The following is a 56,587-nucleotide window of genomic DNA, read 5'->3' on the forward strand; positions in this document are numbered from 1 at the left end:
TTCCCTTTTGGCGTTTGAACTCATAATGCAGTCCCTTTCTATGCATGTTTTTTCGGTAACATGCATTATGAGTCAACGATGTCTCCCTAGTCTTTACTTCGGTAACATTTTTTGTGATGCAATTCGTACCTCTGCGCATTCATTGACTAAAATGAAAGACTGCTTTATAGTGTATGATGCGATGATACAGAGCATGACAGGATTTGGAAGTGCATCAAATGATGATTTTACGGTCGAAATCCGTTCGGTAAACCACCGTTTCATCGATATCGGGATGAAAATGCCCGCATACATGACCCAGCATGAAATTCCCCTCAGGAACATTCTGAAAAAACGGTTTGATCGGGGGAGATTTGAGGTATCCATTTCGCTGAACAGCACAAAAACCGGCCACCTGAAGCTGAACGCACATCTGGCAAAAAGCATTTATTCCGCCCTGCAAAACCTGCAAAAGGAACTCTCGATCCCCGGGGAAGTGACCATAGAAACACTCTCCGGCTACCGTGAGATACTGGCTGAGGAAGAATCCTCATACGATATCAATGCATTGCTGGGAGTATTTCAGAAAGCGGTCGGCTCGCTTGAGGAGATGAGGCAGCGCGAAGGCGCGTTTCTTCTTGAAGACATCAGCAGAAGAATTGCAATGCTGAAAGATCTCACGCATAAAATAAAGCTTTTGTCGCCTGAGGAGGTTGTACGGTGGAGGGAGAAATTTACGGAAAGACTGCGGTTGATAGTCGACGCCGGGACGCTGGATAACAGCAGAATTCTCCAGGAAGCTGCAATCATGGCAGAAAAACTGGATATCTCTGAAGAAATCAGCAGGATAGAAAGCCATCTGCAGCAGTTTCTCGCAATCCTTGCAAACGGCGCTGTCATGGGTAAGAAACTTGATTTTCTTCTTCAGGAACTCAACAGGGAAACCAATACATTATCCTACAAGACTGGTGACTATGCCATCGCAAACCTCGTGGTCGAGATGAAGACGGAAATAGAAAAAATCCGCGAGCAGGTTCAGAACATCCAGTGAAACCTGTCATAAATACAGGAGACGGACGCTGCACAGTCCGGAATATAAACAGATACAATCATGTTTCGGGATAAGGTATGATTACACGCTGCATTTTTCGGACGATTATCATCAATGAAATCAGCCGTTAACAAAGCTTATGGTAAGGGGGAAAAATGAAAAAAGGCGATTTGAGCCCGATCCTTGTAAACATTGGATTTGGCAATGTTGTAGCTGCTGCAAAGGTTGTCGCCATAGTTACACCTGGATCAGCTCCCATGAAGAGGCTCAGGGAAGAAGCAAAAAAGGCAGGAAAACTGATCGATGCGACTGAAGGGAGGCGTACCCGCTCTATCATTGTAACCGACAGCAACCATATTATTCTTTCGGCCATCCAGGCTGAGACAATTACCCAGAGATTCTTTGAAGGAAAGGAAACCCTTGCCCCTGAAGAGGAATAGGGGCACCCTGTTCATCGTGTCCGCACCTTCGGGCGCAGGGAAAACAACGCTCTGCAGGGAACTTGTCTCTTCCGTCCCGAACCTGCAGTTTTCTGTTTCTTATACCACAAGACCGCCGAGGCCCGGAGAAGTCAACGACAGGGACTATACCTTTGTCAGTGAGAAGGATTTCCGGTCAATGGTTTCAGGGGGAGAGTTTATCGAATGGGCAGAAGTTCATGGCGCCCTGTACGGAACCTCAGAGAGACGTCTGGAAGAAATCCTTGTTTCAGGGATCGATGTCATTCTTGATATCGACACTCAGGGCGCAATGCAGATAAGGGAGAAATATGCCGAAGGCACATATATTTTCATCCTGCCGCCGTCTCTTGAGGTCCTCAAAAAAAGACTCCAAGCACGGATGACAGATTCGAGGGATGAGATAGACAAGAGACTGCGGAGGGCTGTCGGTGAAATAAAGACATACCCCCGTTATGATTATGTTATAATTAACGATAATCTTCAGGATGCACTGAAGGAATTCACTGCGATAGTCATTTCGCAGAAAGTCAGAACCGAAAAGATTGACCCCCTCTGGATAGAGGAGAGGTTTTTACAACAGGAGGTAAAATAAGGATGGATATTATTTCTCTGCCGATCGATTATGACCACGATAAAATAGACGGGAGATTCAGGATTATTGCGATCGCATCACAGAGGGCAAAGGAACTCGCTGTCGGAGCCGACCCAAGGGTGACCACCAAATCAAAGAAGGTATCAACCATTGCGCTTGAAGAGACCATCGACAATACCATCGAATTCCTGATCGGCGAAGAGGCCAAAAAGGCAAAAGAAGAGTCCAAGAGATTCGACTACAGGAAACTTCTCGAAGAGAAGAAGAAAGAAATCACCGGGGAAGACCTGACCGAATTCGAGAAGGATCTCAAGGTATATCTCCACGAAAAGGAAACCTTGGACAAGAGAGCGCTCGAAGGCCTTTTCAGCGAAAAACGAGAGGAAGGTGCTGAAGAATAAATCAGTTCTTCTGGGAATTACAGGGGGGGTCGCCGCTTACAAGGCTATTGACGTAATTCGCCGACTGAGGGAAGAAGGTTCTTCGGTCACCGTGATCATGACCGGGGCCGCAAAGAATTTTGTCACGCCGCTCTCGCTCGAAGTAGCCTCGCAGAACAGAGTATACGCAGACCTTTACAGCAGTCCCATGGCACATATCACGCTGCCTGCACAGGCCGACATCATGCTTGTGGCTCCCGCAACCGCAAATATCATCGGAAAATTCGCCAATGGCATTGCCGATGACCTTCTGAGCACCATTTTTCTTGCGTACCGCGGCATTACTGTCATTGCTCCGTCAATGAACTGGCGGATGTACGAGAACCCCGTGTTGCAAAAGAATCTCAGTGCTCTCGTATCCCATGGCGCAATTCAGGTTGGACCGGAAAAAGGCGGACTTGCGTGCGGTGAAGAAGGCATGGGAAGGATGGCTGAGGTATCTGACATAATCGAGGCGGTTCAGATCGCACTCACACCAAAGGATCTTGAGAAGGAAAGGATCCTCGTTACCGCGGGTCCTACAAGGGAATACCTCGACCCTGTGAGGTTTCTGTCGAACAGGTCATCAGGAAAGATGGGATATGCCATCGCAAAAGCCGCGCTCAGGAGGGGAGCAGAAGTCGCCCTGATAAGCGGACACTCTTCCCTGCATCGTCCCCGGGGGATGAAATTCATTTCAGTAGATACTTCTGAGGATATGTTAAACGCCGTCCAAAGTGAACTCCCCTCCGCTACCGTACTGGTAATGTCCGCTGCGGTTGCCGATTATTCGCCAGCGGAATATGTGAAGAACAAGATCGGAAAAACCAAGGAGATTCTTCTGAGGCTCAGGCAAACACCCGACATCGTCTCTTCGGCCGGCATAGAAAAAAACCGTCCGTTCATCATAGGATTTGCTGCCGAAACAGGATGGAAGATCGAAAATGCGCGCAGGAAACTGAAGGGGAAAAACATGGATATGGTCGTCCTGAACGATGTGACTGAGGAAGGCTCAGGGTTTGATGTTGATACCAACAGGGTGGCAATTATCGACAGAGAACAGGAAACAGAACTGCCGCTTTTGAGCAAAATTTCTGTTGCAAATGTGATACTGGACAGAATGATCTCACTCAAGGCTTGACTTTTTTCTCTTTTTTGTTAAAAATTTGGTCATATCATGGCGATTGAAGACATCGAAAGACTCAAGGAAAAAGTAGAAAAGGACCCCAACTCAAAACTCTTCGTGCCTCTTGCCGAAGAGTACAAAAAAGCAGGGATGACCGACGAAGCCATCGATGTACTCATCCGTGGCCTCGAGAGACAGCCTGAATACCTGAGTGCGCGTGTTTCCCTCGGCAAAATATATATCGAAAAAGGCATGCTTAATGAAGCAAAGGGGGAATTTGAGAAGGTGACTTTAACAATCCCCGATAACCTTTTTGCGCACAAGAAACTCGCGGAAATTTACAGAGACCTTGGAGACAGGGAACGGGCAGGAAAAGCTTTCAGGACAGTGCTGAAACTCAACCCCATGGATGAATGGGCGGAAACCGGTCTTTCAGAAATGGAAAGCCCCCCCGTAATACAGGCATATGAACCGCACGCTGAAACTGCAGAAAGCCTGGAGATTCCCGCTGAAGAGACGCCTTTCGAGATCCCTGTCAGCATGAATGATCTTGAAGCAACCGAACATATCCCGGAAGAGATTCCCGGAGTTTCCCCTGAAGCAGAACAGGTCGCAGCGCATGCGGAGGAAGAATTTCCTGAAATCCCCGTGTCCGAAAAAGACACGGAAATACTGCCCGAAACACCGGACTCTTTGACTGAAACGGGTGAAGAGAGGGAATCCCGCCCGGCGTCTGCACTGAGTGAAGAGGACAGAAACCTCTGGAAGGCACATATGGAAGCGGTCGAACACATTGAAGAGGATGCCGAACCTTTCGAAATACCTCTGCCGGAAAAAGAAATTGAATCATGGGAAACGCCGCCTGCAATGGCCGAGGAGGCGACAGAGACAGCCACAGAGATTTCTCCGGAAGCAGAGGAAGTGTCTGAGATTGAATCCCTGTCTTTTGAGGATATCCTGAACGAACCCGGTATGCTTGAGGAAGAGAAAGAGACTGCGCCTATGCAGACAGAAGATGAAACGCCCGCGCTGCTCGAAAAGGCAGACACGCATATCCTCGGAGGGAATTATGCAGAGGCACTGAACATCTATAAAAATCTCCTCTCTTCAGAACCTGACAACCCTCAGATCATGCAGCGCGTCGAGGAGCTGAAGACCCTGCTGAAACTCCTGGGCAGGGATAAGGAAGCGTTGGTTGCCAGACTGGACAGTTTCCTCAACAGTATTAAAAAGAGGCGTGATGAGTTTCTTGGAAGTTCTTAAAGATACCGTTGATAAGGTTGACGGCGCTGTTTCCGCAATGATTATAGGCTCAGACGGCATATCGGTCCAGGAGTACACACAGGAAAAACTTATCGATCTTACCGGACTGAGTGCCGAGGCATCCGCGATGATAAAGGACATCAGTCTCGCATCCGACAATCTCAAGCTCGGAGATGCAAAAGAATTTTCGATCATATCAGACCGGTGCGGAATCATTATGAGAAAGATCAACACCGACTATTATCTCGCCCTTGTGATTAAACCCGAAGGCAATTACGGCAAGGGAAGGTTTATCCTGAAGACTGCAATTCCGAAACTGGAAGGTGAATTCTGAAACCCAGAGGCAAGCACCGGAAAGTTCTCGTCATCCACGGCCCCAACCTCAATCTCCTTGGCAAACGGGAGGCAAAAATCTATGGCACAAAAACCCTCAAAGACATCAATGCAGAGATATCCTCTTTCGCATTTGAACTCGGGCTGGATGTCAGGATGGTGCAGATGAACAGCGAGGGCGAAATACTTGATGCGATCCAGAAAAGCGATTACGACGTGCTGGTGATAAATCCCGCCGCATATACCCATACGAGCATAGCCATCAGGGACGCCATTGCAGCGGTAAACAAGCCTGCGATTGAAGTGCATCTGTCCAATATCCACAAGCGGGAAGAATTCAGAAAAAAATCTTTCATCGCTGAAGTGGCGGTCGGCCAGATAAGCGGATTTGGTTCTGACAGTTATCTTCTCGCGCTCAGGGCAGCCAGAAGCATTCTTTCTTAACAAAGTCCTTCGTTTCCGTTTCCTTCTTTATTTCAAAAGCCCGAACCATAGATATGAATGAAGCGGAATCCCGAAGGTCGCTTCATTCACGATAAAAGAATTTTTCAATTGAACAGCCCGACATTCTTTGGTTATTGTAGTCATGCGATGGAAACAACTTCCGGGATGAAAAGAATATCGCCTTCCCCTGAACCGGGGAGGATAGAGAAAGTCAGGCAGGCCTTGCTAAGGAGAAGGCTGGACGGTTTTCTTGTCACCGACATCACGAATGTCAGGTACCTCTCCGGGTTTACCGGTTCATCAGGTGATGTCCTGCTCACAGGAAACGAATCGGTGCTTATCACTGATTTCCGGTACAGGGAACAGTCGGCAAAAGAAGTGCCGGGGTTCGAAATCGTGCTTGAAAAAGGATACCGGATCAGCACTATTCTGAAACTCTGCAGGAAACTCCGGATAGAGAAGCTCGGATTCGAATCTTCTGCTTCCTTTGATTTCTACAGAAAAATGTCTGCTGCAGAAATCGAACTGACAGCCGTAGACGGGCTTGTGGAAAAGCACAGGATGATAAAAGAAGCCCGGGAAATCGATCTGATACAACAGGCGGTCAGACGCGCCGAAGCTGCGTTCCTCGGGGTTCGGCCGCATATCAGGCAGGGAATGACAGAACAGTCTGTTGCCCTCCGGCTCGAAGAGGGGCTGAAGAAGAACGGCTGCAGGCGAATCCCTTTTGACATTATCGTTGCATCCGGCACCAATTCTGCTTTGCCCCATGCAAAACCGACAGAAAAAAAACTGGAGCGCGGCGATCTGGTTATCATTGACTGGGGAGGAGAAGCAGGGGGGTATTATTCGGACATGACCAGAACGCTTCTTCTCAGAGGGGACAAAACCCTGAAGCAGGAAAAAATCTACAGAACTGTCCTGGAATCCAACAGCAAGGCAATAGCAGCGGTATCACCGGGGAGGTCTTCCACAGAAATTGACGCGGTCGCGAGAAATGCGATAAAAAAAGCAGGCTATGGAGAATTGTTCGGCCACGGGACAGGCCACGGGGTAGGTCTTCAGGTGCATGAACTTCCGCGCATCACTTGGGTAAGGAAAGAGATACTGCAGGAACACATGGTATTCACCATAGAACCGGGCATTTATATGCCGGGAACAGGTGGGGTCAGGATTGAAGATATGGTGCTCGTTCGCAAAGAGAAAGCCGAAACCCTGACATCCCTCCCGAAAAATCTGGAGATCCTGTAACCGCTAAAATAAGCTTTACAGTCTGTGCCTGTCTTGATATTATTAGCCATGAAAAAAGTCATTCTCGCAGAAAACATCAGGCAGCTGCTGGAAAAAGAACAGAACTTTCTGCACAGGTCTGACATACAGCTCTTCACTGCCGAAACCAATCAGGAAATTCTTGACCTGCACAGGGCCAGAAAAGCCGATCTGATAATCGCACAGCTGGATACCAGGAACATGAGCGGTGAAACGCTCTCCTCGATCATACGGAATGACCCGGCACTGTCCGCGGTTTCCATCATCATTCTCTGTGCTGATACTGAACATAATGCGAGGCGATGCCTGCAATGCAGGGCGAACACCTTCATCAGCAGCCCGGTTGACAAGGGGATTTTGCTCCAGGAAATCCAGCAGCTTCTGCATGTCGCGCCAAGGAGTTCCCTGCGGATTCCGCTCGGCATTCAATTTCAGCTCTCCTCCAAGGGGAGTCCTTTCACCGGGTATGCGGAAAACATCAGCGCCTCGGGCATGCTTCTGCATTCGGAAACCCTCCTGTTTGAGGGAGAAGCCATCACAAGCAGTTTCTATCTCCCGGATTCAACGCATATCACCACGAATGCGGAAGTCGTCCGTATCCTTGAGAAAGCGGCAGAGAATGATCCATACGGCTATGGTATCAGATTCATTGACCTTCATGCTGATTGTTACGCAGCGATAAAGGCATTTGTCAAAAAAGAACTCAAACGCCAGTAGCCTGTTACGACTATTTCGCCAGCGTCATTTCCTCCCAGTGCAGATTCGAGCCGATGTTCGGATTATAGCTCGGGCTGTCGGTAACGATATATTCGCCACTTTCGCAAACCACCGGGGATTCACCTTCAGAGAGCAAACCATGGTTTGGAAGACCTTGGCCTGCGAATCGAGCATGTTTCTCCCGGCCTTGAACAAAAACACATAATCGATGTACCAGTAATTGATAAAATACGGAGGGGTAAACGCAATGAGCCGGGCGGATTGGTGCTGAGTGCCAATTGATTATTCGTCCAGAAATACGCCTGCGTGGGGAACAGGTTGAATTCTTCGGTACTGTGCGGGTTAAAGAACCGGAATCGTGCCTGTGCAGGCAGCGCCGGGTTCGGGGACCAGCTGATTCTCCCTTCCGTCCTCCATCCTTTGGGGATGAGAAGGCGGAACGCCTCCATTCCGGTCATCGGATCAGTGTAGATGTATCTCACAAACGTATGGAAATTTCCCTTATCAGAGACATTCTTCTTCGCCCCGGAATCCGTTCTTGATCCGCTCTGGGCAGAGGCCTGCCCTTTTTCACCCGCTGCCTTCTGGCCTTCCTTGCATCCTGACAGCGTGAGCATGACAAGAAAAGCGGCAATGCACACAGGAATAAACATTTTTTTGGGAGTACTCATACACCCCTCCTTTTTTTTCAGAGAAAAAGCTCTCTCCATACTCAAATTCCTCTGCTGTCACTCAAAGTCAATGTGCGCAGTCCTGTATCCGGTGTTCTTTTTATCCCAATGATAGCAGTTTATGCAATAAAAACAAGCTTTTATCCGCCGGGGCGGGGGTATACTATTTCAGATCTTGGGTTTGTTTTTGTGTGTATGCGTATAGTTGCCCGCAACCGCCATTGTGCCAGCAAGAAGGCTGCAAGTCAATAGATGTAATCAAATCTGAAAAAAAGGAAATACATGATACAATACTAGTATGAAATGTTTTCTTACTGAATCAACCTTGAGATACAGTGATACGAGGGGTTTTGGTGAAGCCTATCTTATCAATTGCCCTGTCTGCTGGTGTGCAAGCATACTATTGATTAATTGGGAAAATGACACAGAGGAAACAGGCGAATGTCCTGTCTGCGAGAGAATGATCCGCTCTTTGAATAGTGAATAGTTTAGAAAAACATGCATATTTCAAATAGTTTTGACATGTCAAGGGTAATACGGAGCAGCGTTTGAGTGAGGAAAATGGCAGAAAAAGTCTTCCGGGTTGCACGCAGCAGGCAAATCCCTGTAACAAAGAAGGAGAAAAAATACTTTCTGTCGCGTTCCGGAATATGGTAATGATTGACGGAAAGGTCTATGGCCTTGTGGATGACTCTGCGCCGGATGCCTTTGTGGACTGCGCATCAAAAATCTCATCGTGCAGGGCCGGCTGCTGCTCTTATCTGTTTGCCCTGACTCAGGAAGAGGTGAAAAAAGGCATTTACAAATATAATCCCGATCGGCCTTACTACATGGCAAAAGACGCGGATGGATTATGCCCGTATCTTGATCGGGCAACCTTTTTCTGCAGTATCCACGACAGGCGCCCTCTCACTTGCAGGAAATATACCTGCGAGCATGAGTCTGCCGGATTTCACAACAATTGTACTCTCCGTCAACAAAACGAAGAATGAATCGGCAAAATCTGATTTCCTCCTAATGTCTAATGTTGAGACCTGACCCCTTTTTTACCAGTTCTACGCGTCTGTTTTTTGCTTTTCCGTCCTCTGTATCATTCGTGGCGACCGGTGCCGCAGGCCCGACGCCAATTGCCGTAAGCCGGGATGCGGCCACACCATACTTGGATACCAAAATTCGTACCACGGCATCAGCCCTGGCCTGCGAGAGTTGTATGTTATATGTATACTCTCCCACATTGTCCGTATGGCCCACCACATACAGTCTAAGCTGAGCATTCTGAGAAAGGAGCTTTGCAATTTCCTTCAGCGTGGGGTCGGATTCGGGTTTGACTTCTGCCTTGTCGAAATCGAAATAAATACCGTAAAGGGCGACACGGCCTGTCGCGCTGATGTCCTGTGCCATGGATTTGGCATCTGCAACAATATCCTGCTTCATGACAGCCTGTTCGACAATCCACAGCTGATACCCCTCTCCCCTGTTCTTGGAACGAACGCGCACCCAGGTTACCCGGTCGTCCTTGTGAACCTTCATATACGCATCCGTCCTAGACTGGTAAATTATACTGCCGCCGATCTGCATCACCGCATTGGCAAAATTCCTGAGAACCTGAGCCTCGGTTGCGGGCTTTTCGCCTTTCTTGACATAGTAGCTGACATAATAGTAATGACCTTCGACGCTCGTGCGGTTTCCCCTGCTGTCCGCAAATTTGTCGTATACTTCAAACTCCCTTTCTTCATATGCTTCGATCTTGTACCCGGGAATCCGGTTGAAAAGAGGGTGGTCTTTGCCTCCCCTCACATCCTGAGGGTCGGATGCAAAGACACATGGAGCTGCCAGCAATAATCCTGAAAGAATCAAAAAAAATGGTATCATTCTTTTTATTATCATTGCGCACCTTCCTTTTTTCAAAAGAATATACCGGACATCTGTAAAGTAGTCAAGGATTGACATTCAAAAAAACTTTTCTTAGAATTCGTAAAAAGTCGGGGGGTAAGGGAAGCGTGCTGTCCTGAAAGGGAACCCTATGCTGGTCAACAAAAATGGGAGGAAGAGAAAATGAAGAAGGCTTTTACAATGGTGATCGTCCTGATGGCATGTATTTTTTCAACTATTGCTCATGCAGGGGAATTCAAAGTGTATCCTGACGCCAGCGCAGATGAAAAGGCAACCGAAGAGGCAAACAAAATATCATTAGGGCACACAATCACCTCAACCATCTATACCACGAAAGACTCCTTTGAGAAGGTCGTTGCCTTCTACAAAGGAATCGCAAGGGAGTACAAGATGCCCGGCCAGGAAGGTCTGGTCAGGAAACTGCCTTCAGGGCAGGAGCTGAAAGAGGCATACTTCATCTTTGACGAAGCCAGGGACCTCCTGAGTGCAAAACTCTGGATCAAGATCCAGCACCCCTGTATCGGCAGAGTGGAGATGGAGGGATTGACTCCAAAATTTCAGGATATCCGGAATATTACCTCCATTTCTGTTTCAGAGCGGAAATGATGTGCTGATTGCGGAGTTCAGAAATCGAGAATTCCCCATACGCCTGTTTCTATTACTCGCCTGAAGGTATGCGTATTTTTTAATATTATTCGCTGTCCTGTTCAGTACCCCCTTTTGGGTGCAAGCTTAATGTTAAATATTGAGACCTGACCCCATTATGCCGCATATCACCTCTTGATTTATTGATCAAAAAGATGGGGCATCTGTTATGGGACCCGTCGATACAATACTTATCGCCTATCAGCAATGATGATAAAGCAGCTTTGCATAGGTCGGGTTTGTTTATCATGAAAGGACACATTCTATCTACCTCCAATCTGCTCCTTCCCTCAGAGCAAACAGCTTAAAGGATATTTCTTGCACCACCTCAGAATAATGGTTTTCAAGTCCGTTTCTAACCATTATATATCTGTTTAAGAGTAGAAGGTATCAGTATAAATCTGATTTTTTTGTAAGAATTTTTCTTACAACCTGCTATGTCCGCTTTTTCCTTTGATATCCATTAATCCATTGTCCGATATATGTGGCATCTTATCATTGTCTTCACTTCGTGAATTTATGGAGGCGCAAAACGCGACCCCCATTCCCAACGAATATGACAGTATGTTACTTCTTTACCATAGGTTAGGTTACAGATTGGTTACAGATTCAAAAGAGATAAGTTAGAATCAGAAAATAATGTTATCGCTCATTGATATCCAGCTATAATCTGCAGCATTTTGACTGCTTTTCGGACTGTTTATAACAGGAAGGACAAAATACTACAAAATCCGCATATAATCTACAACTCGAATATTGCTGTATTGATTGGTTATCAGTTTTTATTCGAACAGCTATTTTTACAGGTACAAGATAGTCCTTTGGCTTTTTGGAACGATTCACGCCCTTCTTTAAGTGATAACCCAGCAATAAAGATTGCACCAAGAGCGTCAAGTCCTCCAATTCCTGTCAATTCATATCCCCCACTTGATAAAAGAAGAACGATTGAAAGATACAAACAGGCTTTTGTGCAATTGGCATCTGCAATAATTGCTTGAGAATCAAGCTGTTTCCCCACTTTGATTTTGTAATGTATTAAAAGCCACATGGTAATAATTGATATCAGAGATATGATTATTCCCCAAAATGTAGTTGCAGGTTTATGACCCTGATAAATATTTATTAGAGCTGTCGCTGTAAGACCTATCGAGAGAATATAGAAAGCTGTTCCTGTTATTTTTAGTGCTTGTCTTTCAAAATGGTCGGAGTTCCTGTCATGATTACTTCTGATTCTTCTAATCATGTGCCAGATACCGACACCCGAAATTACTTCGACAAATGAATCCAAGCCAAACCCAAAGAGAGCCAGAGTTTCATCTTCTATACCGAAATATATAGATACTAATCCTTCAAGGATATTGTAGAAAATAGTGATAACAGCAAGAAAATATGCCCATCGATAGAGAGATTCCTTTTCTTTGTTTATCCCTATGGAAAGAACTTGCATAAGTATATGGTAACAAACAGTCTATACTGATTGCTGGTCGTTATTTCGTATATTCATTTCGAGTGGAAATTTTGAATTGCTATGAAAAAATATAAATTACTGAGTACAGGAAGGAAGGGAGAAAAATAGGGCTGGAGGAGCGAAGGCATGTGCTTGCTTCTGGCACGAGCTTGAAGCCAGAGTGCAGCGGAGGCTTGAAGCGTCCCCTTGCAGGGCCGGAATGTTCCGTGCGAAGTCAAAGGTGTAATGAATGGAACGATCATTGTCCGTCGCCCCCGTCTTAGGGAGACGAAGGAGAACTTTGAAAGCACCACGAAAGACTCCTTTGAGAAGGTCGTTGCCTTCTACAAAGGAATCGCAAGGGAGTACAAGATGCCCGGCCAGGAAGGTCTGGTCAGGAAACTGCCTTCAGGGCAGGAGCTGAAAGAGGCATACTTCATCTTTGACGAAGCCAGGGACCTCCTGAGTGCAAAACTCTGGATCAAGATCCAGCACCCCTGTATCGGCAGAGTGGAGATGGAGGGATTGACTCCAAAATTTCAGGATATCCGGAATATTACCTCCATTTCTGTTTCAGAGCGGAAATGATGTGCTGATTGCGGAGTTCAGAAATCGAGAATTCCCCATACGCCTGTTTCTATTACTCGCCTGAAGGTATGCGTATTTTTTAATATTATTCGCTGTCCTGTTCAGTACCCCCTTTTGGGTGCAAGCTTAATGTTAAATATTGAGACCTGACCCCATTATAATTTTTGTCCGTTGGTAATAGAAAAAAGAGCAGTGCTAAACGCTCAAAATTAATTATTGAAAAGCACCACTATTCAAATCCAGCAGATGATGTAATAACCTACGGTTGTTTTAAGCATCCGGCGATAAAAAATGATACAATACGTTATGAAATGTACACAATACTTTTCATTCATCAAACAGCGTGAGGATAGGGCAATTATCAAAGATGAATGGATATTGGATACCATTAAAAAACCTGTGAAAACAGAAGTTCAGACTGATGGAAGGATAAGGAAGTGGAAATTTATCGAAGAAGTTGGAAAATACTTAAGGGTAATTCTTTTAGAGGACGGAGAAACTGTTCATAATGTTTTCTTTGATAGAAACTTTAAGGAGGAAGAAAAATGAAAATTCGATATTTCTCAGATACAGATACAGCATTGATTGAGTTTTCAAATGTTTCTGTTGTTGAGACAAAAGAAATATCAGAAAATCTCTACATTGACCTGGATGAAAAAGGCAATCTTGTAAGCATGACCATTGAACATGCGAAAGAAAAAGCTGGAATGTCAGAAGTTTCTTTTCTACAAATGGAAAAGACGAGTGCCTAACAATTAAATCCACTGGATGGCTAATAGCCACCAGTGATTTTTTGCGTTATGGGTGAAATATGAAGAATAAATTCCAGAAAAGTATAGATCGTGCAATTACTTTATTGCATACCCCTCCTGATTATAAAAATTACATCCTAATAAAATTATCTCCAATTCCCCAAGGATGTTGTTGTTTCCATTGTTGGCCAAAGACATGGGAAATAATAAACAAAACCATTCAACCATACGGCCCTATTGAGAATGAAGGCGATGTTTTAATTGAAAGGAATAAAACAAAAATTGTTCTTGAGTGTCACGAAAGCGGCCCGGAAATTATAGCTTATCTAACATTGGCTGCATCTTCAATTATTTTATTAAAATCGATTATTGACCTATTGAAAAGCATTATTGATGCGCTGTCCACCGAGAGTAAAAAACAACCAGCTCGTATTAAAATATCAAAACGACAAATTATCAAAGGTGAAGTCGAGGAGGAAAACTTAATAGAACTTGATATTCCAATTTCAAAAAACATCAAAAAGCAACTCGAAAGTAGATTGAATGATTTAATAAATAAAAACCCATAACATTGCGCTCCATGGGATCGGCGTGGTGCCCACGCCTCCCCATGAGCTTTGGCGTTAGGCAAAAAGAGAGAAGAAGAAGAAAATAATAAATGAGCATTGAATATACAAGTCGAACAGGGAAATTATATTTCCTGCACATTGGAAAGACAAAAAAAGGAAATGATAAGTATTTCTTTTCAAGCGAGCCGAATGGGAATCTTGCTCAAAGTATTCCGAAAGGATATGAAATTTATGAGAATGTTAATGCCCAGGTATTTTTGATAAAGGTACAGCCAAAAATAATACAAGATGAAGAACTGAAAATAATCAAAGAAGAATTACAAAAGCAAACAAAACCACATCATTATAAATATGGGGCAAAGAAGAACATCATAACGGTGTATGAAATTAATCAAGATATTGAAGGACTATCGGCTTTATTTCCCTTTACAAATAAATCAGAAATAGAGAAACATTTTCTGGAGAATGCTACATATTTACCGATAATGAGATTCATTTTGGAGGACAAAGAAAAGAGATTATTTACAACAGAGCGGTTTTGCTTTATGGGGGGTATTGATGACTGGATTTACATTGGAGGAACTAATTCATTGGGAAAACAAGCAAAGAAATTTATCAAGCATCTTGGTAAAGAATCATTCTTTGAGCTATTTTGAATTGCCTAACAAGTTCATCCAGCCGACCCCGAATAGCCGTTTTTCTTTTTCATTCCAGCGTTAGTGGCGGGGTCGGCTGATGATTGGCGTTATCTCTCAAAAAATAGATGATGGCTATAGAAGACACCGAAAGAAAGATAGCGAACCAAATAAGAAAGGATCTTTTGACTTTGCGACAAGCTATAAAATCAGGAGATGAATCTGCAACTATGATATGGCCAATCCCAGCAAAGTTAGCATGTGCGCAACGTCCATTGAGGGATCACCCTATATATGGCGGAAGTTCGAAGGTTTTCCCGCCCGAGGCAGCCCCTTACGTTCTGGAATGGATTAAAAGGATTAAAGACGAAGGAATTAAAAGCATTATATGTCTTATGCATCCAAAAGAGTTTCAATATTATGAACTATTGAATCTACATCCAAATGGATTGCTTGGTCTATACTCTGAGTGGGGATTCGTAATTAGGCATTTCCCATGGGCTGATCCCGCTCATGAACAATCACAAGCAGCTCGATTAGAATTGAAAAATAAAGTTCATAAAATAAAATTTGATGCATATGAAGCGTACCGGGAGCTCCCTTATCCTGTGCTACTGCATTGCAGTGCTGGAATAGATCGGTCAGCTCCCGTTGCAGCGTTCATTGTGTTAAAGGAACAAAATATTAATAAGATGAGATAACAAATCACTCGTGCGGATGGCTTACAGCCACCGCTGATTTAAGTCGTTAGGCTGAAATAAAATATGACAACAACTTGAGAACTCAGTCACAAGAAATTCAACTGATCAGAATACTCTGTGCGGAAGGCTTCCCGCTATTTCTTTTTTACGGGCTGAGCGGGATGGGCAGCGGGTTGTGCCGGTTGTGTTTGCTGTGCGGACTGGGAAGGTTTAGGGGGTTTTTCTCTGAGTATGGTATTGACTATCTCGGTAACCGAACGGAAATCGATCTTTCCGCTTCCCATCTTCGGAAGTTCTTCTATGACCACAAACTGTTTCGGCAGGGCAATATTGGGAAGGTGTTCTGCCATCTGCTTGAGTATTTTCTTCTCATCCACCTTCTGGGTAACGGCTGCCACTATTTTTGCGCCTTTCAGGGCGTCAGGCACTTCCACCACAGAACAGGACACATTACCCGGGAGGAGTTTCTGAAGAACGTCTTCGACCTTCACCATGGACACCATTTCCCCGCCGATCTTTATGAATCTCTTCAGTCTTCCCGAATGCCAGAGGAATCCGTCTTTGTCGAGATACCCCATGTCTCCCGTGTCATACCAGCCGTGCCTGATGCGCATTGAGGTTTCCTCAAAATCATCAAGATACCCTTTCATTACGAGGTCGCCTTTTACCAGGATGCGTCCCACCTCTTCAGGCTTGCATTGCTCCCCGGTCTCATAGTTCTCTATATGCACCTTCACGTCAGGGAGAACCTTGCCGACACTCCCCGGCTTGTTGTGTTCCGGGGTATTCACCGAAATGACCGGTGAGGTCTCGGTAGCTCCATATCCCTCATAAAGGGTAATGCCATGTTTTTCGAGAAATTCCTTTCTCAGCACATCAGGACACTTGTCAGCTCCGCTCACAATAAGACGGATGGTTGAGAAATCTCCCGGGTCAGACTTGCGAAGGTAGCCCCAGAGGAAACTCGGGGTGCCGACCATGACCGTGGGTTTCTCTTCCCGCATAATGGTGCAGATCATTTTATAATCAAGGGGGTTTGCGAATGCGACAATCGTCATGCCGAAATACAGCGGGGTCCAGAGATTCACGGTAAGCCCGAAGACATGGAAATAGGGAAGATTCGCGAGCATGACGTCCGTATCGTACATCTTCATCACCCTGCTGAAGCTTCCGATGTTTGTGGCGATGTTGCGGTGAGTCAGCTGCACCGCCTTCGGATCTTTTTCGCTCCCGCTCGTAAAGAGAATGACGACGTTATCGTCTTCATTCCCCGCATGTATGATCTTGAGGATCAGGGGAACAGGCATTTTTGCGATAAAGGCGGCCTTGAGTTTTTCTGTCGTGGAGATGCTCTCCATGATATCCTCGAGGAACACCATTCCCTCCACAACAGGGCAGTTGATCTTTTCAAGAAGCGCCTTCGAGGTGATGATTGTTTTGAACCCGCACTTCTTCTGTGCGTATCTGGCGTTATTGGCTGCACCGGTCGAGTAATTGATCATGACCGGCGTATTGCCGCTCATAAGGGTTCCGAGCACTGAGAGGGCACATCCTGCTGAAGTGGGTATCATGATGCCGATGAAATCCTCATTATACTTCCTCAGCTTGTCGGCGAGAATCAGTGAAGCAATCAGCGCCTTGTTGTAGGTGACCCTTTTCTCAGAGGTACGGTCAATAAAAGCCAGTTTATTGCCGTACCTCTTGGCAATCTTTACAAAATGCTGATGGAGCAGCATATCAGAATGTCAGATTCAGCTGCGCGCTTATGATATTGACATGCGTCTCAAATGCTCCCCTAAGCCCTCCTCTGAGGGCGTCTTCACCGGTGGCTGACTTATAGATCTGCGGATCATTGATGAAAAGATGTGCATAGCCGCAGTCAAAACTCAGCTTGTCAGAGACCCTGTAGCCGAAACCAAGGGCTGTCCATATGCGGTCACTGTCGGGAATGCGCGGGGTACGATATGCGGAACTGGCAACCGCTGAAGTGTCATAAGCGGTGCCTGCTCTGAATATCCAGTTTTTGTCATGCAGATAGGTTAGTCCGAGTGAATAACGGTAGCTGTCCTGCCAGTTTTCAGTAGTAATCGTACTCGGCTGGTGGTTGTTGTCATATTGCACGATCAGGTCTTCGAAAAGACGCCAGTTGGTCCATGTCCAGTCAGCCATCACCATCCACTGCGGATTGATCTGGTGAAAGAAACTTACGGATACACTGTCGGGAAGGTCCAGGTCAGCCTCCACGCCGCCATCTCTGAACAGGGGGTAAGGACGAAGCCCTGAGGGCACACCGGAAAAATCAACGTCACCCTCGAGCGTGTGCCTGATGCTCGAACGATATGCGACACCGATGCGGGTGTGCGGCGTGAATTCATGGATAATGCCCAGATTATACCCCCATCCCCAGCTGTCACCTTCAAGGCTGGCATACCCGTCGGAAAGCTGAGGAATCAGTCCGAGTGAACCAGGAGCAAGGCCGAGGGTGGGGAAAAAGGCCCCGGCGGCATCGAGCGTGCCGAAGTCGATCGCATTCGAAAGAGTTGCCTTAATGTACTGGAGGCTGATCCCGGCACCAATGCTCCAGTGCTCGTTTATCCTGTAAGCGACTGACGGATTGATGTTTACTGTCATTACCTCTGATTCGATAGCATGGTAACGGCCGACCCAGGTCTTATCGTATTCTGTTGCCAGGCCGAACGGCACATTCATGCCTATACCGACTGCAAACCGGTCAGAGACCTTTCTGCTGTAATAAAAATTCGGCACTACCTTGGCTACTCCTGCGTCTCCGTCATCGTCACCGCGCAACGGAACGCCGGTAAGCCCCTGGAGGGCATGAGTAGACCCCTGGTTCTCAAAGTCTGCAAAAGGCATGATTAAATGCGATCCGAAGATCATCTGGTCGCTCTTCAGGAGAACCATTCCCGCCGGATTAAAAAAGATTGTGGTTGCATCTTCAGCGCTTGCAGCTCCTCCGGCATACGCATTGCCAAGGCCGCTGACACCCTGCTCGATAAGTGCAAAACCGGCTCCAGAAGCTGAGCCTGCAGAAATGAGTAACACGCATGCTGCTATAAGGACAACACCCCTCCACTTCGACAGACAGCGATTTTTCATACCCTTAACCCCTCCTTGAGATAGAATTATCCGCATCGTAACGTGCCATATTTCAGAAATGAAAGTCAAGCGAAAACAACAGGGTTTGTGAAGGCAGACGTACGCGAACAGGCGCCCTGGCCCACGCAATTAGGTAGCAGGAATCAATCTGCAATGGAAAAAATTTCAGAAAATGCTAAAATAAGACATTTTCAGACGGAGGTATTCGATTTGATTTCTACGAGCGATTTCAGGAAAGGGCTCAAGGTGGAGTTTAAAGGCGAACCCTGTGAGATAACAGACTTCCAGCACGTGAAGATGGGAAGGGGCGGAGCCATTGTAAGAACAAAGCTTAAAAAGCTCAAAACCGGCGCGGTTCTTGAAGAAACCTTCCGGTCAGGCGAGAAACTCGAAAAGGCCGAACTCGAAGAAAAGACAATGCAGTACCTTTATGCCCAGAACGACCAGTATTTCTTCATGGATATGGAAACATATGACCAGATCCCCCTCTCATCTGACCAGCTCGGGGAAACAAAAATTTTTCTCAAGGAAAACATGACGGTCAAAATCCTCTATCACAGGGGGAATCCGTTAAGCGTTGAAGTCCCGACATTTGTCGAGCTTGTCGTTTCAAATACCGCCCCCGCCGGATTCAAGGGTGATACGGCTTCAGGCGGCGGGAAACCCGCAACACTCGAAACCGGAGCTGTGGTAAAGGTGCCTTTTCATATCAATGAGGGTGATACTGTCAGGATTGACACCCGGACATCGGAATATATAGAAAGGGTCAAATGATGGAATTTGAGGATTTGAAAGAGCTTATCGAGCTTGTCAAAGACACCGATATTACGGAAATCCAGGTAGAAAAGGAGGGCTCGAAAGTAAAGATCAAGAGAGAAAAAATCTTTTCCTCCCTGGATATGGCGGTACACAAGACACCGGCTATGCGGGAGAAGATAAGCGCCGAGTCAGAGGATGAGACGCAGAGGCTCGTAACCGTTACCTCACCCATTGTAGGCACCTTCTACCGTTCACCAACACCAGATGCTTCACCTTTTGTTGAAGTTGGGATGAAGGTCAGCAAGGGCCAGGTTCTGTGTATCATTGAGGCGATGAAGCTCATGAACGAGATCGAGAGCGATGTTGACGGTCTTGTGGTCAAGATACTGGTAGAAAACGGGCAGCCCGTTGAGTACGGTGAACCGTTGTTTCTCATCGAACCCTTATAACCGGAAAACGAAAGGGCGGAAAGACAGAAACAGGGGTTTGCGCTCATTTCGCTCTGCTTTCCGCTGAGATGGATAAGAATGAAACTGTTCAAAAAGGTCCTTATTTCAAACCGCGGAGAAATCGCCGTAAGAATTATCCGCGCATGCAGGGAACTCGGCATCAAAACCGTTGCGATATACTCTGATGTTGACAAGGAGTCCCTTCATGTAAAACTGGCCGATGAGTCGGTCTGTATCGGTCCTGCAAATCCGGCACAGAGTTATCTGAATATTCCCGCAATCCTGAGTGCCGCTGAAATTACGGATGCTGATGCCATACATCCGGGATATGGCTTCCTGTCGGAAAATTATCACTTTGCCGAAGCATGCATGACATCGGGGATAACCTTTATCGGTCCGACTCCGGAAAACATCAGACTCGGCGGCGACAAGGCCAAGGCCCGTCAGTCGATGAAGAGGAAAGGCGTTCCTGTGGTCTCAGGCAGTGATGGCCCGGTGCCAAATGAAGAAACCGCAATGAAAATTGCCAAAAAAATAGGGTTCCCGATTGTTCTGAAAGCCTCTGCCGGCGGCGGCGGCCACGGAATGAAAATTGTAAAAGAGGAAAAAAATCTCGAATCGGCATTTTATCTCGCGCAGAGAGAAGCCCTCACCGCATTCGGCAACAGTGAGATCTACATTGAGGAATATATCCCGGAGATGCGGCATATCGAAGTTCAGATCATGGCAGACAACAAAGGCAACACCATACACTTGAATGAGAGGGACTGTACGATACAGAGACGGCACCAGAAACTCATCGAAGAATCTCCCTCACCGGTCTCATCTACGGAAAAGTTCAAGAAAAGACTCGGGGAATTGGGGGTAAAGGCTGCGCGCGCGATAAAGTACAGGAATGTCGGCACCGTGGAGTTTATCGTTGACTCAAAGAGCAACATCTATTTCATTGAGATCAATACCCGCATACAGGTAGAACATCCGGTTACAGAGGCGGTAACCGGGATCGACCTTATCAAAGAGCAGATAAAACTCGCAGCGGGCTTCCCTCTCGCTTACAAGCAGAATCAGATACGGCCTTCAGGCCATGCCATTGAATGCAGGATCAACGCAGAAGATCCGGAACGGTTCATCCCCTCTCCCGGAAGGATATCCCTGCTCTCTGTTCCCGGCGGGCCGGGAGTGAGAGTGGATACCGCAATCTATGGCGGATACCTCATCCCGTCTCATTACGATTCCCTTATTGCGAAACTGATCGTGCATGGAAATACCAGGGAAGAGGCGATCACAAAAATGAAAAGCGCCCTTGATGAGTTTATTATCGAGGGCGTGAACACCACCATTCCTTTCCACAAGAAGGTCATGAGCAACCCTGATTTCATCAGTGGCAATTTCACTACGAATTTCGTAGAGAAACTGCACAGAACCGGGCAAGAAAATACTTAAGAATGATGTACCTTGGCGGTCTGTGCGTTATTACCGATCGCAGTTCTTGCAGGATTTCCTATGAAGAGATGGTTCTCAGAACGCTGAGAGCCGGTGCAGGATGGGTGCAGTACCGGGACAAGATAAGTGCAAAAAGGACCGTGTATGAGGAAGCTGTCAGACTCCGGAACATCGCGAGGGATTTCGAAGCTGTCTTCATTGTGAACGATTATCCTGACATTGCTCATGCTGCCGACGCGGACGGAGTACATTTGGGGCAGGATGACCTTCCTCTCAGGGAGGCCCGTAAAATCGTGGGCAGAAAGAAAATAGTAGGGATCTCGACGCACAACCTGAATGAGGCAATAGAGGCAGAAAGAAACGGTGCAGACTATATCGGGGTCGGCCCGGTATTTCAGACAGGGACAAAGGACGCCGGCCTCCCGAAGGGAACTGCCCTGATCCGGGAGATCAAGAGGCAGATACACCTCCCTGTCGTAGCAATCGGCGGGATAAATCTGGACAATATCATGTCAGTCATGCAGGAAAAAGCAGATGCGGTTGCGGTTGCGTCTGCCATACTCAGCGGCAATATTGAAGACAACACACGAAAATTTCTGGAAATGATAAAATCTTTCAGAATTGCGCATCATTCCTGAGAGCATAAGACAGCACAGAAAACATATCCCTTATCCCTTCAGAAAGGGGAACATCTCACCTGCAAGAAGGAGATTTTAAGGGGTTACAAATATTTTGCAGATTATGTGAAAATCACAGGAGGCATAACTATGATGAAAAAGGTGATTCTCTTATTCATACTGATCAGTGCAATATCATTCGGCTGTCAGAAAAATCAGGATGTGATAAGAATAGGTATCGCCGGACCGATGACGGGGGATCAGGCAAAAATGGGCATGGATTTTAAAAACGGTGCTTCACTTGCTGTTGAGGAATGGAACAGCAGAGGGGGAGTTCTCGGGAAAAAAATAGAACTGATGATAAGTGACGACCAGCATGACCCGAAACAGGCCGTCTCTGTTGCCAACAAGATGGTCAATGAAGGTGTCGTGGGTGTTATCGGGCATTTCAATTCCAGCTGCTCTATACCGGCTTCTGATGTATATAATCGGGCAGGTATACCCATGATCACCCCCGGGTCAACCAATCCCAGGCTTACTGAAAAAGGATATCGTGGCGTATTCAGGGTATGCGGCAGGGATGACCAGCAGGGCAAAGTCGGCGCAGAGTTTGTGACGAATGTGCTGAAACTGAAAACAGTCGCTATCCTCCACGACAAGACAACCTACGGTCAGGGGCTTGCAGATGAGTTCAGGAATTTTCTCGGGGACAACGTCAGAGTGGCATATTACGGAGGGATTGTCCAGGGAGACAAGGACTTCAAAATGGTACTGACAGCGATCAAAAGCAATACGCCCGACATGATCTTTTTCGGCGGGATATACCCTGAAGCAGGGCTTCTTGTGAAACAGGCAATGGAGCTCGGGCTTGTTACAAAATTCATGAGCGGTGACGGGACAATTGATCCGAAGTTCATCGAGATCGCGGGCAAAGCCGCTTCAGAAGGGACTTTTCTCACATTCAGCCCGGATCCCAATCATATCCCCTCAGCAAAAGGGTTCATCGAGAATTACCGTGCAAAATACGGCGATATCGGCCCATACTCAATTTATGCATACGACACCGCAAATATCCTGCTGAGCGCTATTAAGGAGGCAAATTCAGCGGAGGGAAAGGCCATCATCGACAAACTGCATACCATGCAATTCAATGTTGCGCTGGGCAGCATTTCGTTTGATGAGAAGGGTGATGTGACCACGTCACCGTATGTGGTATGGATCACAAGAAACGGAAAGTTCGAGGAATACTGGAAACCGTAATTTGGGAATACCCGCTCACCAAATTGCCACATCCGGAGTACCTGACAACATGAGGGGCGGGTATTGAATTTTATGTGTAAACTGATTATTGGGCATTGGTAATTCATCGCTATGGATATCCTTAAGGCGGTAAAAGAACGCAGGAGCATCCGCAACTTCCAGAAGAAGATGATTCCGGATGACCTGATCGGGAAACTGATGGAAGCCCTGATCTGGGCGCCGAGTGCCGGCAACCTGCAGGCAAGAAAGTTCTATTTCGTCAGAAAGGATACCGTGAAGCAGAGGATTGCCGCAGCTGCGCTTAACCAGAATTTTATTGCTGAGGCCCCGCTTGTGATAGTCGGCTGCACGGACAGCCGGATACATCAGAAATATGGAGAACGCGGGGTTCACCTTTATTCGATTCAGGATGTTGCAGTAAGCATCATGGGCATGATGCTTGTTGCGCATGAGTACGGACTCGGCTCTGTATGGGTTGGTGCATTCCGTGAAGATGATGTGGGCAGGATATTGGGCACGCCAAAACATTTGCGGCCTGTGGCCATTGTTCCTGTTGGGTATCCCGCAAAAATCCCTCATGCTCCCCCGAGAGTGTCAAAAAAAGAAGCAGTGGAGGTAATAGAATGAAGATAGCTGTGAATACCGGAGGCGGAGATGCACCTGGACTGAATGCGGTTATCAGAGGCATCGTACTCGCGGCCTATAAAAAGGGATGGGAAGTTTTTGGAATCACTTACGGGTATCAGGGCCTCATTGATACGAAGCAGATTATCCGTCTCACCCCTGAATATGTCTGGGATATCACGAATATCGGGGGAACTATTCTCGGTTCCGCAAGCAAGGGAGACCCCTTTCACTATCCTTCAAAGATCCATGGCGGACCTGTCGCAGAGACCGATATCTCTGATCTGGTGGTTTCAAACTTCAGGGCGCTGGGGTTTGATGCACTTATTGCGATCGGCGGAGACGGGAGTCTGCGCATTGCAAACGAGTTTATCAAAAAAGGCCTGCAGATCATCGGCGTACCAAAGACCATTGATAATGACATCAGCTCTACGGAGGTTACATTCGGCTTTGATACCGCGGTCAATACCGCAACAGAAGCAATTGACAAGCTTCATACCACGGCAAAGTCCCACGACAGGGTAATGGTAGTCGAGGTCATGGGCAGATTCGTGGGATGGATAGCACTGAATTCCGGAATCTCCGGTTCTGCTGATGTCATCCTTATTCCCGAGATACCGTTCGATATTGAGAAGGTCTGCAAAAAGATACGGCAGCTTGCCCTCATCGGACAGGACTATGCGATCGTTGTGGTTGCCGAAGGTGCAAAGCCTGTCGGTGGAGACATCACTGTTGTCGAAGGGAAAAAGCCCGGAAGTGAAGTAAGGCTCGGGGGGATAGGGAAAAAAGTAGCGGAAGAAATCAGCAAAAGAACGGGAAAGGAAACACGGGACATTCTTCTCGGCCATCTGCAGCGAGGCGGAGCCCCCACTACCTTTGACAGACTGCTCTCACTGAGATTCGGTGCCGCCGCGGTAAGATTTGTCGAGGAGAAGAAATTCGGAACGATGGCGGCACTCCGTTCAACAGAAATCGTGAGCGTCCCAATCGAAGAAGCAATCGGCCAGATGAAATCCGTGCCCCAGGATTCCGATATTATCCTTACGGCAAGATCACTCGGCATATGCTTTGGTGACTAACCTGCTTCATACAGGCATTTTCTGATTCCGAAAACGCGCACGGGGAAGCGGCTACTGAAAACTGCTCAATTCCTCTATCTTCTGCTTCATATCATCCGGCACAGGGCTTGAGAATTCGAGATATTTGCCTGTTGCCGGGTGGACGAACCCCAGAATTGCGGCATGAAGCATCTGTCTCGGGAAGGTGATTTTTGCTGCTCCTTTCCCTCTCTCGGCTTCAACCTTTTTTCCATATGTCCTGTCTCCAAGCACGGGATGTCCGATTGAGGCAAAATGCACTCTGATCTGATGAGTCCTTCCGGTTCCCAGCTTCACCTCAATCAGTGTCACGCTCCCGAGCCTCCTGAGCACCTTCCATTTGGTAACCGCCTCTTTCCCTCGTCTTGCATGCGTAGACATTTTTTTCCGGTCAGATCCTGAACGACCGATCCTGCGCGATATCTCCCCCTGCTCTTCAGAGAGAGCGCCAGAGACAAGCGCGATATATCTCCGGCCGACTGTCCTCCGCCTGAACTGCTCAACAAGGCCATAATACGCGTTATCATCGAGAGCAATAACTATCACACCTGACGTATCCTTATCAAGCCTGTGCACTACACCCGGCCTCAACGGACCCCCTGCTGACGCAAGATTCGGGCAATGATACGCAATCGCGTTCATGAGTGTGCCCTGATTGTGACCTGCGGCAGGATACATCACCATTCCTGCGGGCTTGTTAACCACAACGAGATACTCATCTGCATAGAGGATATCTACAGGAATCGGCTCGGGCTCAAGCCCTTCGTTACTCTTTACGGGAAGTTCAATAGCGATAGTGTCGCCTGCCCTGATTCTGTAGTTCCTGGCTGTCTGCCTTCCGTTGACAGAGACATGCCCCTTCTCGATAATTTTCTGTATCTGCGAGCGGGTAATTGCAGTCCTGGCTGCCAGAAAGACATCCAGGCGTTCGCCTGCTTCGGATATCTGTACGACCATCTCCTGAATAGTCACGGTCAATCCAGGCCGGATGCTTCCGGACAGCCTGATGTCATCTTTATCCTTCTGCAGGAAAAACGTGCCCGAGTAAACGAAAAGATGTTCAGTATTTGAGTATTCCCATTCTCGAAATTTCAGATTCCAGATCGACTATTCTCCTTCTCTGTCCCAGCTCCATCATAAACGAAACCGCATAAATAACCCCTGCTGCGAGCATGACATAGACCGCGTTTTCAACAAAGAGGTTCTGCTGCAAAAATCCCACTTCTTCAAGGAATCTGAATTTCGCCGCAATAAAAAACACCGCAAATACGAGGAAGATGAATTGAATGAAGCGCACAAAATTCCTAATGCTCTTCTCCTGTCCCCTGAGTGCATTCATTGTGCGCACTTTTATATCGAGTATGCAGCTCACACATTCCCTGCTTCCTGAAGCCCGGTGCCTCCTGCAAAGAGGCCCCCTTCTGCATGTCGGGCAGGAAAATCCGCCTGAGGCAGCAAAATAATCTCCGCATATCAGACATTGAATAAGCCCTTCTCCGCCGGGCACCCGTTGTTTTGTCTTGCCGGATACACTCATGTCTTCACCTCACATCATGATAGGCTTCAGCCCGCACCTGATCAAAGTCAGAAAGAACAGGCTGCCCCTTGAAAATACCGGAATGCATTATTCTAATAGATTCTAATGCCTTTTCCCTGAAAAATAAAGTTTTCGAACAGCCGGAATACCTTTTCCCCTGATGTCTCCGGGTTCTCTTCCCGTGTATTTCATTACCCCGCCGATTCAATTCTGCTGGATATAGAGTATCCTGATATCATGAGCATTTCTGTGATCTGTATCACAGAAATCCCGGTATTCAACATCGGGCAGGAAATTCTTATCTGAAGGATTTTCAGCGGGGGAGAGAAGCGATGCGTCTCAGAAAAAACCTCATCAAAACATCACTTTTGAAACTCCCCTTGCCGTAGGATCTTTTCCAGCTCTGCAATGCGTTTTTCATGCAGAAGAAAGTTTTTCAGCATTCTGTTCACTGTTCCACCCGGCCGGGCACTGCGGTGAGGCTATGCAGCGTCCGCAAGCAATCGTCCCCTTTGACTTCTGGTCCGCGATATGATATTCATGGGCTTAACCATTCCATGAGTCTTCCTCATTCATTCTTCCGGAAATATAAGAATGTAGCCCTTAAGAAGCACTCTTGTCCCTGTCTGCGTGTGACCATCCGGACAGCCCCCGTTACTGCATTCAAGGGTTACAGGGAAATGCCCGGCTTCAATGATTAAGGAGACGATACGCTGAGTTAATCTGCAAAACAGGCCATGAGCATTCTCATGGTTCATTTCTCATCGCTTCAAGCCGTGCCACCCGCTCTTCCACAGGAGGATGGGTGCTGAAGAGTTTGAGAAGCCCTCCTCCTCTCAGCGGGTTCACGATGAACATGTGAGAGGTTGCAGGATTCGCCTGCAGGGGTATTTTCTGAGAAGCCATTTGCAGTTTCTTCAGGGCATTGGCAAGGTATCGAGGATTCCCGGCAATCCGCGCACCACCCGCATCTGCACCATATTCTCTTGAGCGGGATATCGCCATTTGTACAAGCAAGGCAGCGATCGGGCCGACGATCATCATGACGATGGTCGCAATAGGACTGCCATGCTCTCCGTCTTCGTCACTTCTCCCCCCCCCGAATATCATTGCCCATTGTGCCATTTGGGCAAGATAGCTGATTGCACCTGCGATGGTTGCCGCAATTGTCCCGACAAGAATATCCCGGTTTTTGATATGCGCCAGTTCATGGGCTATGACACCCTCCAGTTCTTCTCTCGAAAGAATCCGCATGATGCCCGTGGTCACAGCAACCGCGCCGTTTTTCGGATTCCTGCCCGTGGCAAATGCATTCGGCTGTTCTTCGTTGATCATGTATACCCTCGGCATCGGCAGTCCCGCCTTCTGCGCAAGCCTCCTGACGACTCCGAAAAGCTCCGGGGCTTCAGCTTCTGTGACCTGCTGCGCCCGGTACATCTTCAGCACAATCTTGTCGCTGAACCAGTACGTGATGAAATTCATGCCGAAGGCCAAGACAAGGGCGATTGTCATGCCGGATCTTCCTCCTAATGCTGCCCCGACAAAAACCAGGAGCAGGGTCAATGTAACCATCAATGCCATTGTTTTCAATCCGTTCATCATTACATCCTCCTTCTTCCATAAAAAAACCTTCACCACGAAATATCCTGTATCGTGATAAAGGTCTTGCTTGTTAGGTTGTCCTAACCAGTGGTACCAGGCCTTTCAGCCGTATTGGTGATATCCACTGATTCAGCTACTCCCCTTTACTTAAATAATCCTATCTTAATATGAAATATGCTGTCAAGCGATAAATTACGCATGCACAACAGGAGAACAGCCAGTCCCGGAGGTTCGTTGTCGTCGAAGACACGCAGGGAAAAACTCCAATGAATCTATCTGAACGGCCGCCGAAGAGATCCCCTCAGATAAAATGGTGATAAGATAGTGCTGTTGCATCCGGCTTCTTTCAGCAACAAACAATATCAGGAATTGCTATAATGAAGCATAGCATATCCGCAAATCATAAAATCACAGGGAGACATGCATGAATGCGATAAAAATTATGCCTTGCCTTGACATGAAGGATGGGAGGGTAGTAAAGGGAATTAATTTCATCAATTTACGGGATGCCGGAGATCCGGTAGAAAACGCGGCTTTCTATCAAAAAGAGGGAGCCGATGAATTGGCGATGCTGGATATCGCAGCAACGGTAGAAAACCGGAAGACAAGGCTGGAGTGGGTCAAAAACGTCTCATCAGTCATCAGCATTCCCCTGACAGTTGGCGGAGGGATTGCCACTCTCGAAGATATTGCACTTGTATTCGATGCGGGAGCCGATAAGGTTTCGATGAACAGCGCTGCCGTTAAAAATCCCGAGATAGTCAGACTGGCGGCCAAAGCGCATGGTCCGGAAAGAATAACGGTTGCCATTGATGCCAGAAGGAATACACACATGCCATCCGGCTTTGAATTAGTCGTTTCCGGAGGAACGAAGCCTGTGGGCAAAGATGCGATCGCATGGGCAAAACAGTGTCAGGATTTGGGGGCCGGCGCAATCCTTCCAACGAGCATGGATGGAGACGGCACACAGGCAGGGTATGATCTGGAATTCACGAAAGCCGTCTCTGATGCGGTGGATTTGCCGGTTGTGGCCTCAGGCGGTGCCGGTAAGCTGGAACATTTCTATGAAGCGGTAACAAAAGGAGGCGCGGATATTCTTTTGGCTGCTTCCGTATTCCACTATCGCATATTCAGCATCAGAGAAGTGAAAGAATACTTAAGGCAGAAAGGCTTGCAGGTGAATCCGTAATAATCGGCTCCGGAACTCATTTGCGGACAAATGCAACCCGGGCATTGATAGCAAAACTTGCCATCAATGTATTCCTCAGGCGTATATCCGGAGGATTGCCACTCTCCACAATAAACCGGCCGATGCGCTTTGCTATGCATGGAGTTACGAGAAAATCCTTTGAGCATGTCTGAAACTGCAGGATACAATGCGAAAAAAATCGCGGAATGTGCAGTCGGAAAGAAAGGCGCAACACAAAAAACAACTGAATTTACTTCCCTTCTCCGGATTCTCAAAAGAAGAAAATTACGGACTGTTGTTGAAATAGGAACTGCGAAAGGCGGAACTCTTTATGCCTGGTGCAAAACCGCCGCTTCGGATGCCCTCATAATAAGCATAGATTTGCCCGGTGGGCCTTTTGGGGGAGGGTATACGCGGAATGACATAAAGAAATTCATAAAATATAAAAAGAGAAATCAGGATCTGCACTTTCTCAGGAAAGACTCACATAAACAGGAAACAAAAAACAGATTGGTCAGGATACTGGATGGCCGGAAAATAGACCTCCTGTTTGTTGATGGAGACCACAGATATTGGGGAGTCAAAAAAGATTTTCAACTCTACTCCCCCCTTGTAAAACAAAATGGCCTCATTGTATTCCACGATATTCTTTGTCACCCGAAAGTCCCGGCATGCAGAGTGGACAAATTCTGGAATGAAATTAAACACAGGTATAAGAATGTGGAATTCATCGACAGGGAGGATGATCGCGGGTGGGGGCAGTGGGGAGGAATCGGAGTTATCTATTATGTGCCACAAAAAAAATTTGACAGATGAAATTGCATTTGCTATAACTCTATGGGATTTGTGTCAATATGAAGATTTCCCGATAAGGGCGGGCGGGGAATACGGTACAGGTTACCCCTGAGCCACAGGAATAAGCGCATAAAGGAGACACAACAATGACAGGCCCCAAGAAAAACCAAATACTGATAGCGGATGACAACGAGATTTCTGCGACCTATCTAGGACTTTTTCTCAAGAAAATAGGGTTCACTTCGATCTATGCCAGAAACGGACTTGATGCGCTGAGGGCATTGAATTTTGAGAGGCCGGATGCAATTTTGCTGGATATCGGGATGCAGCCGATAGACGGCATAACCGTGCTCAAGCATATAAAAAAGGATGAGAAAATTTCCCAAATACCTGTCATCATGGTATCCGGCGATGAGAGCGCAGAGACAATCGAAAAATGCAGACAGAACGGGTGCGCGGGGTATCTGAAAAAGCCTGTGTCCATAACAGAACTGCATAAGGTATTGGAGGGATGTCTTTTTTCAAGACGGAAGCATTATCGGGTTTCATTGAACAAGGAGGTTATCGTAATTTACGATGAAAAATCCTATGCGCTTTTTACCGAAACGCTCTCTGAGGGGGGAGTGTATGTCAGGAAAAAAGACCCTTTCCCTGTAGGCGCTGAAGTCCAGGTTATTCTGCCTTTTCTTGATAGGGGGTCTTTTTCCCTTCAGGGAACAATCGTTTACACAAAGAACCATTTGGAAACCGGTTCTGATATTCTTTCAGGCATGGGCATACAATTCAAAGAATTCCCTGATGCTGCGGCAAAGATACTGAAAACATACATAGAAAACACGATCACAGCAGGCACCCGGGTGGTCTGAACAAATCGTTTCCTCTGCATTTCTCTGCTTGTCACAACAACTGAGAATCACTGAAACGCCTGCCCCAATTTTACACCGGCGTAAGAGTTGAAATCAGAATGTGCACGTTCTTTCCGGCAGTGCGGAATCCCGTCCAATCCCCACCGCCTACTCTGGTAGGATTATCATTGTCCACGCTTACTTGGTATAATGAAGCGGGAAGACATATGATGTACCCTGATGCATAAATAATTTGCAGATGCTTGATAAAAAGTGAGCGTGGAGAAATGTTGAACACGGTAAAAATACCCGAGCAGTTCCAGGTCATATTTGAAAAAGCGCAGGAGTATGTTGATAAGTATTTCAGAGAAAAAAAAGAATCTCCGGCCAGGGGAACAATCGAGATCTTTGGAGAGCGGTACATATTGGTACGCGCCGCCTCCATGTCAGTAGACTTTTTCGAGACCATCACGAAACTTTATAAAAAAGAGGGGGAAAAAGAGGCGCTGAATATTGCCAGACAGCTCCTTTTCGATATAGCCCATGCCATAGGCAAGCAGGACGCAAAGAATTTTCACAGCAAGATGAACCTGAAAGATCCAATTGAAAAGCTGTCGGTGGGGCCTATTCATTTTTCTCATTCCGGATGGGCGTTTGTGGATATTTCCCCGGAATCCAACCCCTCATCTGACAAGAATTATTACCTTCTTTATGACCACCCGTATTCATTCGAGTCTGCAGCCTGGCTGAAATCAGGGAAGAAAAGCGCGTTTCCTGTGTGCATCATGAATGCCGGATATTCTTCGGGATGGTGTGAGGAGAGTTTCGGGATAACGCTGGTTGCCTCGGAAATACTGTGCCAGGCAAAAAGCGATCACACCTGCAGGTTTATCATGGCACCTCCGTCCAGGATAGAACGGCATATTGCCAATTACCTGAAAAAAGAGCCTGAACTGGCAAAAAAGAAGACGACATACGAGGTGCCCGGGTTTTTCAAGAGGAAGGAAATAGAAGCAGAGCTTCGCGATTCTGAGCAGAAGTTCAGGGCGATTTTCGACAAAGCTACAGATGGCATACTCCTGTCGAATATCAGAAAAAAGAAGATTCATCTTGCGAATGAAATGATGTGCCGGATGCTGGGGTACGATCATGATGAAATCAAACACCTCGGTATTACGGACATTTACCCTGAAAAAGATGTGCCAGCGGTACTCGATCAATTTGAAAGGCTGAAAAGAAAAGAGCTGCCAGTGGCCGAGAATATTCCGGTGAAAAGAAAGGACGGAACTGTTTTGTATGCTGACATAACCTTGTCCCCTGTCACTCTTGGAGAAACAGAATTCCTGATTGGGATATTCAGGGACATCACTGAACGCAAGCAGTCAGATGAACTCATCAGGAAACTCAACACGGAACTTGAAGAACGGATCTTTCAGCTGACAGTTGCCAATGAGGAACTTGAAGCTTTCAGTTACTCCGTCTCGCATGACCTGCGTGCGCCGCTTCGCCATATTGCAGGATTTGCGGATCTCCTCCAGCAAAACTCTGTTCAGGTCCTGGATGAGGAGAGCAAGAGACATCTGCGCATCATTGCAGATTCGGCAAATCAGATGAAGAGCATGATTGATGACATCCTGTCCTTTTCGCGGATAGGCAAAGCTGAACTGAGATACATTTTAATAAGGACTGACGAGCTTGTGAGGGAAGCTATTACTACCCTGCAGCCGGAGCTCGAAGGAAGGGATATTGTATGGGTCATCCATCCCCTGCCCGACATGTACGGGGATTATGCAATGCTCAGGCTTGTTTGGGTCAATCTGATCGGAAATGCATTGAAGTTTACCCGTTCACAAACGCCGGCAAAAATCGAGATCGGGTGGACTGGAAAAAACGAAGAGAATGTTTTCTATATCAAGGACAACGGGGCAGGTTTTAATATGAAATATGCACACAAACTGTTTCGTTTATTTCAGCGCCTGCATGATACCGAAAGTTTTGAAGGGACAGGGGTTGGGCTTGCAAATGTCAGACGCATTGTGCACCGGCTCGGGGGAAAAACATGGGCGGAAGGAAAAGTGGACAGGGGAGCGACGTTCTATTTTTCCCTTCCCGTCGCACATAAGGAGAATATATCACAAGATGGCAACTTTCTCCAATAAATGAAATCGTCAAGGAATACGAGGCAGCAGGAGGGGAAACTCATTTTATGAGCAGGGAGGCAATGCAGAAAGAAATCCGCATATTACTGCTTGAAGACAATATAACTGATTCTGAGCTGCTGCTCAGGGAACTGCGAAAAAACGGGCTGTTATGCAAATCAGAGAGAGTGGACACAGAAGAAGGCTTTCGAAAGACAATTGACGCTTTTCACCCTGACATAATCCTCGCTGATTACACCCTCCCGCAGTTCGACGGACTGTCTGCCCTAGCAATCGCTCACGAATGCTGTCCCGATGCGCCTTTCGTCTTTGTCACCGGCACAATGGGAGAAGAAATAGCAGTGAATGCGCTCAAAATGGGCGCTACCGACTATGTCCTCAAAGATCAGTTATCGCGGCTTGCGCCTGCGGTAACACGGGCACTGCAGGTGTCAGAAGAGATATCGGAGCGGAGACGATTACAGCAGGCATTGCGAGAAAGCGAGAGCCTGTACCGACTCCTGGCAGAAAATACATATGATATGATCACTCGCCATCTGCCTGACAGCACATATCTCTATGTTTCTCCCGCATGTCGCGCTTTGTTCGGCTATGAACCTGAAGAATTGTTGGGCACAAAAGCATTTGCGCAGATGCACCCCGAGGATGTCAAAAGGGTTATATCCATTTCGCAAGAGGCGGTAAGAACAGGCGGAGCCAATGTAGCGCAATATCGCCATCTCACAAAAGATGGACGATATATCTGGGTGGAGACCGCCGGGAAAGTCATAAAGAATGCGGCAACAGATGAGGTTGAGGACATTATCTGTGTTGTGCGCGATATCACCGATCGCAAGCAGACTGAGGACGAATTGAAAAAGAGCAGGCAGCAGATACGCATGCTGCTTGATTCTGCTGCTGAGGGGATCTACGGGATAAACCTTGAAGGAAAATGCACTTTTGTGAATGCGGCATGTCTCCGGATCATTGGCTATGACGACGAAAATCAGGTGCTTGGGAAAAATATGCACCATTTGATTCACGCGAAGTACCATGACGGCTCTGCGTATCCCGAAGAAAAGTGCAGGATTTACGAGGCATTTAGAAAAGGAGAAAAGGTCCACGCAGATGACGAGGTATTATGGAAAGCTGACGGAACGAGTTTCCCTGCGGAGTATTGGTCGTATCCGGTTGTGGAAGGGAACAGCGTAATCGGTGCAGTGGTGACATTTATTGACATCACGGAACGCAGGTTGGCAGAGGAGATGGAAAATCAGAGGACTGAACAAAAGCTCCTTAACAAAGAAGCGCTGCTCTTTCTCATGCAGATGCACCCGGAAAACAGGGAACAATTATTGAAACACCTCACCCTGGTGGCCGCCCAGATACTCGGAGTGGAGCGGGTAAGCGTCTGGTTTATCAACATGCAACATACAGAAATCATGTGTGAGGTTCTCTATATATTGTCAACGCACATGCACGAAACTGGGGTAAGGCTTTATGCGAAACACTTTCCTCAGTACTTTGCAGCACTGGAGGAAGACCGGGTGGTTGCTGCAGAGAATGCACTGAGCGACCCTCGCACGAGCGAGATGGCCGAAGACTATCTGAAGCCGCATGGCATTGTATCCAAGATGGATGTCCCGATACGAAGACACGGGAATATCGTCGGGATTATGTGCTTTGAACACCCGGAGACAAGACGATGGACAGATGATGAGAAGGAACTTGCAGGTTCTCTTTCCCATATCCTCACGGAAAATCTGGAAAATTTCGACCGCAAAAAAGCAGAGATGGATTTGAGAAAGCATCGGGAGGAACTCCAGAAAAGGGTAAAAGAACTTGAGGAATTTTATCAGCTTGCTGTCGGCAGGGAATTAAGGATGAAAGACCTCAAGGAACAAATTGAGGAACTGGAGGCAGAATTGGTAAAATACAAGACGTCCTGAACTTCGATTAATAAAATCCCTTTAACGTCGTCTCAAGTTTTGTGCTGTCGAAGGGCTGCCGTACAAGCGGAGTGTCACTGATCACCGGGATTCTTTTCTCGAGAGCCGGACGTTGGTTCCTGTACAGGATACCGAGAGGGATGCGGTCTCCCCACTCGAGCGCTCTGCTGAATGCCCCTGCCCTGTCTTCTGGATTGTATTCCGCCTCTATATGGTAGACACGCTTCGCATACCATTCATAGGTATTGATTTTATTGAACGTCACGCATGGCTGAAGGATATCGAGGAGCGAAAACCCTTCATGACGGATCGCCTCTTTCATGAGTCCTTTCAGGTGGCCTGAATCTCCGGCATAGCTTCTGGCGACAAAGCTGCAGTCGAGGGCGATTGCAAAAGCCAGGGGGTTCAGCTGTTCCGCAAATACACCGAAGGGGTGGTTTTTTGTCACCATGCCCTCCATGCTTGTCGGAGAAGGCTGTCCTTTCGTCAACCCGTATATCTGGTTGTTATGGACAAACAGGGTGATGCCGATATTTTTTCTCATGGCATGGATCAGATGATTGCCGCCTTCGCCATAGCAGTCCCCGTCTCCCGTAACAGCAATAACAGGCATGTCATGATTGGCGAGCCTTACCCCTGTGGCAACCGGGAGGGCTCTTCCGTGCAATCCGTTAAAGGCATTGCATTTCACATAGTGGGGGAATTTGCTCGATTGTCCGATGCCGGATACGATAATAAACTGATGCGGCGCGAGGCTGAGTTCAAGAACGGCCTCCTTGAATGTTTTGAGAATTCCGAAATTCCCGCATCCTGGACACCACGCAGGTGTCTGTCCCTTATAATCTTCCAGTACCGGCACTGATTTCTCCTGTAAGTTCTTCTACCAGAAATGGCCTTCCGTCATATCGGTGAATGTGTGATATGAATTCAAATCCGGTCTCGGCCCTCATGATATGCGCAAACTGCCCTGTGGCGTTGTGTTCGATACATACGGAGACCTTCGCATTCCTCAGCAGTGCAAGGTAATCGACTGCATCCGTTGAGGGAAGCGGATAAATCTCTGAAAAATGCAGCATTGCGATAGCAGTGTCTTTTTTCAGAAGTTCAACCGCTTCCTTCATTATCCCGTACGTGGAGCCCCAGCCGCATATCAGGATTTCCGGCTGTCTGCTTCCGTAAAATACGGGCGGCCCGATCTCCTGCCTGATGAGGGGCATTTTGGCAAACAGCCTCTTCCGGACCATCCTGTTCCGTGTCTCGGCATCCTCTATGATATGGCCATCCTCATCGTGCTCGTCACTGTCTGCAATTACAAGGTTCTCTGAATCTCCCGGAACTCCCATCGGGGAAATGCCGCTTTCGGTAAACGCATACCGTTTGTATCCTTCAGTCTTTTTGAACTCGTCTCCCCTGAGGCGATAGTCACGGCAAGTGACCCTTTTCAGCTCGATGTCATCAAATGTCCATCCAGTATCCCCGAGATACTGGTCGAAAATCACAATTGCCGGTATCTGGAATTTCTCGGCCATATCAAAAGCCTTGCCCGTAAGGGAGAATGCCTGCTCAGGTGTGCCGGGCGCAAAGATGACCCGCGGAAATTCACCGTGTCCGGCATGCAGCGCAAACAACAGATCCCCCTGTTCCGTCCTTGTCGGCAGCCCTGTGGCAGGTGCAGGCCTTTGCCCGAGAGCGATAACCACCGGGGTTTCGGTCATCCCGGCAAGGGACAGCCCCTCAGCCATCAGCGCAAACCCTCCTCCTGCTGTCCCTGTCATTGCCCTGACACCCGCAAAAGATGCGCCGATCGCCATGTTGATGGCTGCGACCTCATCCTCGGCCTGTTCGACAATAATCCCGTATTCCTTTTCCCTGCCCGCAAGATAATTCATGATGCCAGTCGAAGGCGTCATCGGATATGCCGAATAAAACCTGCACCCTGCTGCCAGCGCGCCGAATGCGATACCTTCGATGCCCGACATCATCAGCTTCGGGTTTCCAGCCGGCGCGGGAACGAAAGAACATTTCGGGCAGTTCTTCATCGCATATTCATGCCCGGACCGGGCTGCATGCAGGTTGGCCTCGATGACGGCTTCGCCTTTTTTCCCGAAGGTATCCCTGATAATGCCGGAAAGAATTTCCAGATTTAGTCTCAGCATGCCCAGCACTGCCCCGGTTGCAACAGTGTTCGCCATGATCTTGTTCCCATACCCGGCAGCGATATTCAGAAAAGGAATATCGAGGAAATTCAATTTTTCATGGGCATGTCCGAGATAGGAGGCGTCGTATATCAGAAGGCCGCTTTCAGTCAGCTCATGTGCATGAAGTGATATGCTTTCCTTATCGAGGGCGACAAGGATGTCGATACCGGTCCTTGACGCTGCGACCGGTTTTTCCGAAATCCTTATCTGAAAGAAGTTATGTCCCCCCCTTACGCGGGATTCATAATCCTGATGGGTAAAGACATGGTATCCGGAACGCGAAAAAACCCTTGCGAGGGTATCCCCGATGGTCTGGATCCCCTGTCCTGCCTCGCCACCTATCTTTATCGAATAGTCCATATGAATTATATTGATGATTTACATGAGCGATATCCGCTCTCAATAAGTGTTTATTACACGAAACTTTTTTTCAGATTGTTCAGCCAGACGATATGGCTTTTTTCCTCCTTAATGATGGCATCGATAACCTCTTTTTCTTTCACCGACTCCCTCAGCGTGTAATAGTAGAGTAATGTCTCTCTCTCGAAACAGAGAGCGAAATCAATCGCTTCTGCAGCTGTCTTCACATGCTCCAGAGAGGGAAGGCATTTGTCTGTGCCGAGAAAAAATTCTGAATCCACTATCGCCCTGAGATACTGGGCAACCTCATCCCATCCTTCCGGCGAGGTATCCTGAAGCGTCTTTTCGAGCCCGGAGAAACTTGCCCCGTGTCTGAGCTCATGTGCAGCAAGGAGGTCGAACAGCTTTTTCAGCTCGCTGTTGTCATGAAACTTCTTCGCCATTTCCGTGTAGAATTCATTCCCCAGCTTTTCCGCCTGCACAGCCTGTTCAACAATCTCCCTGACCGAAAACGTTACCATATCCCCTCCGTGTTGAAATATTTTGTTCTTTGCAGCATACTTGTTCCCCTTCTGTGAAATAGCATCGCCGCAACGTACCGAACTGATGCCCGTGACACGGAAATCACGGACAACGCCGAATGGCGCGATAGGTCACAGATGAAGCAATAACTTACTTAAAGTTTAGATGATATTCCTGATATCGTCAATATTTATGATTCTTTTCTGGAGGAGATTCACTAACACAATGAAGCCGCCGCATGGAAGGGGTAGCGCTTTTTTTGCTGATTTGCTCCCTCCGGCTATCCGGTGAAGAGGGGGAGAAACGGGATTGGGTGCACCGTGCTCTTCGAGCCTGCATGTATCCGCAAAATCGCATCCATCCTCATAGAAAGGACATGAGGTACAGAGATACCGGAAAAGAATTTCCTGTGTCTTCGCGGCAGGTACACCGTCTGCCTTATCAAACGGTATGTTCAGGCCTTGTCCGTGTAATTTTTCTATTACCAGGAACCCCAAACAGGCAAGGTCTTCCTTTTCTGCAGACTTGTAATATCGACAGAAGGTGCCGCAAAGCTTCTTCCTTATTTCCTCGCTCAATGCCTTCTTTCCGATGCCTTCGGGATTTTCTGTATACCCGTTTATTTTACGTATTCCTCTGTCCGCCTCCCGGTTGACTGTTTCTTCACGGGAATTCTTGCTGATATCCGGGTACCTTTCCCTGGTGCTGAATCAATCTTCAGATATCCGTTGAGAAGGGTAACCCGTTCGTGCATCCATTTTATTCCTGCAGTGTTTCCCGATTCCCTTACCGCCCTGTGATCAAATCCCTTTCCGTCGTCTTCTATCTTAATTTCGAGCCTTTCCGGACTGCAGGTAACACACACCTTCACATCATCTGCACCTGCATGGCGCGACACGTTCGTCAGGGCCTCCTGCACGATGCGGTATGCCGCTGTTTCTATCTCCGGCCCGAAGCGCATATCCAGGCCGCTATGGGTAAATTGCACCTTTATATTTGTCCGTAAGCGGTAACGCTCACAATACCACTGCAACGCTGGCAGCAGTCCCTGGTCATCCAGCATCGACGGGCGCAGATCAAACGACATATTCCGCACCTTGAATATCAGCTCCTGCACAAGAGCAAGTGCATCGTGCATTTTTTGCGGCATCTCTCCTGCAGGAAGTGCAGCAAACCCTTCAAGATACATTCTGAGTCCGTTGAGTGATTGCCCGATCTCATCATGCAGTTCCTGCGCGATTGAGCGGCGTTCATCTTCCTGTACTTCTATCAGGCGACCGGAAAGGGCCTGCAGACGTTCGGCGTATTGTATGAGGGTCTTTTCATCCAGTTTCCGTTCCGTGATATCGCGGATTATTCCAACCGCTTCCCATTTCCCCTTCACCTGTATTACCGAAATGGACGCCTCTATCGGGAACAGTGTTCCGTCTTTTCTGACAGCAAGGAACTCAAGGGTTTTCCCCACAACAGGTCCCTTTCCGGTGGACCGGAATACCCTGAATCCATCCTTGTAGGCCTGGTAATACTCCTGCGGCACGAGAAGCATATGAAGTTCCTTTCCAAGCGCCTCGTTATTTGTGTATCCGAATATTTTTTCTGCTGCCGGATTCCAATAGGAAATTTTTCCCTCATCGTTCATAAGGATCACTGCATCGGTTGCAGTTGCGGTTATTCCACGGAATTTCTCCTCGTTTGCCTTCAGGGCATCTTCAACCCTTTTCCTTTCAAGGATCTCTCCTTCCAGTTCTTCGACTACGATCTCCAGCTGTCTGGTACGATCACTGACCCTTTTCTCCAGTTCTTCATTTAATATCCTGATGGATTCCTCAGCTTTTCTGCGCGCTGTCATGTCGCTTATGACTGCAAAGAAACCGATAAAATTTCCCTTATCGTCATGCATCGGCCTTGGAGAAATGACGGTATGGATTTTCTGTCCGTCTTTCTTCACACAGGTAAGATCATAGGTAACAAATATGCCTTCACCGTGAGCATCGAGATGTTCCCTGAATTTCTCATGTTCTGCGAGATCAATACAATCAGTCGCATGCCGCCCGAGCAGCTCTTCTCTGGGAAAACCGAGCATTTTACAGATGCTGTTGTTCACAAAAGTTATGATGCCGTTCGTGTCCATAACACAGAGGCCCTCATTCATTGTCTCCACCAGCATCTGGTAACGCTCCATGCTTCTCCTGAGCGCCATTTCGGCATGCTTCAGGCGGATTATCGCCTGAATGCGGGCGAGAAATTCATGCGGTGATACCGGACGAACGATATACCCGTCAGCTCCGATTTCGAGGCCCCGAATCTGGTTTTCTGAAGACACCATCATGCCTGAAATCAGAACGACAAAGGTATCCCGGAGGTCGGGGTCTTCCTTGATCTGTTTGCAGAGATCGTATCCGCTGACATCCGGAAGCATTATATCCAGCAGGATGAGGTCCGGATGCGCCATTCTGGCTATCCGCAACCCTTCTTCCCCCGTAGCTGCCGTAAGCACCTGATGGCCGGAGAACTGCAGGATACTTGAGTTCAGGAGAAGGAGATCAGGGTCGTCATCAATACAGAGGACCGTTGCCTTTGCATTTGTCATAAAATCTCCAATTGTTCTGGGAAGAAACGGATTTCCTACAGTATATCACAAATACATTTTCGGAGTGATGCACAACAGGCTTCTGTGATACGGTACAATAAGAACATGAAATATTTTCTCACAGAGGATTGCGTGCTGAAATGGCTTGAAAATCCGTCTGTCTATCACCTCGGACATGATGACCTGTATGAGCTTGATGACCTTTCCTTCGCGTTCCTCAGGAAATGCGCTTCAGACGGCGGCTGCAGCGCGGAACAGACTGAATTTATCCGCTACTGTCTGCATGAAGGGATCCTGACCAAAGACCGGTTGACGACGATGAAACATCCTGCTTTGATAAAATCTCCGGTTCCGTCACTCCGTTATCTGGAACTGCAGATTACAGACAGATGCAATCTCAGGTGCCGGCATTGCTATATCGGAGATACAAAGGTGAGCGTCAGGAGGGGAAAATACCGGAAAAAGGAACTCACGATTACACAGATAAAAAAAATCCTGAAAGAATTTGAGGAAATGCAGGGACTGCGGGTCCTTGTCTCCGGCGGAGAGCCTTTGATTCACAGCCGGTTCGGAATGATTAATGACATGCTCCCCGGATTTTCCGTACGCAAAGTCCTTTTCACAAACGGCCTGCTGCTGACCCGTGCAACGCTCGAAACACTGCATGTGGATGAGATTCAGGTGAGCATCGACGGTCTTCAGCACGCACATGATTCACTAAGGGGGCAGGGAAGTTACAAAGCAGCGCTCAAAGCCGTCTACATGGCTCTCGATTCAGGGTTCGAGGTTTCTGTCTCGACAATGGTCCATCCCGGAAATCTGAACGATTTCGACTCACTGGAGACATTATTCAAAAAAATAGGAATAAGGGACTGGACAGTTGATGTGCCGTGTGTTACCGGGAGACTCAAAGAGCACGGACAGTTTGAAATAAGTCCGGAAGAGGGCGGGAAATACCTTGGGTACGGGTTTGGTGAAGGGCTTCATTCCGGGTCTTCAGGATTTGGATGCGGTCTCCATCTTATGGCGGTAATGGCCGACGGAAATGCTGCAAAATGCACCTTCTATGCGGAAAGCCCTGTCGGCAACATACAGGACGGGCTCAGAAAATGCTGGCAGAGGATACCGCCGGTAAGGCTTGCCGACCTGAAATGCGACTGCGGTCATCTCGAATTATGCCGGGGAGGATGCAGATACAGGGCAGCTCTTCTTGGTGATCCGTACGGCAGGGACCTTTACAAGTGCAAAATGTATGATATAATGTAAAAATAAGCCTGGCATGAAGTCAGGATACTCCTATGAAAGGGGGCAGGAAGTCATGACAATAAAAAAGGTATCAAAGAGGGTTGCGTTGACCTGCAAATGCAAGAGCTCCTGCTAGAATCTTCTGAATTAGTGGGACATATGTAAAAGGACAAAAGAAAGGCGGGAAAAATATCCCGCCTTTCTTTTGTCCTTTTACGTTACTGAATGATAATCGCCTGCACAGGACAAATGTCCGCAGCTTCCTGGCAGTTGCAGGTATCGCACTTGTCAGGCCCTATCACATGTGCCTTGCCATCGTCGCCCACCTTGAACACCTCCGGGCAGATTTCTTCACATGAGGCACATCCCTCGCATAAGTCTTCATCAACTACCGGTTTTGGCATTTCATTCCCTCCGTATATCGAATTTTGCTGGCATTAATCCTTTCTTCCTGTCTTAGCCTTCAGAAAGAAATCATTCCCCGGGTCAAGTGCACGCATAGTTATTTTTTCAGCTCAAAGTTCCTGATAAACTGCCCCACCTGAACACCGAGATAGACACATTTGATATTGTTCATACACTCATCAGCGTCTTTCTTTTCGAGATGTGTGGTAAGCTGATGTTCGCCCTTCTTCATCCTGACAATATAGGCATTCTTTCCTTCGTCGAATTCGAGACTTACCGTGATGCCGTGTTGAAAAATCTCCGGATACATCTCAAGAATTTTGTCCTGCAGTGCATCCTTTGTATATCCCATCCGCATGCCCTCCTTTTGGGAAAATCACCGGGAACAGGTCAGCAGGATTACGCCCACGGTGTTCCGCCGTCAACCATGCTGTGTTCCTCCCACATATACCAGTTTCCGGTGTCCGACATGAAATTATAGGTATTTGCAAAAATCGCATAATGCTGTTCTTCCTCTTTAATAAGCCTCTCAAAAAGGGCCTTCTCTTTCTGCTGCTGTGTTTCTTTCTCGATATGCCTGTAGAATTCGATGCCTTCCTTCTCCATCTGCATGGCAATTTTAAATGCCTCAAGCTCGTCCTGAGTTGCTTCGACCCTGTTCATCATCTGATCCTTCATGGATTCGAATATTGTCTTTATATTCTTCATCGGGCTGACCTGCTGGATTGTTACATCTGCCTCCTTGAATATCTGGGCAAGCATCTTCAGATGCCTCTTTTCATCCTCAGTAACGCTCAAAAACATTTTTTTGCCGACAGGATGACTGGTTTTTTCAGCAGCTTCCGAATAAAAGTCTATTGCGTCTTTTTCCATTTTAATCGCTATTTCAATCGCATTCATCTTATCCTCCCTTTCTGCATGCTCTTGTTTTTCAGTTTAGTCATTTTGCCAAGGATTATCAACACCCCGTGAAAAGTTTGCATCGTCAGTACGTCTCGAAGCTGACAAATTCATCGATATTCCTCCTGAATGCCCTTGGAAGAAGGGGTACCCCTGACTTCAGGTATCCCACAGCTATCAGCATCGGGATAATCTTGTCTGCTGGTACGCCGAATTCCTTCTTAATGCAGTCTTCCTCAAACCCGTCCATGGGATGGGTATCAAGACCCAGTCCCTTTGCAGCCAGCATCAGATTCATTGCGAACAGTGCGGTATTTTTTGCCGCAAATATCTTGCGCTTCAGGCTTTCTTCGGTGCCCTGGAGGTTCCTTGCAATGGTGGCATATGTCTCTCTTTTCTCGGGCGTCAGAAATCCCAGTTCTATCCAGCTGTCGAGTACCCGGTCCAGATTTTCTTCCAGTCCTTTCGGATCAGCAATCATGATGAGCACCGCTGATGCCTCCTCAACCTTTGGCTGGTTGAATGCGCATCTCCTTAAGGTCTTCTTTTTTTCCGGATCACGCACCACAATTACCCTCCATGGCTGGAGATTGAATGAGGATGGAGAAAGGTTTCCAATTTCAAGCAGTTCCCTGAGGGTTCTGTCGGAAATCTCCTTGCCGGACTCGAAATAATTTATAGAGCGCCGCTCTTTTATCGTCTGGATTACGTCCATGGCAAACTCCTTTCCGGATAGCTTATATATGAATTTTTATAGTTTTATATTAATATATTCAGAAATAAAGTCAAGTCTACTCAACGCATGAATAACGTGTCCTTCATACAGGTCTATCCGACTCTGCGATGCAATCAGCGCTGCGGGTTTTGCTTCAACCAGACGATTCCCGCGATGTCGTCGTACAGGGATATGTCCGCGGATGAAGCGTTTCTGCTGGCTGATTTCCTTGTAAAAAACGGTTTCCGGGAAGTTGATGTCCTTGGTGGTGAACCGATGCTTCTGCCCTGGATGAAGGATTTCATCGCTCACATAGCTCACAAAGGTCTGATCATCAATGTCAGCACAAATGGCAGCATGCCGGAAAAAATCCGGGAGCTCGCGGATATTACGTCTGATCGTATGAATATCGGCTTCTCCCTGCACGGTCTCCGTGAAACACATAACGCCTTAACGGGCTCTGACAATTATGCGCAGATACTCAGAGGGATAGAAATCATGCTCCGTGCAGAAAAAAACCCGATCGTGAAAAGCGCTCTCACCAGGGAAAATACCGACGAAATCCCTGATCTTGCCGTGTTTCTGAAAAACCTCGGGGTAACGCGGTACTACGTACTTCACGAAGATACCATCGGCAGAAGAAATGCATCCGGATTCTCATTTCCTGAATTCTGGAAGTGTTACCTCAGAATAAAAAACGATCTGGCGGGGATTCTTGACATCGGCTTTGTTGCTGCCTCTGCATTCTACAAGTCAGGAGGCAGCAGGGGTATCCGATGTGATGCAGGAGTGGAAAAAATGGCGTTACTGCCGGACGGTTCGGCATTCCCGTGCAACCTCTTTTTCGGTTTCGATGAGTTCCGCCTGGGGAATATTTTCAAAGATGAATTTGTAGAGATCGCGGGGAGTCCGGTGATTGAAAATTTGCGCAACTTTCAGGTAAATCAGTGCCGGGTCATTTCCTGCCGTCATCACGCGACCTGCACAGGAGGCTGTCCCGCGCACAGCTACTTTTTTCACGGTTCTGTTGACGCTCCGGATCCCCGATGCAGTCTTGAATATCAGACATAGATACACAGTGGTGGAGTGTACGGATACCCCTTCTATCTCTGATGCTCTTCGCCCTTTATGACAAGCCAGTAGACAAAGCCAATGACCAGGATCGATGCGATCAGATAGACCATCATCTCTGACTGATCATGCCTGAGTGTCGCAATCATCGTCTCCCTGATCACTGCAACGAGTGCAACGCTTATAAATACGCTGATACGGAATTTCCCGCCTTTGAGGTGGGATATCTCCGTGTTCATCAGTTCGATCATCACCCAAATGATCAGCAGGGAACCGAGTGAAGAGATTATCCCCTTTTCCAGGTCTCCGGAGAACAGTTGTTTGACATCGGTGATAAAGAGTGCTATCGCCCCAAGTGTAAGACCTATTAATGCCAGGACAAGCACAAGATTCGCGCTCTGGAGAAATTTCTCAGAAAAATCGACGAGGGCGCTTTTGATGCGGTAAAGGGAAGAGTAATTCCTGATTTCTTCCTCAATATAGGATGATGTCATGACATCAAGGTTAATATCGAGAATCTTCTCAAAGGCAAGGACATTTGCGATAACCTCTTCTTCCGGCTCTCTCTGGCTATAAAGGATATTCACACACAGGGTTCTGATGATGTTCACAGCCCTGTTCAGATAATGTGCGTCTACCGCCCTTTTCACATGCACAATCCCTATCTTGATGAGTCTTTCATAGTACGTGTTGTCATACTTTCCCTCAAACATGGCAAGGAACCATTTCTGCTGGGCTGCCAGCAAATGTGCCCTGCTGGATTCCTCATCCAGCAGTCTTGCGCCGATTTTTGTGCTCATAATATAGGCACTGAGAGCGCCTGATATTTCTTCCACATGAACCTCCAGAACAGGTTTGAGTCTCATAAGTCTCTGCTCATCATCAGCGGTAAATTTATAATTATCCTTAATTTCCCTGAATGATCTCATCATATTTCAATCGCATACTATCGCGCATACATTTTTTATACTACTGTCATTCGCAGATATTCCAGCATGATGTCTGCTTTTCATCATTACGCCATCGGATATAAAAATCATTATAGCAAATATTTATTTCCATTACCTGTAAACATATTACACTGCGGGATAAACAGAACACATTTTGTTGTTTGGTCATTTGGCGTGTCACGAAAGGTTTACAATAACGCAACAAAATGGAAAAATTATTTATTCGACAATAATTTTTATTTTATGATATTATTTATTAAATAATAACTATTAAAATTTGGAAGATAAGTTTATGGTTCAGGAGAAACGGTTCAAGCGAACTCCCCAGAGACTGGCGATACTTGATTTGCTGAGGGAAAAGACGGCACATCCTTCGGCAGAAGATATATACAAGGATATCCGAAAAAGATTCCCGACAATGTCGCTTGCTACTGTCTATAATACGCTTGAGACGCTTATGAAACAGGGATCAATTCGCGCGCTGACGATAGATGCGCAGAAAAAACGTTTCGATCCTAATCCGAAACCACACCATCATCTTATCTGTACAGGATGTAAAAGGATTATCGATATCCATATCGAATATCAGCTCCAGGTTCCCGAAGACAAGAAGATGGGGTTTCATGTCATCGGTAATCATATCGAATTTTACGGTGTCTGCCCCGACTGCAGAAAACAGGGTACTGAATAACCATGGAGCATAGAAAATATGGAAATCTTACAGAGCGTTTTAACTGTTCTTTGGGGTTGGCACATTTGGGAGGAGGCTATTTCCTGGTCCCTATACCCCCTTCCTGAATGACGTGAATTCAACTATAATCGAAAGAGAGGTCTACCAGTTATGACAAAAGTCGGACAGAAATACAAATGCAACATCTGCGGGAACGAGGTAGTGGTGACGAATGCGGGTTCCGGTGAACTCGTCTGCTGCGGACAGCCAATGGACGTCATCGGTGAAGGGTTTGTCTGTAAATAGCAATCCGGACAATCATTCTCTTTCACGAATTTTCCTGCAGTGCGGTTGAAGCTTCCTTCAATCCTGCATTGAGGGGAATACAACTGCGATAATGAAAAAAATATTGGGGGCTTTACAAAAGCTCAGCGAGAGGAGGCCATATGCAGGCGACTGAGATTAAACCCGGCATTTTCTGGGTAGGAGTAATCGATTGGGCGGTCAGGGATTTTCATGGCTATGTCACACCGAATGGCACTACGTACAACAACTATCTGATCATGGACGAACAGATAACCCTTTGCGATACCGTGAAGCATGCATTCTCAGAGATTACCATAGAGAACATCAGAAGTCTTACCGACCCGTCCATGATAAAAAATATCATAATCAACCATATCGAAAACGATCATGTATCGAGCATCGGCGATATCATGCACCTCACACCTAATGCAACGATATATATCACCGACAAGGGGAAAAAGGGGCTCGAAAGGTTTTTCGACGCCTCGAAGTGGAATATCAAAGTTGTAAAAACCGGGGATACGCTGAATATCGGGAAGAGGAATCTGCTCTTTCTCGAGACGCCGATGCTCCACTGGCCTGATTCAATGATGACCTATGTCAGGGAAGATAATCTCCTTATCAGCCAGGATGCGTTCGGACAGCATTATGCATCTGCAGCCCGGTTCGACGACGAGTTCATCACCTGTCACTCCATGAACGAACTTGAGGATGCGGTGAAGGACTATTATGCCAATATCCTGATGCCCTTCGGGACACTGATCAAGACAAAAATCGCTGAGGTGCAGAAACTCGGACTCGACATCGACATGATAGCTCCTGACCACGGTATTATCTGGAGAAAAGACCCCGCGAAAATCATGAACATGTATCTTGATATGGCAAACGGGAAGGCGGATTTGAGGGTTGTAATCATTTATGATACGATGTGGCACAGTACGGAGCAGATGACTGTCCCCTTAATGCAGGGGATTAAGGATGAGGGGATCGACGTTAAGATCGTCAAACTCAGGGCAAGCCCTGTGAGTTTCGCGGTCAAGGAATTCTGGAAGGCCAGGGCATGCCTGATCGGCTCCCCTACCCTTAATAACTCGCTGTTCCCCACAGTAGCTGAATTCCTTACCTATCTGAAAGGCCTGAGGCCGAAAAATCGTATGGCAGCAGCCTTTGGGAGTTACGGATGGGGAGGAGGCGCGTTAAAAGACATATATGAAGCGATAAAGACGATGGGACTCGAACCTGTGGAGCCCGGGGTGCAGGTTGTCTATAAGCCCTCTGCCGATGATCATAAAAAATGCTATGAATTCGGGAGGGAATTTGCACAGAAGGTGAAGGCATTCCATGCGAATTTCGTATAAGGGACTAAGGAAAAAGGGGTTCCCGGAACTGGGAACTTCATGAGAAATCTGCCGGATTGAGGAGGGGAATATGCCAAAATTTCCGGAACAGTATGTGAGCATTAAGAAAAGGTTCAAGAAATTTTTCGCTGCTGTCGATAATCTCGGGAAGGTTACACGCAGTGCAGGCCCTATCGACAGAAAGACGTCACATCTGATACAGCTTGCGGCGGCGGCAGCCGCAAAATCAGAAGGTTCCGTGCACTCGCATACCAGAAGGGCTCTTGAAGCCGGAGCATCCGCGGATGAAATATATCATGCGCTGATATTGCTCACCAGCATCATCGGGTTCCCGTCGGTATCTGCTGCGCTGAGCTGGGCGGATGATATACTCCAGCAGCGGCAGGTGTAAGTCTTGTGTATCACTGAAGGTTTTCAAAATTTTATTAAAAACCTGTTAAGGAGGCAATTATGTCAAAGACAGAAAAAAATCTGCTCGAAGCGTTTGCCGGAGAGTCACAGGCAAACAGAAAATACACTGCATATGCAAAAAAAGCTGAATCGGAAGGCTTCGCCCAGATCGCAAAACTCTTCAGGGCTGCTGCCGAAGCTGAGACCGTCCACGCCCTGAATCATCTGAGGGAGATTGGGGGCATAAAAAGTACGAATGAAAATCTCGAAGCCGCTATCAGCGGAGAGAGTTACGAATTTCAGAAAATGTACCCTAAGATGATAGCAGAAGCTGATGCTGAAGGAGCAAAATCCGCCATGCGAAGCTTCCACCTCGCAAATGAGGTAGAAAAAATCCATGCAGACCTTTACAGGAAAGCGCTTGAAAACATCGGAAAGAATCCTGACGTGGACTACCACGTCTGCGAGGTTTGCGGCAATACCGTTGAAGGTGAACCACCGGACAAATGCCCTGTCTGTGGCGCACCGAAAAAAATGTTCAAGAAGATTGACTGATATACCCGATATCAAATATAACGCTGACACCCTTATTCGGCGATTATTAGGAGGGGGCCGGAAGGTCCGCTGGTCTCCTGCAGGATGATGATGTTGTTGCCTGATACAGCAGGGACAACAGACAATCCTGCTGCAGTTCACCCTGAATAGCACCCCATATTAGGGGGAACGGTGAGAGAAATTCCGCTCGGGTTGGAATACCTGGAAAGGAGTTGTTCATGAAGATCCTCACATTCATCGTATCAGCTTTTCTCTTCCTGTCTTTTCTTCCCGGTATCGTCATTGACGCATCTGGTGAAGCAGGAGATACCGCAATTGCAACTCCCCTGAGTTCCCAGACACAGATGTGCATCGGTTGCCACAGCAGGTATACGCCGGGGATTGTCATGGACTGGAAGACCAGCAGGCATGCACAGAACACTCCCGCTTCGGGGATGAAAAAACCGGATCTGGAAAAAAGGATATCTGCCCGGAATCTCCCTGATGCACTGCTCAATTACGCAGTCGGTTGCTATGAATGCCACAGTCTCAATCCCTCGGGGCACAGGGACAATTTCGGCCATATGGGGCAGAAGATAAATGTGGTTGTCACGCCGAATGACTGCAACACCTGCCATCCTGTCGAATTTGCGCAGTTTTCAAAGAGCAAAATGGCTTACGCCTACAGGAATATCATGGATAACCCTGTTTACAGAACTCTGATAGATACCTCTGTAGGGCTTGCAGCATTTGAGAAAAATACACTCTCAACCCAAAAAGCTTCGGACAGTACCCTTCATGAAACATGCCTCGGCTGTCACGGCACAGATGTGACGCTGAAAGGGATGAAAAACATCTCCAGTGCACTGGGGCCGATCGAAGTTCCCGACCTCACAAACTGGCCGAACCAGGGTATCGGAAGACTGAACCCTGACGGAAGCCTAGGAACCTGTGCAGCCTGCCATGCACGCCATGGGTTCTCGGTTGAGGTTGCACGGAAACCTTACACCTGCAGCCAGTGTCATCATGAACCTGATGTGCCGGCATGGGAAGTATACGAAGAAAGCAAGCATGGCAATATCTATGCGTCAAAGGGGAAAGACTGGAACTTCAGCAATATTCCATGGAAGATAGGACAGGACATTAAGGCCCCGACATGCGCAACGTGTCATAACAGCCTCCTCATTTCTGATGATGGGTCGGTCATCGCCGAAAGAACACATGATTTTGGTTCGCGGCTATGGGTCAGGCTCTTCGGGCTGATTTACAGTGTTCCTCAGCCTAAATCAGGAGATACGACGATTATAAAAAACAGGGAGGGCCTCCCCTTACCTGCAACGTTCACAAACGAGCCCGCTTCAGAATTCCTCATTGACAAGCAGGAGCAGGAAAAAAGATATCAGGTTATGAGCAAGGTCTGCAAGAGCTGCCACAGCACGAATTGGGTTAATGGGCATTTTGAAAAAATGGATAATACCATCAGAGAAACGAATGAGATGACGTTTACCGCAACGAAACTCCTAATGGATGCGTGGAGCAAAGGAATTGAAGACAAGTCGAACCCGTTCGACGAATCAATCGAGAAGATGTGGACAAAACAGTGGCTTTTCTATTCGAACTCAATACGCTATTCTTCTGCAATGACCGGTGCACCGGATTATACTTCGTTCAAGAACGGCTGGTGGAACCTGAACGAGAATCTGCGTCTTATGAAAGATGCAATAGAACTCAGGAGGAATGAGAATGACAGGGACTGATTTGCACATCACCGCGTTTCTTGGAAGCCCGCGCAAAGAAGGCAATACTGAAATCCTCCTGAACGAGACACTCAGGGGGATACGGGAAGCGGGATTCCAGGTTCAGGTCTTTTCGCTGAATGAGATGCAGATCGCGCCATGTCAGAACTGCGGGGGATGTGAAGAAACCGGAACCTGCATCTACGACGACGACATGTCCCAGATTTATCAGGCAATCCGCGCTGCTGAACGGTTCGTGCTCGCCTCACCAATCTTTTTCTTCAGCGTCAGCGCACAGACCAAGAACATGGTGGACAGATGCCAGGCATTCTGGTGTGAAAAATACCTGCTGAAGAAACCGATCCCTGAGGGTCCTTATGGCAGGAAGGGGCTGCTGCTGCTGGTCGGCGGGATGAAGAAAGAAATCGGCATTCACTGCGCCGACGCAACTGCACAGGCTTTTTTCAGGACTATCAGCGTACCTGAACACAGAACGCTCTCATATCTGGGTGTGGACGCCAAAGGAGATATTATGAAACACCCGACCGCGCTTAGGGACGCATATGAGGCAGGGAAAAATCTGGTCAGTGTCTGACCCGCTTCCATCTCCTGTGAATCCAGAGCCACTCTGCCGGATGCTTCTGTATATATTGCTCTATACAGCGTGAAAAGGCGATGGTATCTTCCCTGACTGCCAGTTCCCTGTCGCCGTTCCGGGAAAGTGCGATCTCCTGATATATTTCCATCTCATGTCCCTTGTCAGTTCTGTGAATAAAGACCGGGAGGACCGCGGCACCGGTTTTTCTTGCGATCATCGCGGGCACTTTTGACGTCCATGCACCCCTCCCGAGAAAATCTATCACATATCCTTCATCTTTCATAACAGCCTGATCCATCAGGATGCCAACCCCACGGTTACTCTTCAGTGTCTGAATGACAGGTTTTAACGCTCCTTTTTTGTAGATCACCCTGTTGCCGTATTTCTTTCTCAGTGTTTCGACAAGACGGTTGACATACGGGTTGTTGATAGGCCGTGCAATAACCGCAGTCCCGGGCAATTTTGCAGAGGCGGTAACTGCCAGCAGTTCCCAGTTCCCGCAGTGGCCTGAGATGAATAAAATCCCCCTCCCTTTTGATTTTGCAATTTCGAAATTCTCGGCGCCTTTCATACGCACCGACTCAATAATCTTTCCTCCAAGGCCATAGTAGATTTTTATCACCTCTGCCAGTGACCTCCCGAGATTCCTGAAATTCTCCTTTATTATCGTCTGTGCCGGAACAGAAATTCTTATACCCCGAGATGCTACGGATTTTTCAAGATTATCGAGAGCAACCTCTCTTCTGCTCTTCCAGAAGTAAAAAAAGAAAAGGCCGAGCATTTCCCCGGCCCTTAATGCCAGACTACGCGGAAGCACAGCTATCGGCAGGGAGAGGATAAGGTACAAGATGGCTTCAGCCAGCCATACCGCCTTTTTCATTCTCTTTCTTTTCTTCCTGATTGACTTCTTTTGTTTCTTTGTTTTCCTCTTTTTCCTTCTTCTTCTCCATGGAATCGGAAATCTCTGTTAGCCGTTTTGCAACGAGATAATTGAAGGTGTTCTCCGGGTAGACTCCATCCCCTCCGGCTTCACCCATCTGCATTCCGGTCAGTAGTTCCAGGCCCTCATCGGCCTTCTCGATAGGATATATGAAGAACTCCCCTTTTCTTACCGCATCTACCACATCCTTCTTCAGCATCAGGTTTTTCACGTTTCTTGCGGGGATAATCACGCCATGGCTTCCGTCCAGTTCGGTCAGCCTGCACAGATCAAAAAAACCCTCTATCTTTTCGTTAATCCCGCCAACTGGCTGCACCTCTCCGTTCTGATCCATTGACCCGGTTACCGCGATGTTCTGCGCGATAGGGACATCTGCGATACTGCTCAGAAGCGCATACAGTTCAGCGCATGAAGCGCTATCGCCCTCTACCATGTCATAGAGCTGCTCAAATGTAATCGAAGCAGACAGGCTTATCGGTTTTTTTCTGGCGTATCTGCTCCCGAGAAAGTGCGTGATGATAAGGATTGCCTTCTCATGTATCTTGCCGCTCATCTTGGTTTCCCTTTCTATGTTCACCACGCCCGATTTTCCGGTGTACGTCCTGGCAGTTATTCTCGAAGGCTTGCCAAAACGGTAATCTCCAAGGTCAAGGACAGCAAGACCGTTGATCTGTCCTGTTTTCGCTCCTGCGGTATCTACGATAATCGTCCCTTCAAGTACCATTTCCCTGAGACGCTCTTCTATCCTGTTTTTCCGCAGCACCCTCTCATCAATAGCCCTCTGGACATGTTCATCGGTGACCACCCTGCTGCCCGATTTTGCAGCCCAGTAGCTTGCTTCCCTCACGATATCGGAAATGTCGCTGAACCGTGAAGACAGCTTGCGCTGATGTTCTGCCAGGCGCGAACCGACCTCAACAATTTTTGCAACCCCTTTCTTCTCAAAAGGCAGGAGATTCTCTTCCTTAATAAGCGCCGCAAGGAAAGACGCATATTTCCTGATGTTTTCATCGGTGCGGGGCATCCTGCTTTCAAAATCGGCCTTGACCTTGAAAAGTTCCCTGTACTCTTCATCAAGATTATAAAGGAGGTAATAAAGATACGGATTCCCTATGAGTATCACCTTAATGTCCAGGGGGATTGCTTCCGGTTTGAGGGTAGTTGTCGAAACCAGGCGATACTGTTCCCAGACATCCTCTATCTTCAATTCCCTGTTCCGGATGGCCCGCTTCAACGCATCATAGGAAAACAGGTTTCTCAGCAGGTCAATGGCATTTATTACGATATATCCGCCGTTTGCCTTATAGAGCGAACCTGCCTTGATCATCGAAAAGTCAGTCATCGCAATCCCGTACTGAAACTTGTGCTCTATCCTTCCGAACAGATTGTAATACGTCGGGTTGCTTTCAAAGACACATGGGGCGCCACTGCATTCGCTGTTGTTCACCAAAATGTTCACCGTATATCTCGTGAACGTCGGCTCTGTCCTGGGCATTCTCATGAACGGCAACTGGGAGGGCTGTTCTTCCTGAACCTTGAAGTCATCAAGGTGATCAAGCATATCTTCCCTGGCATGTTCGAGATAGGTGATAATCTTCTCATATTCGGCATATTTTCCTTTGAGTTCGTCAATGAGATGTCCGATGGAGGAAAGGGCAGCCTCCTTCTCAAGCATCCCGATAGTCTCTTTGACCGTTTTTTCCGTTTCGCGGACTATCCGCACGACATCGTTCAGTTTTTCCTGAAGGGCCTTGCCTATCTCGTCTATCCTTTTTTTTGTCTTCTCATCAAGTGCTTCATACTCTTCCTCTGTCAGCGGCTCGCCGGTCTTTTTTACAGGGACGATGATCAGTCCGCTCACTGTCTTGCGGACCGAGAAGCCCTTTTCCTGTGCTTCTGTCTCGAGACCCGCGAATATTTCCTTCTGTTTCCTCTGCGATTCCTCGATAATCTTGCTCTTCTGTTTTTCATATTCCTTGGATTCGAATACCTTCGGGATTTCTGCCCTGAGGATCTTGATCACATCATCCATATCTTTCTGAAACACTGCAGCCTTGCCGGGCGCAAGCGGGATCGCAACCGGGGCATCAGGGTCCCTGAAATTATAAACATAGCACCAGTCCTGGGGCACAGGTTCCTTCATCGCCTTTTCAGAAAGGAATGAACGAACTGTTGTCATCTTCCCCGTACCATGCTCTCCGAGTATGAATATATTAAACCCGGTACTCTCAAGGCTCAGACCAAAATCAAGGGCATGCAGTGCCCTTTCCTGGCCTATGGTTTCCTTGACATCAGGCAGTTCGTCGGTGGTACTAAAGGAAAAGATATCGGGGTCGCAAATACTGTAAAGCATATCAGCACGTAACTTATCTGGCATCGGGTACCTCCCTAATGAGTATTTTCCGGCACAAAAAGGTTGCCACAATCTACAAATTTTACACGGTTCTTCCGCTGGTTTTCAAGTTTGTCACATGGGGGGGGCCCCGCAGGCCGGCTACACTGTTTATGCCCTTGGGTGATGTTTTGTGTACACCTGCCTGAGCCTGTCTGTCGTCACCCTGGTATATATCTGCGTCGTGGAGATGTCAGAATGTCCGAGCATCTTCTGGAGAGACCTGAGGTCAGCGCCTCCCTCAAGCATATGTGTTGCGAAGGAATGCCGTATTGCATGTGGTGATATCTCTATGCCTGCCCGTTTTCCTATCCTTTTCACCGTCTGCCAGAAACGCTGCCGGGTCATTGCCTTTCCCCTGTTGGTAACAAAAAGATACGGGGAACGCTTCTTTTTTAATATCTCTCCTCTCTGGAGTCCCACGTATTTCTTGAGCAACCCGACAGCCCTCATGTTGACCGGCACGATTCTTTCTTTGGACCCTTTTCCCATAACCCGAAGGAATCCGGCCTCAAAATTGATATCTTCGAGTTTTAAAAAAACCAGTTCGCTGACCCTGAGTCCTGAGGAATACATGAGTTCAAACATGACGTAATCTCTCATTACGGTCGGGTTGGATATCTCACTACTGAATTCTGAAAGGAGTGCTTCGATGTCCGAAATGCTCATTGACTTCGGGAGCCGTTCCCACTTCTTCGGTGTCTCGAGATTCTCCGAAGGATCCTCACGGATCACTGCCTCGATGATAAGGTATTTGCACAACCCCTTAATTGCCGAAATAAACCTGCAGATGCTCGCTACAGAATACCCTTCATCCCTGAGATGTTCCATGAAATCAACAATATCAGCCCTTGCAAAACGCTCCGTGTCCTTGTCCCTTGCCTTGAGGAATTCAAGGAATTTCTTAAGATCAAGATGATAGGACTCAACAGTATTTCTCGAGAGCCCCCTCTCCGCGGTCAGATATGCCAGAAAATCTTGTATCAGATCCATGCACACATCGCCTTATTATTCACCCTCATATGATTTCCTTATACAGCACCATTCATACAATATATATCAATTTTATCATGAGGCATAATATCCCGGGGGCACCATGATGTGGAGCCTTCCTTTTCTGTCGATACCGAGCCGGCACACATTCGATGCCGCCGTCTTACATGCCCGACGTATAGATCGACTTCATTTCATCCGAATAATCGCCTGCTTCCGTATAAAGATACAATGGCTTTTCGACCTTTACCCCTGCACTGCCTCCTTTGACCGCTTCCACCAGAAATATCTTTGACTCCGAGGACATATTCGAATGGATGAACCTCAGTCTCTTTGGTTCGAGGTTCTTATCCCTCAACTCTTCGATAAGTTCGGGAAGCCTGCCGGGATGATAAATCATGCATACCCTGCCTTTCTCCCTCAGGCAGAAAGAAGCCGCCTTTATAAGCTCATGGAGCATGAGCTTTATTTCGTGCCTTGCAACTGCCCTTTCTTCTCCGATACTGATACGCCCGCTTCCGGAAGTTCTGAACGGAGGGTTTGACACGGCAAGGTCATACTTTCCGTGGAAAGAATTCAGCGATGGAATATCCCGCAAATCATACCTCTTCGCCCTTACTCTGCCGTCAAGCCCGTTCAGCGCAATGTTTTTTTCCGCAAGCCCGATGAGGCTTTCCTGCACCTCAAGAAGGTCTACCGACGCCCGGGGATATTTCTTTGCAAGGAGCATCCCGATAA

At 47.5% G+C, this 56,587-nt stretch carries 61 protein-coding genes (1 of these 61 cut by a window edge); 39 read left to right on the forward strand and 22 right to left on the reverse strand.

Translation table 11 applies throughout. The annotated features are described in order from the left end of the window. The first annotated feature begins 151 nt into the window (after positions 1-151). The 10 genes from AB1552_01135 to AB1552_01180 all read left to right on the forward strand — a co-directional run bounded on the left by AB1552_01135 (position 152) and on the right by AB1552_01180 (position 7,654). Positions 152-1,030 (forward strand): YicC/YloC family endoribonuclease, encoded by an 879-nt coding sequence (locus AB1552_01135; GenBank protein MEW6052379.1) that lies wholly within the window; start codon positions 152-154, stop codon positions 1,028-1,030. Between the two features lie 155 nt (positions 1,031-1,185). Further along, complete coding sequence (locus AB1552_01140; GenBank protein MEW6052380.1) at positions 1,186-1,470, forward strand: DUF370 domain-containing protein; 285 nt, start codon at positions 1,186-1,188, stop codon at positions 1,468-1,470. Then, on the forward strand, positions 1,457-2,083 hold the full coding sequence (gene gmk / locus AB1552_01145; GenBank protein ID MEW6052381.1) for a guanylate kinase: 627 nt from the start codon (positions 1,457-1,459) through the stop codon (positions 2,081-2,083). Before AB1552_01140 ends, gmk begins: the two co-directional genes overlap by 14 nt. A 2-nt stretch (positions 2,084-2,085) precedes the next feature. Continuing rightward, positions 2,086-2,484 (forward strand): DNA-directed RNA polymerase subunit omega, encoded by a 399-nt coding sequence (gene rpoZ / locus AB1552_01150; protein MEW6052382.1) that lies wholly within the window; start codon positions 2,086-2,088, stop codon positions 2,482-2,484. After that, the gene (coaBC, locus tag AB1552_01155) at positions 2,471-3,643 is read left to right on the forward strand and encodes a bifunctional phosphopantothenoylcysteine decarboxylase/phosphopantothenate--cysteine ligase CoaBC (protein MEW6052383.1); all 1,173 of its coding nucleotides are present in this window, start codon (positions 2,471-2,473) and stop codon (positions 3,641-3,643) included. Before rpoZ ends, coaBC begins: the two co-directional genes overlap by 14 nt. 36 nt (positions 3,644-3,679) lie before the next feature. After that, positions 3,680-4,891: a tetratricopeptide repeat protein gene (locus AB1552_01160; protein MEW6052384.1), complete on the forward strand. Its 1,212-nt coding sequence runs from the start codon at positions 3,680-3,682 to the stop codon at positions 4,889-4,891. Continuing rightward, on the forward strand, positions 4,869-5,225 hold the full coding sequence (locus AB1552_01165) for a roadblock/LC7 domain-containing protein (protein MEW6052385.1): 357 nt from the start codon (positions 4,869-4,871) through the stop codon (positions 5,223-5,225). The genes AB1552_01160 and AB1552_01165 overlap by 23 nt, the downstream gene beginning before the upstream one ends. Next, complete coding sequence (aroQ, locus tag AB1552_01170) at positions 5,222-5,668, forward strand: type II 3-dehydroquinate dehydratase (GenBank protein MEW6052386.1); 447 nt, start codon at positions 5,222-5,224, stop codon at positions 5,666-5,668. The genes AB1552_01165 and aroQ overlap by 4 nt, the downstream gene beginning before the upstream one ends. A 165-nt stretch (positions 5,669-5,833) precedes the next feature. Further along, on the forward strand, positions 5,834-6,919 hold the full coding sequence (locus AB1552_01175; GenBank protein MEW6052387.1) for a Xaa-Pro peptidase family protein: 1,086 nt from the start codon (positions 5,834-5,836) through the stop codon (positions 6,917-6,919). Between the two features lie 48 nt (positions 6,920-6,967). Then, complete coding sequence (locus AB1552_01180) at positions 6,968-7,654, forward strand: PilZ domain-containing protein (protein MEW6052388.1); 687 nt, start codon at positions 6,968-6,970, stop codon at positions 7,652-7,654. Between the two features lie 125 nt (positions 7,655-7,779). Here AB1552_01180 and AB1552_01185 read toward each other — a convergent pair whose 3' ends face one another. Then, the gene (locus AB1552_01185) at positions 7,780-8,325 is read right to left on the reverse strand and encodes a hypothetical protein (protein ID MEW6052389.1); all 546 of its coding nucleotides are present in this window, start codon (positions 8,323-8,325) and stop codon (positions 7,780-7,782) included. A 548-nt stretch (positions 8,326-8,873) separates the two neighbouring features. On the opposite strand from AB1552_01185, the gene AB1552_01190 reads away from it, so the two are divergent. Next, positions 8,874-9,317, forward strand: coding sequence for a YkgJ family cysteine cluster protein (locus tag AB1552_01190; GenBank protein ID MEW6052390.1), 444 nt, complete (start codon positions 8,874-8,876; stop codon positions 9,315-9,317). A gap of 22 nt (positions 9,318-9,339) precedes the next feature. Here the strand turns inward: AB1552_01190 and AB1552_01195 are convergent, their stop codons facing one another. Then, complete coding sequence (locus AB1552_01195; GenBank protein ID MEW6052391.1) at positions 9,340-10,212, reverse strand: OmpA family protein; 873 nt, start codon at positions 10,210-10,212, stop codon at positions 9,340-9,342. A 168-nt stretch (positions 10,213-10,380) separates the two neighbouring features. Between AB1552_01195 and AB1552_01200 the strand changes: the two genes are divergently transcribed. Then, the gene (locus AB1552_01200) at positions 10,381-10,824 is read left to right on the forward strand and encodes a hypothetical protein (protein ID MEW6052392.1); all 444 of its coding nucleotides are present in this window, start codon (positions 10,381-10,383) and stop codon (positions 10,822-10,824) included. Positions 10,825-11,638: 814 nt separating this feature from the next. Here AB1552_01200 and AB1552_01205 read toward each other — a convergent pair. Next, entirely contained in the window at positions 11,639-12,310 is a 672-nt protein-coding gene (locus AB1552_01205) for a cation transporter (protein ID MEW6052393.1), read from the reverse strand. 246 nt (positions 12,311-12,556) lie between these two features. On the opposite strand from AB1552_01205, the gene AB1552_01210 reads away from it, so the two are divergent. The 6 genes from AB1552_01210 (at position 12,557) to AB1552_01235 (ending at position 15,555) form a co-directional block, all read left to right on the forward strand. Beyond that, the gene (locus AB1552_01210) at positions 12,557-12,898 is read left to right on the forward strand and encodes a hypothetical protein (GenBank protein ID MEW6052394.1); all 342 of its coding nucleotides are present in this window, start codon (positions 12,557-12,559) and stop codon (positions 12,896-12,898) included. Positions 12,899-13,204: 306 nt separating this feature from the next. Then, positions 13,205-13,447, forward strand: coding sequence for a hypothetical protein (locus AB1552_01215; GenBank protein ID MEW6052395.1), 243 nt, complete (start codon positions 13,205-13,207; stop codon positions 13,445-13,447). Next, the gene (locus AB1552_01220) at positions 13,444-13,650 is read left to right on the forward strand and encodes a DUF2283 domain-containing protein (protein MEW6052396.1); all 207 of its coding nucleotides are present in this window, start codon (positions 13,444-13,446) and stop codon (positions 13,648-13,650) included. Before AB1552_01215 ends, AB1552_01220 begins: the two co-directional genes overlap by 4 nt. A gap of 59 nt (positions 13,651-13,709) precedes the next feature. Beyond that, a complete protein-coding gene (locus AB1552_01225; protein MEW6052397.1) occupies positions 13,710-14,219 on the forward strand; it encodes a hypothetical protein in 510 nt (169 codons plus the stop codon). An 89-nt stretch (positions 14,220-14,308) separates the two neighbouring features. Beyond that, entirely contained in the window at positions 14,309-14,875 is a 567-nt protein-coding gene (locus tag AB1552_01230) for a hypothetical protein (GenBank protein ID MEW6052398.1), read from the forward strand. A gap of 107 nt (positions 14,876-14,982) precedes the next feature. Next, positions 14,983-15,555, forward strand: coding sequence for a hypothetical protein (locus AB1552_01235; GenBank protein MEW6052399.1), 573 nt, complete (start codon positions 14,983-14,985; stop codon positions 15,553-15,555). A 134-nt stretch (positions 15,556-15,689) separates the two neighbouring features. On the opposite strand, the gene AB1552_01240 is transcribed toward AB1552_01235, so the two are convergent. Further along, a complete protein-coding gene (locus tag AB1552_01240; protein MEW6052400.1) occupies positions 15,690-17,291 on the reverse strand; it encodes an AMP-binding protein in 1,602 nt (533 codons plus the stop codon). Position 17,292: 1 nt separating this feature from the next. Further along, positions 17,293-18,672: an outer membrane protein transport protein gene (locus tag AB1552_01245; protein ID MEW6052401.1), complete on the reverse strand. Its 1,380-nt coding sequence runs from the start codon at positions 18,670-18,672 to the stop codon at positions 17,293-17,295. A gap of 210 nt (positions 18,673-18,882) precedes the next feature. Between AB1552_01245 and efp the strand changes: the two genes are divergently transcribed. The 7 genes from efp (at position 18,883) to AB1552_01280 (ending at position 24,903) form a co-directional block, all read left to right on the forward strand. After that, entirely contained in the window at positions 18,883-19,446 is a 564-nt protein-coding gene (gene efp / locus AB1552_01250) for an elongation factor P (protein ID MEW6052402.1), read from the forward strand. Further along, positions 19,443-19,880, forward strand: coding sequence for an acetyl-CoA carboxylase biotin carboxyl carrier protein (accB, locus tag AB1552_01255; GenBank protein MEW6052403.1), 438 nt, complete (start codon positions 19,443-19,445; stop codon positions 19,878-19,880). Before efp ends, accB begins: the two co-directional genes overlap by 4 nt. An 84-nt stretch (positions 19,881-19,964) precedes the next feature. Beyond that, positions 19,965-21,323, forward strand: a complete 1,359-nt coding sequence (gene accC, locus AB1552_01260; protein ID MEW6052404.1) for an acetyl-CoA carboxylase biotin carboxylase subunit — start codon at positions 19,965-19,967, stop codon at positions 21,321-21,323. A 2-nt stretch (positions 21,324-21,325) separates the two neighbouring features. Continuing rightward, the gene (gene thiE, locus AB1552_01265) at positions 21,326-21,961 is read left to right on the forward strand and encodes a thiamine phosphate synthase (GenBank protein ID MEW6052405.1); all 636 of its coding nucleotides are present in this window, start codon (positions 21,326-21,328) and stop codon (positions 21,959-21,961) included. Between the two features lie 129 nt (positions 21,962-22,090). Next, a complete protein-coding gene (locus AB1552_01270; protein MEW6052406.1) occupies positions 22,091-23,200 on the forward strand; it encodes a branched-chain amino acid ABC transporter substrate-binding protein in 1,110 nt (369 codons plus the stop codon). A gap of 111 nt (positions 23,201-23,311) precedes the next feature. Then, entirely contained in the window at positions 23,312-23,827 is a 516-nt protein-coding gene (locus AB1552_01275; GenBank protein ID MEW6052407.1) for a nitroreductase family protein, read from the forward strand. Next, complete coding sequence (locus AB1552_01280; protein MEW6052408.1) at positions 23,824-24,903, forward strand: ATP-dependent 6-phosphofructokinase; 1,080 nt, start codon at positions 23,824-23,826, stop codon at positions 24,901-24,903. The genes AB1552_01275 and AB1552_01280 overlap by 4 nt, the downstream gene beginning before the upstream one ends. Positions 24,904-24,954: 51 nt before the next feature. Here AB1552_01280 and AB1552_01285 read toward each other — a convergent pair whose 3' ends face one another. From AB1552_01285 to htpX, 3 genes are all read right to left on the reverse strand, one after another. Continuing rightward, on the reverse strand, positions 24,955-25,893 hold the full coding sequence (locus AB1552_01285; GenBank protein ID MEW6052409.1) for an RluA family pseudouridine synthase: 939 nt from the start codon (positions 25,891-25,893) through the stop codon (positions 24,955-24,957). A gap of 88 nt (positions 25,894-25,981) precedes the next feature. Beyond that, positions 25,982-26,458 (reverse strand): hypothetical protein, encoded by a 477-nt coding sequence (locus AB1552_01290; GenBank protein ID MEW6052410.1) that lies wholly within the window; start codon positions 26,456-26,458, stop codon positions 25,982-25,984. A 747-nt stretch (positions 26,459-27,205) separates the two neighbouring features. Then, positions 27,206-28,057, reverse strand: a complete 852-nt coding sequence (gene htpX / locus AB1552_01295) for a zinc metalloprotease HtpX (GenBank protein MEW6052411.1) — start codon at positions 28,055-28,057, stop codon at positions 27,206-27,208. 427 nt (positions 28,058-28,484) lie between these two features. Here htpX and hisF point away from each other — a divergent pair, with 427 nt between their 5' ends. The 5 genes from hisF to AB1552_01320 all read left to right on the forward strand — a co-directional run bounded on the left by hisF (position 28,485) and on the right by AB1552_01320 (position 34,976). After that, positions 28,485-29,249 carry an imidazole glycerol phosphate synthase subunit HisF gene (gene hisF / locus AB1552_01300; GenBank protein MEW6052412.1) on the forward strand — a complete coding sequence of 255 codons (765 nt, stop codon included), beginning with the start codon at positions 28,485-28,487 and terminating at the stop codon, positions 29,247-29,249. A 165-nt stretch (positions 29,250-29,414) separates the two neighbouring features. Then, complete coding sequence (locus AB1552_01305; GenBank protein MEW6052413.1) at positions 29,415-30,065, forward strand: class I SAM-dependent methyltransferase; 651 nt, start codon at positions 29,415-29,417, stop codon at positions 30,063-30,065. Between the two features lie 125 nt (positions 30,066-30,190). Next, positions 30,191-30,910, forward strand: coding sequence for a response regulator (locus AB1552_01310; GenBank protein MEW6052414.1), 720 nt, complete (start codon positions 30,191-30,193; stop codon positions 30,908-30,910). 266 nt (positions 30,911-31,176) lie between these two features. Next, entirely contained in the window at positions 31,177-33,048 is a 1,872-nt protein-coding gene (locus AB1552_01315; GenBank protein ID MEW6052415.1) for an ATP-binding protein, read from the forward strand. Between the two features lie 62 nt (positions 33,049-33,110). After that, the gene (locus tag AB1552_01320) at positions 33,111-34,976 is read left to right on the forward strand and encodes a PAS domain S-box protein (protein MEW6052416.1); all 1,866 of its coding nucleotides are present in this window, start codon (positions 33,111-33,113) and stop codon (positions 34,974-34,976) included. A gap of 7 nt (positions 34,977-34,983) precedes the next feature. On the opposite strand, the gene AB1552_01325 is transcribed toward AB1552_01320, so the two are convergent. From AB1552_01325 to AB1552_01345, 5 genes are all read right to left on the reverse strand, one after another. After that, complete coding sequence (locus AB1552_01325; protein ID MEW6052417.1) at positions 34,984-35,835, reverse strand: 2-oxoacid:ferredoxin oxidoreductase subunit beta; 852 nt, start codon at positions 35,833-35,835, stop codon at positions 34,984-34,986. Next, complete coding sequence (locus tag AB1552_01330) at positions 35,813-37,534, reverse strand: 2-oxoacid:acceptor oxidoreductase subunit alpha (protein MEW6052418.1); 1,722 nt, start codon at positions 37,532-37,534, stop codon at positions 35,813-35,815. Before AB1552_01330 ends, AB1552_01325 begins: the two co-directional genes overlap by 23 nt. A gap of 53 nt (positions 37,535-37,587) precedes the next feature. Beyond that, positions 37,588-38,055: a ferritin family protein gene (locus AB1552_01335; protein MEW6052419.1), complete on the reverse strand. Its 468-nt coding sequence runs from the start codon at positions 38,053-38,055 to the stop codon at positions 37,588-37,590. 162 nt (positions 38,056-38,217) lie between these two features. Beyond that, positions 38,218-38,634, reverse strand: coding sequence for a hypothetical protein (locus AB1552_01340; GenBank protein ID MEW6052420.1), 417 nt, complete (start codon positions 38,632-38,634; stop codon positions 38,218-38,220). A 41-nt stretch (positions 38,635-38,675) separates the two neighbouring features. After that, positions 38,676-40,646, reverse strand: coding sequence for a PAS domain S-box protein (locus AB1552_01345; GenBank protein MEW6052421.1), 1,971 nt, complete (start codon positions 40,644-40,646; stop codon positions 38,676-38,678). 105 nt (positions 40,647-40,751) lie between these two features. Here AB1552_01345 and AB1552_01350 point away from each other — a divergent pair, with 105 nt between their 5' ends. Continuing rightward, complete coding sequence (locus AB1552_01350) at positions 40,752-41,912, forward strand: radical SAM protein (GenBank protein MEW6052422.1); 1,161 nt, start codon at positions 40,752-40,754, stop codon at positions 41,910-41,912. Between the two features lie 197 nt (positions 41,913-42,109). Here the strand turns inward: AB1552_01350 and AB1552_01355 are convergent, their stop codons facing one another. From AB1552_01355 to AB1552_01370, 4 genes are all read right to left on the reverse strand, one after another. Then, complete coding sequence (locus AB1552_01355; protein ID MEW6052423.1) at positions 42,110-42,295, reverse strand: ferredoxin; 186 nt, start codon at positions 42,293-42,295, stop codon at positions 42,110-42,112. Between the two features lie 98 nt (positions 42,296-42,393). Further along, on the reverse strand, positions 42,394-42,648 hold the full coding sequence (locus AB1552_01360) for a hypothetical protein (protein MEW6052424.1): 255 nt from the start codon (positions 42,646-42,648) through the stop codon (positions 42,394-42,396). 47 nt (positions 42,649-42,695) lie between these two features. Continuing rightward, positions 42,696-43,196 carry a ferritin family protein gene (locus AB1552_01365; GenBank protein ID MEW6052425.1) on the reverse strand — a complete coding sequence of 167 codons (501 nt, stop codon included), beginning with the start codon at positions 43,194-43,196 and terminating at the stop codon, positions 42,696-42,698. Positions 43,197-43,281: 85 nt separating this feature from the next. Next, complete coding sequence (locus AB1552_01370) at positions 43,282-43,911, reverse strand: nitroreductase family protein (protein MEW6052426.1); 630 nt, start codon at positions 43,909-43,911, stop codon at positions 43,282-43,284. 96 nt (positions 43,912-44,007) lie between these two features. Between AB1552_01370 and AB1552_01375 the strand changes: the two genes are divergently transcribed. Next, positions 44,008-44,982 carry a radical SAM protein gene (locus AB1552_01375; GenBank protein MEW6052427.1) on the forward strand — a complete coding sequence of 325 codons (975 nt, stop codon included), beginning with the start codon at positions 44,008-44,010 and terminating at the stop codon, positions 44,980-44,982. A gap of 32 nt (positions 44,983-45,014) precedes the next feature. On the opposite strand, the gene AB1552_01380 is transcribed toward AB1552_01375, so the two are convergent. After that, entirely contained in the window at positions 45,015-45,914 is a 900-nt protein-coding gene (locus AB1552_01380) for a protoglobin domain-containing protein (protein MEW6052428.1), read from the reverse strand. A gap of 310 nt (positions 45,915-46,224) precedes the next feature. Here AB1552_01380 and AB1552_01385 point away from each other — a divergent pair, with 310 nt between their 5' ends. The 7 genes from AB1552_01385 (at position 46,225) to AB1552_01415 (ending at position 51,521) form a co-directional block, all read left to right on the forward strand. After that, positions 46,225-46,623: a transcriptional repressor gene (locus AB1552_01385; protein MEW6052429.1), complete on the forward strand. Its 399-nt coding sequence runs from the start codon at positions 46,225-46,227 to the stop codon at positions 46,621-46,623. A gap of 150 nt (positions 46,624-46,773) precedes the next feature. Next, on the forward strand, positions 46,774-46,908 hold the full coding sequence (locus tag AB1552_01390; GenBank protein ID MEW6052430.1) for a desulfoferrodoxin FeS4 iron-binding domain-containing protein: 135 nt from the start codon (positions 46,774-46,776) through the stop codon (positions 46,906-46,908). Between the two features lie 140 nt (positions 46,909-47,048). Beyond that, on the forward strand, positions 47,049-48,266 hold the full coding sequence (locus AB1552_01395; GenBank protein MEW6052431.1) for an FprA family A-type flavoprotein: 1,218 nt from the start codon (positions 47,049-47,051) through the stop codon (positions 48,264-48,266). A gap of 70 nt (positions 48,267-48,336) precedes the next feature. After that, a complete protein-coding gene (locus AB1552_01400) occupies positions 48,337-48,657 on the forward strand; it encodes a carboxymuconolactone decarboxylase family protein (protein MEW6052432.1) in 321 nt (106 codons plus the stop codon). Between the two features lie 59 nt (positions 48,658-48,716). Further along, the gene (locus AB1552_01405; protein MEW6052433.1) at positions 48,717-49,211 is read left to right on the forward strand and encodes a rubrerythrin family protein; all 495 of its coding nucleotides are present in this window, start codon (positions 48,717-48,719) and stop codon (positions 49,209-49,211) included. A 218-nt stretch (positions 49,212-49,429) separates the two neighbouring features. Beyond that, complete coding sequence (locus AB1552_01410) at positions 49,430-50,947, forward strand: multiheme c-type cytochrome (protein MEW6052434.1); 1,518 nt, start codon at positions 49,430-49,432, stop codon at positions 50,945-50,947. Beyond that, positions 50,934-51,521 (forward strand): flavodoxin family protein, encoded by a 588-nt coding sequence (locus tag AB1552_01415; protein MEW6052435.1) that lies wholly within the window; start codon positions 50,934-50,936, stop codon positions 51,519-51,521. Before AB1552_01410 ends, AB1552_01415 begins: the two co-directional genes overlap by 14 nt. Here the strand turns inward: AB1552_01415 and AB1552_01420 are convergent. The 4 genes from AB1552_01420 to AB1552_01435 form a co-directional block, all read right to left on the reverse strand. Then, positions 51,511-52,404, reverse strand: a complete 894-nt coding sequence (locus AB1552_01420) for a lysophospholipid acyltransferase family protein (protein MEW6052436.1) — start codon at positions 52,402-52,404, stop codon at positions 51,511-51,513. The two genes, AB1552_01415 and AB1552_01420, sit on opposite strands and share 11 nt — an antisense overlap. Further along, entirely contained in the window at positions 52,379-54,841 is a 2,463-nt protein-coding gene (locus AB1552_01425) for an ATP-binding protein (protein ID MEW6052437.1), read from the reverse strand. The genes AB1552_01420 and AB1552_01425 overlap by 26 nt, the downstream gene beginning before the upstream one ends. A gap of 126 nt (positions 54,842-54,967) precedes the next feature. Beyond that, on the reverse strand, positions 54,968-55,849 hold the full coding sequence (xerD, locus tag AB1552_01430) for a site-specific tyrosine recombinase XerD (protein ID MEW6052438.1): 882 nt from the start codon (positions 55,847-55,849) through the stop codon (positions 54,968-54,970). A 163-nt stretch (positions 55,850-56,012) separates the two neighbouring features. Beyond that, positions 56,013-56,587, reverse strand: the 3' portion of a protein-coding gene (locus AB1552_01435) for a tRNA1(Val) (adenine(37)-N6)-methyltransferase (protein MEW6052439.1). Its footprint extends 148 nt past the window's final position; only the last 575 of its 723 coding nucleotides appear in the window; its start codon lies off the right edge, out of view; its stop codon occupies positions 56,013-56,015.

It is taken from the genome of Nitrospirota bacterium, assembly GCA_040754395.1.
Taxonomy (GTDB): Bacteria; Nitrospirota; Thermodesulfovibrionia; order Thermodesulfovibrionales; family SM23-35; genus JBFMCL01.

What these genes read in the sequence shown, in the direction of transcription:
- AB1552_01425 (MEW6052437.1), bottom strand. Translation starts at nt 54,841, where the DNA reads ATGCCAGATAAGTTACGTGCTGATATGCTTTACAGTATTTGCGACCCC.
- AB1552_01345 (MEW6052421.1), bottom strand. Translation starts at nt 40,646, where the DNA reads ATGACAAATGCAAAGGCAACGGTCCTCTGTATTGATGACGACCCTGAT.
- AB1552_01230 (MEW6052398.1), top strand. Translation starts at nt 14,309, where the DNA reads ATGAGCATTGAATATACAAGTCGAACAGGGAAATTATATTTCCTGCAC.
- AB1552_01240 (MEW6052400.1), bottom strand. Translation starts at nt 17,291, where the DNA reads ATGCTGCTCCATCAGCATTTTGTAAAGATTGCCAAGAGGTACGGCAAT.
- AB1552_01135 (MEW6052379.1), top strand. Translation starts at nt 152, where the DNA reads ATGAAAGACTGCTTTATAGTGTATGATGCGATGATACAGAGCATGACA.
- AB1552_01245 (MEW6052401.1), bottom strand. Translation starts at nt 18,672, where the DNA reads ATGAAAAATCGCTGTCTGTCGAAGTGGAGGGGTGTTGTCCTTATAGCA.
- AB1552_01315 (MEW6052415.1), top strand. Translation starts at nt 31,177, where the DNA reads ATGTTGAACACGGTAAAAATACCCGAGCAGTTCCAGGTCATATTTGAA.
- AB1552_01160 (MEW6052384.1), top strand. Translation starts at nt 3,680, where the DNA reads ATGGCGATTGAAGACATCGAAAGACTCAAGGAAAAAGTAGAAAAGGAC.
- AB1552_01290 (MEW6052410.1), bottom strand. Translation starts at nt 26,458, where the DNA reads ATGAGTGTATCCGGCAAGACAAAACAACGGGTGCCCGGCGGAGAAGGG.
- AB1552_01405 (MEW6052433.1), top strand. Translation starts at nt 48,717, where the DNA reads ATGTCAAAGACAGAAAAAAATCTGCTCGAAGCGTTTGCCGGAGAGTCA.
- AB1552_01305 (MEW6052413.1), top strand. Translation starts at nt 29,415, where the DNA reads ATGTCTGAAACTGCAGGATACAATGCGAAAAAAATCGCGGAATGTGCA.
- AB1552_01400 (MEW6052432.1), top strand. Translation starts at nt 48,337, where the DNA reads ATGCCAAAATTTCCGGAACAGTATGTGAGCATTAAGAAAAGGTTCAAG.
- AB1552_01220 (MEW6052396.1), top strand. Translation starts at nt 13,444, where the DNA reads ATGAAAATTCGATATTTCTCAGATACAGATACAGCATTGATTGAGTTT.
- AB1552_01390 (MEW6052430.1), top strand. Translation starts at nt 46,774, where the DNA reads ATGACAAAAGTCGGACAGAAATACAAATGCAACATCTGCGGGAACGAG.
- AB1552_01140 (MEW6052380.1), top strand. Translation starts at nt 1,186, where the DNA reads ATGAAAAAAGGCGATTTGAGCCCGATCCTTGTAAACATTGGATTTGGC.
- AB1552_01270 (MEW6052406.1), top strand. Translation starts at nt 22,091, where the DNA reads ATGATGAAAAAGGTGATTCTCTTATTCATACTGATCAGTGCAATATCA.
- AB1552_01420 (MEW6052436.1), bottom strand. Translation starts at nt 52,404, where the DNA reads ATGAAAAAGGCGGTATGGCTGGCTGAAGCCATCTTGTACCTTATCCTC.
- AB1552_01180 (MEW6052388.1), top strand. Translation starts at nt 6,968, where the DNA reads ATGAAAAAAGTCATTCTCGCAGAAAACATCAGGCAGCTGCTGGAAAAA.
- AB1552_01415 (MEW6052435.1), top strand. Translation starts at nt 50,934, where the DNA reads ATGACAGGGACTGATTTGCACATCACCGCGTTTCTTGGAAGCCCGCGC.
- AB1552_01310 (MEW6052414.1), top strand. Translation starts at nt 30,191, where the DNA reads ATGACAGGCCCCAAGAAAAACCAAATACTGATAGCGGATGACAACGAG.
- AB1552_01395 (MEW6052431.1), top strand. Translation starts at nt 47,049, where the DNA reads ATGCAGGCGACTGAGATTAAACCCGGCATTTTCTGGGTAGGAGTAATC.
- htpX (MEW6052411.1), bottom strand. Translation starts at nt 28,057, where the DNA reads ATGAACGGATTGAAAACAATGGCATTGATGGTTACATTGACCCTGCTC.
- AB1552_01320 (MEW6052416.1), top strand. Translation starts at nt 33,111, where the DNA reads ATGCAGAAAGAAATCCGCATATTACTGCTTGAAGACAATATAACTGAT.
- AB1552_01225 (MEW6052397.1), top strand. Translation starts at nt 13,710, where the DNA reads ATGAAGAATAAATTCCAGAAAAGTATAGATCGTGCAATTACTTTATTG.
- AB1552_01215 (MEW6052395.1), top strand. Translation starts at nt 13,205, where the DNA reads ATGAAATGTACACAATACTTTTCATTCATCAAACAGCGTGAGGATAGG.
- AB1552_01355 (MEW6052423.1), bottom strand. Translation starts at nt 42,295, where the DNA reads ATGCCAAAACCGGTAGTTGATGAAGACTTATGCGAGGGATGTGCCTCA.
- AB1552_01210 (MEW6052394.1), top strand. Translation starts at nt 12,557, where the DNA reads ATGAATGGAACGATCATTGTCCGTCGCCCCCGTCTTAGGGAGACGAAG.
- AB1552_01335 (MEW6052419.1), bottom strand. Translation starts at nt 38,055, where the DNA reads ATGGTAACGTTTTCGGTCAGGGAGATTGTTGAACAGGCTGTGCAGGCG.
- AB1552_01330 (MEW6052418.1), bottom strand. Translation starts at nt 37,534, where the DNA reads ATGGACTATTCGATAAAGATAGGTGGCGAGGCAGGACAGGGGATCCAG.
- rpoZ (MEW6052382.1), top strand. Translation starts at nt 2,086, where the DNA reads ATGGATATTATTTCTCTGCCGATCGATTATGACCACGATAAAATAGAC.
- AB1552_01410 (MEW6052434.1), top strand. Translation starts at nt 49,430, where the DNA reads ATGAAGATCCTCACATTCATCGTATCAGCTTTTCTCTTCCTGTCTTTT.
- AB1552_01165 (MEW6052385.1), top strand. Translation starts at nt 4,869, where the DNA reads ATGAGTTTCTTGGAAGTTCTTAAAGATACCGTTGATAAGGTTGACGGC.
- hisF (MEW6052412.1), top strand. Translation starts at nt 28,485, where the DNA reads ATGAATGCGATAAAAATTATGCCTTGCCTTGACATGAAGGATGGGAGG.
- AB1552_01195 (MEW6052391.1), bottom strand. Translation starts at nt 10,212, where the DNA reads ATGATAATAAAAAGAATGATACCATTTTTTTTGATTCTTTCAGGATTA.
- AB1552_01380 (MEW6052428.1), bottom strand. Translation starts at nt 45,914, where the DNA reads ATGATGAGATCATTCAGGGAAATTAAGGATAATTATAAATTTACCGCT.
- AB1552_01275 (MEW6052407.1), top strand. Translation starts at nt 23,312, where the DNA reads ATGGATATCCTTAAGGCGGTAAAAGAACGCAGGAGCATCCGCAACTTC.
- AB1552_01235 (MEW6052399.1), top strand. Translation starts at nt 14,983, where the DNA reads ATGATGGCTATAGAAGACACCGAAAGAAAGATAGCGAACCAAATAAGA.
- AB1552_01280 (MEW6052408.1), top strand. Translation starts at nt 23,824, where the DNA reads ATGAAGATAGCTGTGAATACCGGAGGCGGAGATGCACCTGGACTGAAT.
- AB1552_01185 (MEW6052389.1), bottom strand. Translation starts at nt 8,325, where the DNA reads ATGAGTACTCCCAAAAAAATGTTTATTCCTGTGTGCATTGCCGCTTTT.
- thiE (MEW6052405.1), top strand. Translation starts at nt 21,326, where the DNA reads ATGATGTACCTTGGCGGTCTGTGCGTTATTACCGATCGCAGTTCTTGC.
- AB1552_01175 (MEW6052387.1), top strand. Translation starts at nt 5,834, where the DNA reads ATGAAAAGAATATCGCCTTCCCCTGAACCGGGGAGGATAGAGAAAGTC.
- xerD (MEW6052438.1), bottom strand. Translation starts at nt 55,849, where the DNA reads ATGGATCTGATACAAGATTTTCTGGCATATCTGACCGCGGAGAGGGGG.
- AB1552_01385 (MEW6052429.1), top strand. Translation starts at nt 46,225, where the DNA reads ATGGTTCAGGAGAAACGGTTCAAGCGAACTCCCCAGAGACTGGCGATA.
- AB1552_01205 (MEW6052393.1), bottom strand. Translation starts at nt 12,310, where the DNA reads ATGCAAGTTCTTTCCATAGGGATAAACAAAGAAAAGGAATCTCTCTAT.
- AB1552_01370 (MEW6052426.1), bottom strand. Translation starts at nt 43,911, where the DNA reads ATGGACGTAATCCAGACGATAAAAGAGCGGCGCTCTATAAATTATTTC.
- AB1552_01365 (MEW6052425.1), bottom strand. Translation starts at nt 43,196, where the DNA reads ATGAATGCGATTGAAATAGCGATTAAAATGGAAAAAGACGCAATAGAC.
- accB (MEW6052403.1), top strand. Translation starts at nt 19,443, where the DNA reads ATGATGGAATTTGAGGATTTGAAAGAGCTTATCGAGCTTGTCAAAGAC.
- AB1552_01360 (MEW6052424.1), bottom strand. Translation starts at nt 42,648, where the DNA reads ATGGGATATACAAAGGATGCACTGCAGGACAAAATTCTTGAGATGTAT.
- AB1552_01200 (MEW6052392.1), top strand. Translation starts at nt 10,381, where the DNA reads ATGAAGAAGGCTTTTACAATGGTGATCGTCCTGATGGCATGTATTTTT.
- AB1552_01350 (MEW6052422.1), top strand. Translation starts at nt 40,752, where the DNA reads ATGAAATATTTTCTCACAGAGGATTGCGTGCTGAAATGGCTTGAAAAT.